Consider the following 57671-nt stretch of genomic DNA (forward strand, 5'->3'; position numbering starts at 1 on the left):
CGCTTTACGTACCCAGTGTTTTCCGATGTTTTCATTACACTAATGTTTTAGTGTATCGCTATTTCAGGACGGGACAAGGTTATTAAAAAAAAATCCCGTAAACATAAGTTTCGGGATTTTTTTGTGGTACCTCCAGGAATCGAACCAGGGACACAAGGATTTTCAGTCCTTTGCTCTACCAACTGAGCTAAGGTACCTCGCCAAAGCGGTTGCAAATATATATTCAATTTTGTTATTCCCCAAGAGAAAAATGTAAAAAATTACATTATTTGCTTTTAATTTTTAAATGTTAAAGTTAATTTATTTATTATGAATATTATAACAAAACAAAGTGTGGTAATTGTGAGCCATTTTGTAAATTTATTTTTTTTTCAGATATATGAATTTGATTATTGATGTTGGGAATTCTTTTGTGAAACTAGCTGTTTTTGATAATAGTGAGATGGTTGATAAGGTTGTTGTTAAACTCGATGATTTTATAGATGAATTTAAAATTTTAAAGAAAAAATATATTTCAATTGAAAGCGCTATTATTTCATCTGTTGGAGGGCTTAAAAAGAAAGATATAAGTAGGATAGAAAAACATCTAGATTTAACGGTACTGGATTCTGATACTAATTTGCCTTTTAAAAACCTGTATAAAACCCCAAAAACTTTGGGGGTTGATAGAATAGCTTTGGTTTGCGGATCTATAAAGCAGTTTTCTGATAAAAATGTTCTTATTATTGATGCTGGTACCTGTGTTACGTATGATTTTAAAAATTCGGATAACGAATATTTAGGTGGAGCCATTTCACCAGGTATTCGAGTACGTTATAAATCGTTAAATAATTTAACGGCTAATTTACCGTTATTAGAATCAGAAATGCCAGAGCATATTATAGGTGGTACTACTAATGAGTCGATACATTCTGGTGTTATTTATGGTATTTTAAATGAAATAGATGGTATTATAGATTCCTATAAACTTAAATATTCAGATTTAACAGTAATTTTAACAGGAGGGGATGCTAAATTCTTGTCTAAACAATTAAAAAGTAGCATATTTGCCAATCCTAATTTTCTATTAGAAGGATTAAACTTTATTTTACAATTTAACTCAGACGAATGATAAAAAAACTTGTATTAGTTTTTATTGCAACGATTGCGATTCACGGTTACGGACAACAAGGAACAACGTCACCTTATTCTTTTTATGGTATTGGAAGTTTAAAATTTAAAGGTACCGTAGAGAATAGAAGCATGGGAGGCTTGAGCATTTATAATGATAGTATTCATGTTAATTTAAGAAACCCTGCTTCATACGCCGGTGATAATTTGGCAATTTGGGGTAAAGAGAGTAGACCTGTTAAATTTGCAATAGGCGGTAGTTATACTAGTACCGATTTAGAAAGTAATAAAAGTAGAGATAAGGCATCATCCACTACATTTGATTATTTGGCGGTTAGTATTCCGCTAGGGAAATTTGGATTTGGATTTGGACTTTTACCTTATACCTCAGTAGGTTATAAATTGGAATCTTTTTTAGAAACAAGTAGTGACGATATTGAGAACAAGTTTGAAGGTGAAGGAGGACTTAATAAAGCATTTTTAGGTTTTGGATATCAATTGGCTAAGGGTTTAAGTGTTGGAATTGATTTTCAGTATAATTTTGGAAATACTCAAAATAGTATTATTAATTTTCAATATTCAGGCGGGCAACCAATACAATACAAATCTAAAGAAGCTAATAGATCAGATTTGAGTGGATTAAATTTGAATTTCGGATTATCATATAAAGGAATGGTTAGTGAAAAATTAGAATTGGTTTCTGGTTTGTCATACACTCCTGAAAGTAATTTGACATCTAAAAATGAACGTTCAATTTCCGTTATTACATTAACCTCTGATGGTCGAGAAGGAGTAAGAAATACAATTGACTCAGACTTAGCAGCTTTAGGTTTAGAACAAACAGAATTGGTTTTACCTTCTAAATTTTCTTTTGGTGCTGGAATAGGAGAACCAATGAAATGGTTTGTTGGAGCTGAAACTACTTTTTTAAATACAAGTCAATTTTCGAATGTATTATTTAGTAATAATACTGATACTACTTACGAGGATGCTTATTCTTTTTCATTAGGAGGTTTTTTTATTCCACAATATAATTCTTTTAGAAGTTACTTGAAAAGAGTTGTTTATAGAGCTGGTTTTAGAACTGAAGACTCTGGGTTGAAAATAAATGGTGAATCAATTAAAGAGTTTGGCATATCTTTTGGAGTAGGTATACCAGTTGGAGATGCAAGACTATTATCAAATGCTAATTTAGGTTTTGAAATCGGTCAACGAGGAACAAAAAACAGCAATTTAATACAGGAGAATTTTATTAGTTTGCAATTAAGTTTATCTTTGAATGATAGATGGTTCCAAAAACGAAAGTATGATTAACAAAACAAAAAATTTATCATGAAAACAAAAATTACTTTATTATTAGCTTTATTCTTTATTGGATTAAATTTTAGTTTTGCGCAACAAGATGAAGAGTGCATGACTAAACTATCTATATTCCATGAATATACAAAAGCTAAAAATTATGATGCGGCTTATGAACCATGGATGGCTGTAAGAAATAAGTGTCCAAAATTTAACAATGCTATTTATGTAGATGGTGAAAAGATTTTAAAAGATAAAATTAAGAATGCAACAGGAACTGATAAAAAAGCTTTTATAGATGATTTATTGAAATTATGGGAGCAAAGAGCTGAGCATTTTGCTAGTAAAACGCCTAAAGGTGAATATGCTGCGCAGGCTTCTCAGTTAATGTATGATAATAGAAAAGAGTTGGCTAAAACGGATGAGGACTTGTATGCAAGTTTTGATGCTGCTTATCAATTAGATAAAAGTACTTTTTCAAACCCTAAAAGTTTATATACTTACTTTTCTTTAATGGTAGATTTGTATGATGCTGGAAAAAAACCTGCTGCAGATTTATTTAATAAATATGATGATGTTGTTGAAAAAGTAGAAGATGAAGTAAAAAGTTTTTCTGAAAAGCTAAATAAACTTATTGAAAAGGAAGATGCAGGTACAGATTTAACTAAAAAAGAAGGGAAGTATAAAAAGTACTATGAAAGCTATTTAAAAGCTTATGATCAAATTTCTGGTAGTATTGATGGAAAACTAGGAGATAGAGCAAATTGTCAAAACTTGATTCCTTTATACAGAAAAGATTTTGATTCAAATAGAAATAATGCTATTTGGTTACAAAGAGCAGCGGGTAAAATGTCTCAAAAGGAATGTACTGATGACCCATTATTCTTTGAGTTAGTAAATGCTTATCATAACATAAGTCCATCAGCTAATTCAGCTTATTATCTTGGACTATTAAAAGATAAAGATGGTGATACAAATGGAGCTATAAGTTTCTTTGAACAAGCTATTGGATTAGAGACAGATAGTTTCAAAAAATCAAAATTATATTATAGAATTGCCACTAAGTTAAAAGCAAGAGGAAGCTATGGTAAAGCAAGAAACTATTACAGACAAGCATTAAAGCTTAATCCATCAAATGGCCGCCCTTATATTGCTATTGCTGCAATGTATGCTAAAAGTGCCAATAATTGTGGACAAAGTAATTTTGATAAAAGAGCTGTATATTGGTTAGCCGCAGCTGAAGCTAGAAAAGCTGCACGTGTTGACCCAACATTAAAAAAGGCAGCTGCGCAATCGGTTGCAAATTATAATGCAAAGGCACCACAAAAATCTGAAATTTTTAGTTCAGGTAGAGCAGGACAAACAATTAAAATTGGTTGTTGGATTGGAGCTTCTGTTACAGTGCCAAATATCTAATGAACAAAAGCGTTACATATAACATTTTAAACATAGTCACAATATTCATTGTGACTATGTTTTTTTCATGTAATGATAGTTTTAAACAAGTTCAAAAAATAGGAATTTCAGAAAACGAACCGATTGGAATTGAATATAATAGTAATATTAAATATACTGATTCTGGTAGGGTTAGTGCAAACTTAATTAGTGCTAAAATGTTTGATTACTCAAATAGAGATTTTCCTTTTTATCAATTTACAGATGGTGTTACCTTATATATATATGATAAGGGTAATAAAAATAAAAAGAGTACTATTGTTGCAGATAATGCTTTTGTATATGAGAATACCGATTTAATAGATATGCAGGATAACGTTGTTATTACCACTTATGATAACCAAGTTTTAAAAACTGATCAATTATTTTACGATCAGAAAAAAGAATGGCTATCTACTAATAAGCCAGTTAGTTTTAAAACAGAACAAGATATTATTAACGGAAATGGTTTTGATTCTAATTCAAAATTTACAAATGCCGAAGTACTTGAAGTTACAGGTATTATTACATTAGAAGATTAATTTCTACTAAATCAAAACTTCCTTTCTCAATTTTAAGTATCTTTATACCTTTAAAACACAGACTTAAATAGATGAAATATTCCAAGATTTTTCAATACGCTTATTTAATTTTTGCAGTATTATTTGTTTATGATGGCTTTTCAAAATGGGGTGATGGTACTAACGGTACATATATTTCCCTTGGCTTGGCTGCTTTAGCTATTTTTATGTATTTTTTTAGAAAAAAATTTGGTAGAAAATTTGAAAATAAAGATAATACCAAATAAATGAGCATTTATGTTATTATCATAATTGTTTCATTAATACTCTCAGCTTTCTTTTCAGGTATGGAGATTGCTTATGTGTCTTCAAATAAAATTCATATTGAAATTGAAAAAAAACAAGAAGGTATTCTTGCAAAAGCCTTAAGCAAACTAACAGTAAAACCTTCAAAGTTTATAACGACAATGCTTATTGGTAATAATATAGCATTAGTTATCTATGGTTTTTTTATGGGTGACTTATTGGTTAATTGGTTTCAAACGTTATTACCAACATCTTACTCTTTTTTAGATTATTTATTAACAGATTTAAGTTTGTTATCTCAAACAGTAATTTCAACTCTAGTTATATTAATTACTGCAGAGTTTTTGCCAAAAGTGTTTTTTCAAATATATGCCAATACTTTAATTAAAGCATTGGCAATTCCAGCTTATATATTTTATGTTCTGTTTACTTTTATTTCAGATTTTGTTATCTGGATTTCAGATTTTGTTTTGAAAGTATTTTTTAAAACTGAAGGCGACCAAATTCAACTTGCATTTACTAAAGTTGAACTTGGCAATTATATAAGTGAACAAATGGAATCTGTTGAAGCACGAGATGATGTAGATAGTGAAATACAAATTTTTCAAAATGCCTTAGAGTTTTCAGAAGTAAAAGCTCGTGAGGTAATGATTCCAAGAACAGAAATTATAGCCGTAGAAATTTCAAATTCAGTAAAATCATTAAATGCGTTATTTACAGAAACTGGTAGGACTAAAATTTTAGTATATAAAGATACTGTTGATGATATTTTGGGTTATGTGCACTCTTTTGAGTTGTTTAAAAAAAGAAAAACAATAAAGTCTATGCTAACTCCTGTTGAGTTTGTTCCAGAAACGGTACTCATAAAAGATGTTTTAAATGTGCTTACTAAAAAGCGTAGAAGTATTGCGGTGGTTTTAGATGAGTATGGAGGAACATCAGGTATTATGACTGTGGAAGATATTGTAGAAGAACTCTTTGGTGAAATTGAAGACGAGCACGATTCGGTTGATTTAATTGAAGAAAATCTTGAAAATAATACTTATAAATTTTCTGGGCGTTTGGAGGTTGATTATATTAATGAAACATATAAGATAAATCTTCCAGAGAGTGAGAATTACGAAACTCTTGGTGGGTTAATTGTTAATTATACTGAAGAGATTCCTACCCAAAATGATATTGTTCAAATTGAAACTTTTCAATTTACAATTTTAGAAGTATCGAACACTAAAATTGATTTAGTAGAAATTAAAGTGATAGAAGAAGATTAAAAACATATTTCTACTTTTATTATTGAATAGAAAATGGTATTTTCGCGCACGATATTTTTATCAGTTTATTGCAATTAATATCAAATAAACAAGCAATTCTAACGACGGATTTTAAAAATTAAATTTACAAATGGCAGTTTTAAATAAGATAAGACAACGTTCACTATTCTTAATACTAATTATAGCATTAGCGCTATTTTCTTTTGTATTAGCAGATTTGTTTAAAAACAGTGATGCATTGACATCTAAGTCTCAAAACATTGTTGCAACTATAAATGGTAAAGATCTTACTCGTGAGGATTTTTTGCAAAAAGTTGAGCAATTACAAAGACAAATGGGGCCAAGTGCAACCAACACTCAAGTGATGAATAGAGTTTGGGAACAAGAAGTTAGACAAGCTGTAATGGAAACTCAGTATGATGAGCTTGAGATTTCTGTTGAAAAGGATCAAATGAGAGACTTGCTTAAAACGTCGTTAGCTACAAACCAAAACTTTTTGAATGAAGCAGGGCTTTTTGATGAAAATAAAATGAACGAATATATTGCTAACTTAAAAGAAACATCACCTGCAGGTTTTCAAAGTTGGGTAAACTATGAAGAACAAGTGGCTTCGAATGCTTTAAGTCAAAACTATTTTAATATGGTTAAGGCTGGTTTAACTGGTACACTTGCTGAAGGTAAACTGGACCATGAATTAGAAGGTAATAAAGTTGATATTAAATATGTTCAAATTAATTTTTCTACAATTCCAGATAGTATTGTTGAAGTTTCAAAATCAGATATAACAAAGTATATCAGTACTAATAAAAATCAATATAAAGTTGATGCATCTAGAGATATTCGTTTTGTAGAATTTAAAGAAATTGCATCTGTTGAAGATGAAAATGCTATTAAAGCAGAATTGAATACTTACGTTAATGGTAGATTTGTTGATGATAGAGGTAGAAAAGATACTATTGTTGCTTTTTCTAAAGTAAAGGATAATGAGGAATATATAAACTCAATTGCCACTTCAGATATAAAATTTGATAAGCGTTTTATTTTTAAATCAAGTTTACCAACAGAAGCTGCCGATGCTATTTATAATTTAAATGAAGGAGAAGTATATGGACCATACAAGCATGATGGGGCATTTAAGGTAACTAAATTAATAGCAGTTAAACAAATACCAGATTCAGCTAAAGTAAGACATATTTTAATTCCTTTTGTAGGTGCACAGAGTGCAGGCCCAGATGTTACAACAACAGAGGCAGAGGCTAAAGTAACTTCAGATAGTTTATTAGCTATTCTTAAGCGTAACCGTTCAAAATTCCCTGAGTTTGTTAAGGAATTTTCATCAGATAAAGGGAGTGTTGCTAAAGAAGGTCGATATGATTGGCATCCATATAATACTATGGTTCCCGAATTTAATGCTTTTGAATTTGAAGGAAAAACAGGAGATTTAGGTGTTGTTAAAACTGTATTCGGATTTCATATTATAGAAGTTGAAGGACAGAAAAATAAAACTAAAGCGATACAAGTAGGAACGATTTCTAGAAAAATTGAGCCATCTGAAAAAACTACTGATAAAGTGTTTAGAGATGCATCAAACTTTGAGATTAATGCTGGTAAAGGAGATTTTAGTAAACTTGCTACTGATAATAAATATACATTGAGACCTGTTAATGGAATTAAGGTGTTAGATGAAAATATCCCAGGTGTTGGAAACCAAAGACCTATTGTGCGTTGGGCTTTTGAAGAAGATGCAGAGGTTGGAGATATTAAACGTTTTAATGTGACTAATGGTTATGTAATTGCGCAATTAGTTGCTAAACATGAGGCAGGATTAATGTCTGCTGATGATGCTACAGCTAAAGTTTTGCCTATTATTAGAAAAGAAAAGAAAGCAAAACTAATTAGAGATAGAGTTACTACAAGTACTTTAGAAAATTTAGCGGCGGCTGAAAAAACTAACGTAAGAACGTCTAATAGTATTAACATGAAAAACCCAACTATTTCTGGCGGAGGAAGAGAGCCGCTAGTTGTTGGTGCTGCTTTTGGATTGAATGAAGGTGAGACTTCTGGCTTAATTGATGGAACTAATGGTGTGTATATGGTACAAGTTACTAAAGTTACACCAGCTGTAGCTCTAGAGAATTATCAAGCTGCTGCTAACAGGGTGGAGCAACAAAAAGCAAATACTGTAACTTCTAAGTTATACGAAGCCTTGAAAGAAGCTGCTGATATTGAAGATAATAGGGCAAGTACTCAAGTTCAATAAGGAAACAAAATACTTAAAAAAATGCCTCGTTAAACGAGGTTTTTTTTTAAGTATTAATCCCGTGAGCCTTAAATTTTGCTAGGTGTTTTGCAATATCATATCTGAATATTGAATTATAGTTGTGTAACCTCGGTCTTTAAAATATTTGTAGAGGTTATGCTTGGTGGCAACAAGCACAAAATCTCCTCCCCAAGCCCCAAGGCTTTTAATGGCGCCATCAAAATCTTTAAATAATTGATCTTTTATAGGTACTTGTTTTGTTATTTTGGATATTATGGTTTCATGTTGAAGCATTAAGTTTTGAAACTGTTCTAGCGCTTTACAGCTTATCATTTCTGAAGTAATTTTATTTATATCCTCAATAGTAGGTTGGCTGTTTTCTTTATTATCATGATAGTGCCTTATGCCATCTCTGCTATTTTGTTTTTTATTTAAATGCACAAAGTAAAGGTGATCTTTAAATTGAGGGTTGAAATCTATGGGTTTAATTATAGGGTTTTTATTGTCTATTTGATACGTTATAGGTGTGTTATATTGAGCACAAGCAATATCGTAACCACTACCACCAAAAGTTTTTTCTAATAGTTTATAGGCATCAATATTTGCCCATTGTGCTATATTGTTTATTAGGGTTGATGATGTTCCTAATCCCCAATTTTTTGGAAACTCTAAATGTGTTTCAACTTTAAAACCATGTTTGTCATTTAAGAAACTCGGGTTTAGATTTTTTGCAACATTTAGTATTTGAATAAGTCTATCACTTATGTTATTGCGAGGAGGTAACGACGTAGTAATCTGTTCAATTAAAAACTTATCTTCAAACCAAACGCTTTTATTTTCATCAAAACTTTTCCAATGTAAATAGGGTTCTTCAATAATTTCAACTATTAAGGATTGCCCATATTTTGTTGGAATTGCCAATGATGAAGCTCCATCAAGTACAACATATTCCCCTGAAAGAAGAAGTTTTCCGTGACTATAAAAGGTTTTACTTTTCACTTGAAACTCTTAGTTTGTTAATCGCTTCAACAACAGCACTATGTGTTACGGCATTACTTTTAAAATATTCTGTTAAAGTTTGTTTTTCTTCAGCATTAGCTTCAAATTGATTTAATATATTCATTAAGTGCATTTTCATGTGCCCCTTTTGAATACCTGTGGTTGTTAGTGAGCGTAAAGCGGCAAAGTTCTGAGCTAATCCTGCAACAGCAACTATTTGCATAAGCTCTTGTGCAGATGGTTTGTGTAGTAGCTCTAGAGCTAATTTTACTAAAGGGTGTAATCCCGTAAGGCCACCTACGGTTCCTAAAGCCAATGGTATTTCCATCCAAAATGAGAAAATACCATCTTCAATCTTAGCATGTGTTAAACTGCTATATGTTCCATGTCTTGAAGCATAAGCATGTACACCAGCTTCAACTGCTCTAAAATCATTTCCTGTAGCCAAAACAACGGCATCAATACCGTTCATAATACCTTTGTTGTGCGTTACAGCTCTATAGGGTTCAACCTCGGCAATATTTACTGCTTGAATAAATTTACGAGCAAAAGCTTCACCAGAAATGTTATTGCCTTCGCTTAATTCTTCAACAGGGCAACTTACCTCTGCTCTTACCAAACAATCAGGAACATAATTTGAGAGAATACTCATAATGATATCAATCTGTCTGTTGTTTTTAGAAAATAAATCAAAAGATAATGCCTCTTCTTTAAATGTTTTAGCAAACTGTTCTAAGCATGAATTTATAAAATTTGCGCCCATAGCATCTAAAGTTTCAAAAGATGCATGCAATTGATAATAATTATCAATATCCGAAGTTTTATTTCGTAATTCAATATCAAGAATACCTCCACCGCGTTTTTTCATATTCTTAGTGATGGCATCAGTACCTTCAATAAGTTTTGGCTTTACTTGAGTGAAAAACTGTTTTAATTTGTCGAAATTACCCTTATAAATAAAATGAACTTGTCCAATTTTTGTTGAAGAAATAACTTTGGTTTTAAAGCCACCACGTTCTAACCAAAATTTTGCAGCTTTACTCGCAGCAGCAACTACTGAACTTTCTTCAATAGCCATTGGTATAGTATAAATTTTGTTGTTTATGAGGAAATTAGGTGCTACTCCAAGTGGTAAATAATAATTTGTTATTGTGTTTTCTATAAACTCATCATGTAGCTGCTGAAGCTGATTATTGGTGTTCCAATATTGCTTTAAAATAGTCTTGGCATCCTCGGCATTAGAAAAATAAGTATTAACAATCCAATCAATTTTTTTAGATTTAGATAATTTAGAAAAACCAGTAATAGTTTTACTCATAGTATTCAATTTTGCAAAACAAAGATACTACTCTTGGTATGAATATTGAATTGCTTGCTAGAAACAGAATCATTTAAGTGTTAATATATACGGTTTTTTGCATAATTTTTAGTAAACTTGACATCATTTTATGAAAAAAATAGTTTTTTTAGATAAACACTTATAAATGATTAATTTATTAGTGATATTTAATCTTTTAAAACAATAGATATAGCATATGAAACATATTAAATTCTCCTTTTACGTTTGCTTTTTTGTTACAATATTTTTATCAGCGCAGTCAAACAAAATTACACTTGAAGATATCTGGAAGGATGGTACGTTTAGAACAGAGCGTATGGATGTCCTTCACTCAATGAATAACGGTCAGCAATATTCTGTTTTAAATTTTAATAGAGAATCAAAAAGTACATCAATTGATATTTATGATTATAAAACTTTGGAAAAGGTAAAAACTTTAGTGAATTCATCAAATTTAGAAGCTATTCCATATTTTACTGACTATACTTTTAGTAAAGATGAACAACAAATTATTTTGGCTACTAATGAGAAGGCTATTTATAGACGCTCGGCATTAGGAAACTACTATGTATACAATGTAAAAAGTGGTTCGTTAGATTTAATTACTGAAGAAAAAATACAAGAGCCTACATTTTCACCAGATGGAAAAAAAGTGGCTTTTGTAAAAGATAATAATCTTTATGTGAAAGATTTAGGTGCTTCTGAAATTACTCAAGTAACTTCAGATGGTGAAAAAAATAAAATCATTAATGGTATAACAGATTGGGTCTATGAGGAGGAATTTGCTTTTGTTCGTGCTTTTGATTGGAATGCTGATAGCAACAAAATTGCGTTTATTCGTTTTGATGAAACAAATGTGCCTGAGTTTTCAATGGATGTTTATGGGTCTGAGCTTTACCAAACGCAACAAGTTTTTAAATACCCTAAGGCAGGAGAAGTAAACTCAGTTGTATCACTTCATATTTACGATATGAATACAAAAGCAATTAATGAAGTTAAAGTAGATAAAGGGTATAAAGATTTTTACATACCAAGAATTGAGTGGACAAATAACGCTGATGTATTAAGTGCTCAATACATGAATAGGTATCAAAACGAATTAGATTTATGGATGATAAATGCTAAAACAAACACTTCAAATTTAGTTTTAGCTGAAAAAGATAAAGCCTATGTTGATGTAACTGATAACTTAACTTTTTTAAAGGATAACAGTTTTATTTGGACTAGTGAAAAGGATGGCTATAATCATATTTATCATTATGATAAAAAAGGAAACTTAATTAATCAGGTTACTAAAGGAAATTGGGAAGTCACTAACTATTATGGCTATGATGAAAAAAATAATACTATTTTTTATCAATCTGTTGAAAATGGATCTATAAATAGAGATATTTATTCTATAAAGCTTAACGGACGAAACAAAAGTAAGCTTACTAAAAGTGAAGGTACAAACAGGGCTTCTTTTAGTGTCGATTTTTCATATTTTATAAATACGTTTTCAAGCGCTACAACACCACCTGAATATACTTTGAATAGTTCTGCTTCAGGTAATTTGATAAAAAGTATAAAGGATAATGATAAAGCAGCTCAAAAACTTTCTAATTATATTACTTCTAAAAAAGAATTCAGTACCATTAATGTAAATGGTAACGATTTAAATATGTGGATGATTAAACCAGCAAATTTTGATGCATCTAAAACCTATCCACTACTTATGTATCAGTATTCTGGTCCGGGATCACAACAAGTTGCAAACCGATGGAATAGTGCTAACGACTATTGGTATCAGCATTTGGCGCAAGAAGGTTATATTATTGCATGTGTAGATGGGAGAGGAACAGGTTTTAAAGGCGCAGATTTTAAAAAAATAACTCAAAATGAACTGGGGAAATATGAAGTTGAGGATCAAATTGCAGCAGCAAAACAATTAGGAGAATTACCATATATTGATGCTAGCAGAATGGGTATTTGGGGATGGAGTTTTGGTGGCTTTATGAGTAGTAATTGTTTGTTTAAGGGGAATGATGTTTTTAAAATGGCGATAGCAGTTGCTCCAGTAAGCAGCTGGCGATTTTACGATACCATTTATACAGAGCGTTATATGACAACGCCACAAGAAAATGCAAGTGGTTATGATGAAAATTCACCAATAAATCATGCAGATAAATTAAAAGGAGATTTTCTTTTAGTCCATGGTTCTGGTGATGATAATGTGCATTTACAAAATACGATGCGTTTAGCAGAAGCTTTAATTCAAGCCGACAAACAATTTGATTGGGCGGTTTATCCTGATAAAAATCATGGGATTTATGGTGGAAATACAAGACTTCATTTATATAAAAAAATGACGCATTTTATTCATGAAAATTTAGGGGATAAAATTCAAAAAGAAGATTCAAAAGAAATAACTAATGAACTAAAAATTAAAGAATAATAAATATGTCGAAAACTATTCCAACAAACCAAGAACCTCAAATGTTTGGTCACCCCAAAGGCCTGTTTTATTTATTCTTTGCAGAGTTATGGGAGCGATTTAGTTTCTATGGGATGCGTGCCTTGTTGACGCTCTATATGGTTCAAGAGATTTTTAAAGCTATTGTTGAACGTGATGTGGCTACTGCTGTAGTTTATGCTTCATATGGGTCTTTAGTTTATGCTTCAACGGTTATTGGAGGACAAATTTCAGATAAAATTTTAGGAATGCGAAGTTCTATTTTTTTAGGAGGCATTTTAATGGCATTAGGGCATTTTGTTTTAGCCATTGAAAATAATATAGCTTTCTTTTTAGCATTAGCATTAATTGTAGTTGGTAATGGCTTTTTTAAACCAAATATTTCAACTTTTGTTGGTGCTTTATATGAAGATGGAGATGTAAGAAAAGATTCGGGTTTTACCATTTTTTATATGGGGATTAATATTGGTGGTTTTGTTGCTCCATTATTGTGTGGGTGGTTAGCTGCAAAATATGGATGGCACTATGGTTTTGGTTTAGCAGGAATAGGCATGTTAACAGGCTTAATATTCTTTTGGAGTGGTATCAAAAAGAATGTGTTTGGAGATAGAGGTTTACCTCCAAGTATGGAAATATATGAAAAGAAAGTTATTGGTATTCCACAGAAAACCTTAATTCCAATTATAGCATTTTTATGTGCGCCATTAATTGCATATTTACTTTCTTCATGGCAGCAAAACTATGTGAGTTTTATTTTTAAATTTATTGGTTTTGGAGTTTTGGGGTATATTATTTTTATCATGGTTAAATTAGATGTAGAAGCTCGTAAAAAACTTTTTATGGCAGTTTTAATTACATTTTTTATGACCTTGTTTTGGGGTTTTCATGAGCTTTCAGGAAGTGTGATTACCTTATTTGCTTCGAGAAATGTTGATTTAGGTGGTATAATGAATGCTAGTCAAACTAATGCATTAAACTCAATGTTTATAATTATTTTGGCAATTCCTATCTCATTATTATGGGCATATTTGGCTAAGAAGAACTTAAATCCAAGAACGCCATATAAATTTGGTTTAGGTTTAGTTTTGGCTGGTATTAGTTTCTATATTCTTTCAACTAGTTCAGGTAGTGCTGATGTAAATGGAATGGTGCCTTTTGCTTACTTATTCATTATGTATTTTATTATTTCGATAGGAGAGTTATTTATGTCGCCTGTTGGTTTGTCAAAAATCACAGATTTGTCGCCTAAAAATATTGTAGCTTTTATGATGGGAGTTTGGTTTTTATCTTCTTCATATGCTTTTCAAATAGTTGGTTTTATTTCTGAACAACTAGCTGTAGAAAGTACTGATGTTAACGTAGGTGGTTTGGATACTTTAGAAATTTATACTAATGGATTTCTGTTAATTGCTAAATATGCATTAGGAGCCGGATTAGTCGTTATTGCATTTTCTCCATTAATGAAAAAGTTAATGGGTAAAGTACACTAACTTTTATAAAACAATTAAATTTTCTTCTTATGAATACCGATATCGAAAATCTTTTTAAAGATAAAGTAATAGGACACCCCGCTGGTTTATTTGTGTTGTTTTTTACAGAAATGTGGGAGCGTTTTTCGTTTTACGGAATGCGTATTCTATTAGTATTATTTTTAACAGCACCAATTATAAGTGATAATCCTGGCTGGGAATGGCCACGTGAACACGCTTTAGCATTAATTGGTACTTATGCTTCATTACTATATTTAACACCAATAATAGGAGGTTGGGTTGCTGATAAAATTACTGGTTATCGATTAGCTGTTGTTTTAGGTTGTTTAATCATGACGCTTGGTCATGCAGCAATGGCTTTAGAAACCACTATGACTTTTTATTTAGGATTAGCTTTATTAGTAATTGGTACTGGTTTCTTTAAGCCTAATATTACTTCTATAATATCAGAAATGTATAAAGGAAAGGAATCTAAAAAGGATGGAGCTTATACGATTTTCTATATGGGTGTTAATGCTGGTGCATTCTTTGGAATGATGCTTTGTGGTTATTTAGCAGAAAATTTTGGATGGTCTTGGGGTTTTGGTCTGGCAGGAATATTTATGTTTTTGGGTATGTTACAATTTTGGCTAGCTGGAAGTTTATTTGGAAGTATTGGAGCTAAACCAAGTAAAGTTCACGAAGTGGAATTACCTCAAAACATTAATGAAGAAAGTCCTGTAGAAAGAGAAGGAAATAAGATAGATGAGAAACGGAATCCTTTTACCCTATTTGATAAGATATTAATTATTTTATCCTCCCTTGGGGGATTGCTTTACCTGTTTAATGACCCCTTAGAAAAAATTGATGGTACAAGTTTAGCGCCTTTCGAATTATTTGGTATGAGTGGTTCGAACATTATAGTTTTAGGTGCACTGGTGTTATTTTTAATTCTATTGGTTACAAGAATTGCTAGATATATTCCAATTGTTCGAGATAGAATTATTGCAGTATCTATTTTTGGATTATTTACAGTTTTCTTTTTTGCTTTTTTTGAGCAATCATTAGGTTCAATGACTTTGTTTGCAAGAGATTATACAAGTAGAAGTTTAGTGGGTAATTCCGCTATGATATTTAAAATAGTTGATGCATTACTAACAACTATACCGCTCATAATTATCACATGGGTGTTATTTTTATTATCAAAAAAGACATTTTCAAGAATAGGTTTGTCTAATATAATTTTAGGTGTTGCCTTTGCAGGTATTTGGTTTTTAGTAATTTTTAGATTGGTTAATAAATTCGCTGAACTTGGAAATGAAATTGAAGCAACTTGGTTTGGGATATTAAATTCATTTTTTATAATAACGCTTGCTCCATTATTTTCAAGATGGTGGGAAAGTAAATATAACCCAAGTGCCGCAATGAAATATGGTATTGGATTAATTTTGTTAGGTATAGGTTTTGCAATATTATCTTATGGAGCATCAGATATTCCTTCTGGAGCAAAAACAGCTTCCGTAAGTATGATTTTTTTAATTTTGGCATATTTATTTCATACTATGGGAGAATTGTGCTTATCCCCAGTAGGTTTATCGTATTTAAGTAAACTTGTTCCTGCACGTATGATAGGCTTTATGTTTGGGGTTTGGTATCTGGCAATTGCAGTAGGACAAAAAGCAGCTGGGACAATGGGAGGAATGATTGATAAAATTTCAGAAGAATACTCTCTAGGGACTTTCTTTTTAATATTTACTTTAATACCTATAGGTGTTGGGCTAGTTTCAATTTTATTAAACCCAGTGCTTAAAAAACTTATGCACGGTGTGCGTTAATCGAAAAAAAAGTTAAAAAATATTCAAAAAGCTCCTGATTAGGAGCTTTTTTTGTAAGTTCGGAACAACTTTTGCAACTCAGATGATTATGAAGAAGACTATACTTTTACTATTTGCTCTGGCTTTTATAAGTTTTAATGCCATAGCACAAAAGATAAATTGGGTAACTCTAGAAGAGGCTGTTGCACTTCAGAAGAAGACACCAAAAAAAATTATGATGGATGTTTATACCAATTGGTGTGGACCTTGTAAAATGTTAGACAAGAATACATTTCAGAATGAAGATGTAGCAGCTTATGTAAATAAAAATTATTACGCCGTAAAGTTTAATGCTGAGGGTAATGATGAGATTAATTTTAATGGTCAGAAATTTTCGAATCCAAATTATAATCCTGCTTTAGCAAAAAGAAGAAATTCTGCTCATGAGCTATCTCGATATTTTCAAATTCAAGCTTTTCCAACCATTGTGTTTTTAGATGAAGATGCAAATTTAATTTTCCCTTTAAAAGGATATAAAACTCCAGAGCAAATGGAACTCTATTTAAAAATGTTTAAAAAAGATGACCATAAAACACTTGATACTCAAGATAAATTTAACGAATACTACAAAGCTTTTAATTATGAGTTTAAAAGCTAATTTTGAAAAATATTTCAATGAAAAATATATTATTTACGCTCTTTTTAGGAATTTTAATTTCAGCCAGTAGTTTTTCGCAAGAAAGATTAACTTGGTATACAGATATTAATGAAGCGTTAGAAATTGCTGTTAATGAGAATAAAAAAGTCATGCTTTTTTTTACAGGTTCAGATTGGTGCGGTTGGTGTATAAAATTGCAAAATGAAGTTTTTAAAACTTCTGATTTTGAAGAATGGTCTGATGATGTTGTTTTAGTAGAATTGGACTTTCCAAGAAGAACGCCACAAGATGCAACATTAAAGGCTCAAAACCGTCAATTACAATCTATGTTTAAAGTAAGAGGGTATCCAGCGATACATTTTGTAAGTCCAGAGAAATTACCAGATGGAAAAATGAATTTGAACAATCTTGGTAAAACAGGCTATGTTCGAGGGGGTGCAAGTAAATGGCTAGAAGTCGCAAATAGTATTGTCAAAAAAGTGATTTAAACCTTTAATAATTTATAATAAAAGCTCCCTTTTTACTAGTTTGGTGAAAAGGGAGTTTTCTTTTTTTGCAAATACTTTCCCATCCTTTTACATAAGATTTATAGTTGCTACCATCTGCAATAATCTGTTTTGGGTTTAAAGAGTCTATTAAACGATTTAAATTAATTTTTGGAGACTGTGTAAGTAATACTAAATCTGGTTTAATTGATTTTATGTTATAAATACCTAAACTATCAACTATTAAAAGGTGTTTTTTATTGAGTCTATATATATTAGAAATATCATGTTCTTCTATTGTTTTAATATGATTTCCAACAACGTAATTGGTTATAATCTGGTTTGTTGATTTTGCAATACTATCAAGGTTACTAGCAACTAGAGTTTTATTATTTGTTGTATTTCCTAAAAGGCTATACTTGCTTTTATGAAATACAATAAATTCATTTGAAGGTTTATTAAAGTTTTTATATATAAAAGCAGCTTGAACAATAAGCACAGCAACTAAAAACATCCTCAGGTTTGAATAATTTTTTTTTAACAGAAGTCGAACAAAAGTTATTATTAATAAATAAGAAACCAATACATATAAAAAGCTAAAAGAAATGTCTTTAAATAAAAAATCTTCTTGTTTTGAAACCCATTCCACAAAATTATTCATTAACTCAATAATATACCCGTAAATATCGGCTATAAATTGAGGGAGTAAATTTAAAATAGCTAATACGATAACTAGAATACCAAAGCCTAAAATAACTCCTAAAAATGGTATTATAACTAAGTTTGATATGAAAAACAATCCAGGAAACTGATGAAAATAAAACAAACTTAAAGGCATTATTCCAAATTGAGCTGAAACTGTAATAGTAAGCGTATGCCAATAAAAATCTAGAAGTTTGTTTTTTGGTTTCCAAAAATTATATAAAAGCGGGTCGATTGTAACAATAGCAAAAACCGCCAAATAGCTTAGCTGAAAACCAACATCGAACAAAAACATGGGTTTAAAAAGCAATATAATAAACATGCTTATCGCCAAAGTATTGTAAATGTTTGTTGGTCTTTTAAGGTTTAAGGCTATGGCTACTATACTAAACATAGTTACAGCACGAGTAACAGATGCTGATAAACCAGCAATTAATGCAAAACTCCATAAAATAGTAACCAGTAAAATGGTTTTTATAAGTTTGCCATGTTTAAATTGTTCTAGGGGTTTGAAAATAAAGCTTAATATTAATAGAATAATACCAACATGAAGTCCTGAAACTGCCAAAATATGTATAACTCCTGCATTGGTGTAGCTAGTATAAACATCTTCACTAATATCTTGACGCTGACCTAATAAAAGTGCATTAATAATGGCAAGTTCATCAGGTTTAAAGTCATGGGGCTTTAGTTTTTTGTTAATATGCTCGCGAATATTATCGGCAACACCAAATAACGTTTTAGATTTAGATTCAATTGGTAATAATGCATTATTGGTTATGGAGAGTTGATGATAAATGTATTTCTTCTCTAAATAACTTTTGTAGTCAAATTGATGTGGGTTAAGCGGATGTGTTAAGTTTTTAAAATCTGTTTTACAAATATATATATCATCAACACTTAATAGTGATTGTAATGTGTCTTTTTGAATGTTTAAAAGTGTTTTTCCTGATGTATTTTTATTATCAACTTCTAAAACGTCAACAACATATTTGTCATAATAATTACTAGGTTTTAAAACTTCTCTAATTCTAAATGTAATCTTTGTTAAGCTGTCACTTTCTGTTGAAATTGCTTTAGTATAATGATTTGAAAAGTTTTTTTGATTATGAAGACTTGTTGTTAAAATTCCAACAGAAACCATAACTAAAAAAGCTAGCAAACCAAACCAAATTGTTTTAATAAATTGTTTTTTTGCAACTAAATAAAATGCTAATAGAATTAACAAAAGAGAAGCGGTTAATATAATCGAAATGCTAGGAGGAATTGTTATTAAATTCCCAATGATAATGCCTAGAATAAGACAAATAGTTAGTTTGATTATTGTAAAATTGAGTAATTTCATGCTCCTGTAAGATATAAAAATATCTTATTCTAATTATAGCTCATTTTGAAAGACGACCGGAATTACAAAACCCTGCGCGCCTGATGGAAGGCTTTTAACCAATAGGTTTCGTTAAGACCAGATATAATTACTCCTTTACTTGAAGTGGCGTGAATAAATTTAATGTCGTTGTCTCGAATGTCAATAATCAAACCAACATGGTTTATAGAATTTCTTCTATTTCCGGTTTTGAAAAAAAGTAAATCGCCTTTTAAAGCTTTTTTAAGTTGAATTTTATTGCCTTTTTTTGCCATGTCTCTAGAAATTCTTGGCAAGAAAATGTTGTTAGATTTAAAAGATTCATAAATCAATCCTGAGCAATCCATACCCGATTTTGTTGTTCCGCCCCATTTGTAGCGAACACCTTCAAACTGTTTAGCGTAATCAATGATGAAGTCTACTTTAGATTTTACGGAACCTGTTTCAGAAGTAGCTGCATTACTGCCTTCTTTTTTGTCCTTTTTGGTAATAATTTTTGTTGATGAAGCTTTTCTTTCTTTAGCACGTTTTGTAGACTTACAACTGCCAAAACTTATAACAAGAATAAGAATTAATAGTGTCCTTTTTATCTTAAAATTTAACAGACTCATAAATCAATTTTGCAGTTTTTTCACTGGCACCTTTACCTCCTAAAGCTTTTTCTAATTCATAATAATCTAGAAACAACTGTTTTCGCATTTTAGGATTTAGGATATTGTCCAACTCTTGTTTAAGCCTTTTTTTGTTGAAATTCTTTTGAATTAATTCAGTTACAACTTCTTTATCCATAACCAGGTTTACTAACGAAATATATTCTAAAGTTATTATTCGTTTGGCAATCTGATACGAAATGTTACTTCCTTTATAGCAAACTACTTGTGGTACTTTAAAAAGCGCTGTTTCTAAGGTGGCAGTTCCGGAAGTTACTAATGCTGCTATTGAAATACTTAATAAATCATAGGTTTGGTTTGCAATAAATTTAACATCATTAGATTTTATAAAAGGTTCATAAAAACTATAATCTTGACTTGGAGCACCAGCAATCACGAATTGATTATTAGGATATTTATCAACTAAACTCAACATTACAGAAAGCATTTTTTTTATTTCTTGCTTTCTACTTCCTGGCAATAATGCTATTATGGGTTTTTCTCCTAAATTGTGAGTTTTTCTAAATTTTAATTCATCAACTTGCTCTCTATTCGCTATGGCATCAATTAACGGATGTCCCACAAATGTAACATGATACCCGTGCTTTTTGTAAAAGGGTTTTACAAAAGGAAGAATGACGTACATATTGTCAATATCCCGCTTAATTGCTGTAACTCTACTAGCTCTAGATGCCCAAACTTGTGGAGAAATATAATAGCTTGTTCTGAACCCTTGTTGTTTTACCCACTTTGCAATACGCAAATTAAAACCAGAATTATCTATAAAAACGACTACATCAGGATTGAAATTTGAAATATCATTTTTGCAAAAAGAAATGTCTTTAAAAATTTTATTGAGATTCATTATGACTTCAACAAAACCCATAAAGGCACGTTCTTTATAGTGCTTTACTAAAGTGCCTCCAGCCAACTGCATGAGGTCTCCACCCCAAAACCTAATATCGGCATCAGCGTCAACAACTTTTAATGCTTTCATAAGGTTCGAGCCATGTAAGTCGCCTGATGCTTCTCCAGCTACAATATAGTACTTCATTATTTTATTGTTAGGTCGAGTACAGTCGAAGCCTCTATATAAACTTTTTAGTAAAACTTCTCGACTGCACTCGAGGGGACAAAAAATCAAAAAAGTTTAAAAACAAAAGTAAAAACAGCTATGAAAACTGTTATTAGTAAAACGCCTCTTGCTTTATAGTCTTGCCTTTTTCTTATAAAAATAAAAAAAGCTATTAAGTTTAAAATAGCCCCTAAACTTATTAGTTTTCCTAAAAAACCTTCTTCAGCGGCGGCTTTAATAACTAAAGCAAAATCATCTCCCTTTCCTAATAAATTAGCCGCTAAAAATAAACCAATAGTATTGGCTATTAAACCAACAAACATACCTATAAAAATGTCTTTTTTCATTTATTCTGAGTGTTTTTCAGTAGTTATAAATTCCAATTATTTAAATCTTTTAAAAAATGATGTGCCGTTAAATCAAATTGTACAGGAACTAATGATATATAGCCTTTTTCAAGAGCCCATTCATCAGTATCTTTACCACCATCTAAATTAACAAACTTACCTGTAAGCCAGTAATAATCTTTTCCTTGAGGTGTTTTTCGTTTGTCAAATTCTTCCACCCAATTGGCTTTAGCTTGTCTGCAAACTTTTATGCCTTTTATTTCTTTTTTAGGAATATTCGGGATATTAACATTTAAAACTACACCATTTGGTAAACCATGTTCTAAGACATTTTGGGTAATTGTTTTCACGTACGATTTACAGGCTTCAAAATTAGCGTCCCAATTGTAATCTAATAATGAAAACCCAATGGCTGGAATACCTTCAATTCCCGCTTCAATGGCTGCACTCATTGTGCCCGAGTAGATTACATTTATGGAAGCGTTAGAGCCATGGTTAATACCCGAAACACATAGGTCGGGGGGGCTGTCTAATAGTTCTCTTATGCCTAGTTTTACACAATCGGCGGGTGTGCCAGAGCAACTAAATTCTTTTTGTGGCCCATTATCTAAACGAACTTCCTCAGAATATAAGGTCGAGTTTAAAGTAATTGCATGCCCCATACCACTTTGCGGGCTGTTTGGTGCAACAACTACAACATCACCAATGGTGTTCATTACCGCTATTAAAGCTCGTATGCCTGGGGCATTAATACCATCGTCGTTCGTTACAAGTATAAGTGGTCTTTTGTGCATTATAATTTCATAAAACTCATCGCTAAAATACATAATTTCGTTAGTAAACGGTTAAATTCTTTGGTTTAACAAAAAATTAGTAGCGATTCAAGGAGTTGGCATGGTTTTTTCTTTATTTTAGTGAAAAATATGCTGTGCTTTCTAGAAGCAAAAAATATTAACACATGAAGAATATTATGAAAAGGAATTATAAAGTACTCTCATTACTACTGCTATTAGCGTTTGCGTCTTGTAGTTTTACATCAAAAAAATTCAGCAATCCAGATAAAGATAAATTACTAATTCAAATTATAACATTTGTGTTAGATCAGGGGCATTTTGATCCTATAGCTCTGGATGATGCTTTTTCTGAGGAATTGTTTTCAGATTATATAGAAATTGTAGATCCTGTTAAACGTTATTTTTACGAATCTGATTATAAGGACTTTGAAGCTTTTAAATTGAATCTTGATGACCAACTAAAAATAACGGATATTACATTTTTTAATGTTGTAAATGAGCGTATGCTTAAACGTATAGAGGAGGCTAAAGAAATATATAAAGATGTTTTATCAAAACCTTTTGATTATTCTATTGATGAAGAGTTTGATACAAATTATGAAAATAGCACGTTTGTAAAAAACAAAAAAGAGATGAAAGACCGTTGGAGAAGGCAATTAAAATTCTCAACACTCTCTAATTATGACGATATTAAAGAAGAAGAAAAAAGAGCTAAAGAAGCAAATTCTGATTATGTTTTAAAACCGGAGGAGCAAATAGAAGAAGAAGCACGCAAAGCAACTTTAAATTCTATTAATATTTATTTTGAAGATTATATTGATGATCAACGACGAGAAGATTGGTTTGCAGTTTATGTAAACACTATTGTTGAAGAGTTTGATCCACACACTTATTACTTGGCACCTAAAGGAAAGGAAGATTTTGATCAGCGTATGTCTGGTAAGCTTGAAGGTATTGGGGCAAGACTGCAAAAAAGAATGGATTATATTAAGATTGTAGAATTGATTTCTGGAGGCCCTGCTTGGAGAAGTAATGAGTTAGAAGTTGAAGATATTATTTTAAAAGTAAAACAAGAAGATGAAGAGTTTCCTGTAGATATTGTTGGAATGCGAATAAATGACGCAATAAAATATATAAAAGGCCCAAAAGGAACCAAAGTAATGCTTACTATTAAAAAAGTTGATGGATCTGTTAAAGAAGTTGAAATCATAAGAGATGTTGTTGAATTGGTTGAAACTTATGCTAAATCCTCAATTGTTGAAAAGGATGATAAAAAATTTGGTATTATTAATCTGCCTGCTTTTTATGTAGATTTTCAAGATTACAAAAATATTAATGCTGCCAAAGATGTAAAAAGCGAGATTGAATATTTAAAAGCAGAAGGCATGGAAGGCTTGGTGCTTGATTTGCGTAATAATGGTGGGGGGTCTTTGCCTGCTGTGGTAGATATGGCTGGTTTGTTTATTAAAGACGGGCCTATTGTGCAAGTGCGTTCAACAGATCAGCCTAAAGAGGTTTTAAAAGACAGAGATAAAACAATCTCTTGGGATGGACCTTTAGTGATTTTGGTAAACGAAATTTCTGCATCGGCTTCAGAAATTATGGCGGCGGCTATGCAAGACTATAAACGTGCTATCATTATTGGTGGTAAGCAAACTTATGGAAAAGGGACAGTTCAAAATGTTATTGATTTAAATAATATGCTTAGAAATAATACAAGCGGCGATTTAGGAGCATTGGCACTTACAAGACAAAAATATTACAGAATTAATGGAGGTTCGGTGCAATTAGAAGGTGTTAAAAGTGATGTTAATGTACCAGGGCGATTTAGTTTTATTGATGTAGGTGAAAAAGATAAAGATAATCCGTTACCTTATGATGAAATTGATGCCGCAGATTACACACCTTGGAATTATTATTTTGATTATGATGCTACTGTTAATAATAGTAAGAAACGAATGAGTACCAATGAGCAATTAAAGCTTATTGAAGAAAATGCAAAATGGGTTAAAAGTAAAATTGACGAAACGGTTTATTCTTTAAACTATAAGATATATAAAAACCAATTAGAAGCTAATGAGTTAGAATCTAAAAAGTTTGATGCTATTTCAAATTATAAAACAAACTTGACTTTCCAGTCTCATGGGTTTGAAAAAGCACTTATTGAACAAGATACTACCGACTTAAAAGAAAAACGCCAACGCTGGCATATAAATTTAAGTAAAGATGTGTATGTTGAAGAGGCTCTTAATGTATTAGAGGATTTAAAAACGTCATATCCAATTAAAAAAGTAGCATCTACGGTAAAGAATTAAAGACTATTTATGAGTCCTAAATCAAACTCACTAAAACAATTAGCGCTCCAAAAATTTAAAAAGAATTTTTGGGGCGTTTTTAGTTTTTATTTTATTGTTTTGGTAGGTGTGGTGTCTATTTTGGCTTATGCTTTTGCACCCGACAATTCTCAATATGCCAACCAAATGCATTTGTCAATACACTCTGAAAAACCTGGTTTTAAGGTTACAATGCTAAATATTCCATCTAAAATTAAAGTAAAACAAAGTGGGTTTGATAAATTATTCTTCGGAAAGAAAAATACAGATTCCGAAATCCCTATTTCTGAGTACAACATTAAAGATGATGTTTTAATATATAAAGAATATGCAACTGATGGATTGGAAGGTGCTGAAAAAGCTATTAAAATCAATACGTTTCCAAACAATTCACCACAAGACTTTATTAAAGAAAAAAGCTTTCTTTTTGGTACCGATAAATATGGGCGCGATTTATTAAGTCGTGTTTTAGTTGGCGCTCGAATATCTTTTTTTATTGGCTTTGTAGCCGTGCTTATTTCGTTGTTAATTGGGATTTTTATGGGAAGTATTGCGGGCTATTTTGGCGGAAAAGTTGATGCGGCAATTATGTGGATTATTAATGTAACATGGTCTATCCCAACGCTGTTATTAGTTATTGCTATTACACTAGCTTTAGGCAAAGGCTTTTGGCAAGTATTTATTGCGGTAGGTTTAACCATGTGGGTTGAGGTTGCTAGGGTAGTACGCGGACAAATAATAAGCGCAAAAGAAATGCAATACGTTACTGCGGCAAGGGCGCTAGGTTATAATGATTTTAGGATTATTACTAAACATATTTTACCCAATATAATGGCGCCAGTTATTGTAATTTCGGCAGCTAATTTTGCAGGGGCTATTTTAATAGAAAGCGGTTTGAGTTTTTTAGGTATTGGTGCGCAGCCACCAATGGCAAGCTGGGGAGCCATGATTAAAGATCATTACAATTATATAATTTTAGGTAAACCTTATTTAGCCATCATTCCTGGACTTTGTATTATGAGTTTAGTAATGGCTTTTATGCTGATTGGAAATGCGCTTAGGGATGCTTTGGATGTGAAAAGCTGAATTTAAAAGTGTTTAATTGATTGTTGTATTTTCTATTTCTAGAATGGTATTCCAAATAGTAGTATTTACAGGGATGCCTTTGTTTAGATTTTTTCTTCTTGCCTTCAAACTGCGTTCACCAGGATAATATGTTTTTTCTCCAGGTTTGTTTGGTGTTGTTTTATGTGTAAAATCTATAATTTCATTCAAAAGTTTTTCTTGTAAACTTGAATCGTTAAATGTTTTTTTGTCTAAGCAAATAAATATTTGTGAAACTCCTGTTTCAAATTCTTCCAAGCCTAATTTAAAAGTAGATTTTCCAGCTGATAAAATGGTTGCTAACATATCTAAAACCATTGAAAGTGCAGATCCTTTCCAATAGCCAATAGGTAAACTACGCTCACTTTCTAATATATGTTCTGGATTTTTAGTTAATTTGTTTTCATTGTCCCAGCCGCCTTCAAAAGGTAATTCTTCTCCTTTTAGTTTGTAATCATTTATTTTTCCAAAGGAGAATTGAGAAATAGCCATATCAAGAACAACGTGTCCTTCTTTTCTGGGTATTGATATTATAAAGGGATTGTTTCCAAGTTTTAATTCCTTGCCTCCCCAAGCTGGCATATTGGGTTTTGTGTTGGTGAAAAGAATAGAAATACAATTGTGATTTGCGGCTTGCCAGCCATAATATCCACCTCTCATCCAATGATTTGTGTTTCTTAAAGCAACTAGTCCAATTCCATTAGCTTTGGCTAATTCTATAGCACGATTGGTGCATTTTACGGCATTAATAATACCTGGTCCATTATTACCATCCCACCGTTCTAAACTTCCAAAAACTTCTTTCTTTTCAGCTTCAGAATCTTTGTTGATTAAATTCTTCTTTACATAGTCTGTAAAAAGTGGTACTCGATTTATACCATGAGAAGTTACACCAGAAAGTGAGTTTTCAGTAAATACCTCTGATAATAATTTTGCCTTTTCTTGAGGAAAATTGTGTTTTATAAAGATTTTGAAGAGCGTATTCTCCATTTCTTTTTTAGTAATTTGTACAGTTTTCATCTTAGTTGTATTAACATGTTTATGTTAAATTATGACAGAAGATTGATTCAGTAAATTAGAATTATTCTGGACTAAAATTCTCATTCAAACCATGAATATACCCTAAAACATCGTCTTTTCCAATGTCTTTTGAAGATGATGTTATAAAGTAATTTGGCATCTCTTCCCAAGTTTCTAAAAGAATATTTTTATAATTTTCAACATGGTTTTCAATAGCTTTAGGTCTTAGTTTGTCAGCTTTGGTAAATATGATTGAAAAAGGAATGCCGTTTTCACCAAGCCATTGCATAAACTCTAAATCTACAGGTTGCGGGTTGTGCCTTATATCAACTAGAACAAATGCAGTAACTAGTTGTTCTCGTAAACCAAAATACTGAGTTATAAATTTTTGAAATACCTTTTTTGCGCTTTTAGAAACACGTGCATAGCCATAACCTGGCAAATCTACTAAATGCCAATTTTTATTAATTAAAAAATGATTAATAAGCTGTGTTTTCCCTGGTCTTCCTGAAGTTTTCGCAAGGCTTTTCCTGCTAGTGAGCATGTTAATTAATGAAGATTTACCAACATTACTTCTTCCAATAAATGCGTATTCAGGTAGTCTGCTTTTTGGGCATTTTTCAACATCAGAGTTACTAACTACAAATTCTGCAGACTTAATTTTCATATTTTGAGTAAATGGATTTTTTTATAGAATTTGTCAGAATCCTTTTTTCTGTAACCAAGTATCAAGTATCTTGTTGAACTCATCAGGGTGTTCCATCATTGCAGCATGACCACATTTGTCAATCCAATATAATTCTGAATCTGGTAGTAATTCATTAAATTCTTCGGCAACTTCAGGCGGTGTGACACCATCATTTTTTCCCCAAATAATACACGTTGGGGTTGTTAAATCAGGCAAGTCTTTAGCCATATTGTGTCTTATTGCGCTTTTGGCAATCGCTAAAGTTTTTATAAGTTTATTTCGATTATTTACAGTTTCATAAACTTCATCAACAATATCTTTTGTAGCTACAGCTGGGTCGTAAAATACATCTTGGGCTTTCTTTTTAATTACCTCGTAATCACTACGCTTGGTGTAGCCACCGCCCATAGCATTTTCGTATAACCCAGAGCTTCCTGTTATTATAAGTGCTTTTACGCGTTCAGGAAAGAGTTTGGTATGGTATAAACCAATATGTCCACCTAAAGAGTTGCCTAATAAAATGACTTCTTTAAAACCTTTAAATTCAATAAAATCATGTAGGTATTTCGCGAAATATTTAACGTTGGTTTTAAGCAAAGATTTACTGTAAAGTGGTAATTCAGGGATAAGGACTTTGTAGTTTCTTGTACTGAAATATTCGGTTACAGCATCAAAATTACTAAGGCCTCCCATAAGGCCATGTAATACAATAATAGGTGTGCCTTCACCTGCTTCAATATAGCTGTAATTTTTTTCTTTTTTTAAACTATGCGTCATCAATAGGTTAGTCATTCATTCGATAAAAACAAATATAGGTATTTCATTCATATTTCCATCATAATAATTGTTTTCAAGGAAAAACAGGGGTTTTTATAAATGAGATTATTGAAACTTTAATAAAGACATATTAACAATATGAGTATTTCATAATTTAAAATTTTCAATTAGAAATTGAGCTTGTTATAGCGTGGGTTTTACAATCCTAAAATCGGTTAAAAAACATATTTGATTGAATATTTATTAACAAAGTGGTATTTAGTGGTATAAAGTGGGATAATTTTCAATATATTTGAAACTTAAACGTTTAAAACTCAGCAAACCGGATTGGATTTAATTACAGGGACATATGATTGTAAAGTTGATGCAAAGGGTAGGTTAATGATGCCTGCGGCTATAAAAAAGCAGCTTTCTGCGATTTTACAAGACGGATTTGTCTTGCGTCGTTCTGTTTTTCAAAAATGTTTGGAGCTTTATCCTATTGAAGAATGGCAGGTGTTAATGGGGAAGATGAACAAGTTAAATAAGTTTAAAAAGAAGAATAATGATTTTATAAGAAGGTTTACTGCAGGGGCAAAAATGGTTGATGTAGATGTGAGTGGTAGATTGTTGATTCCTAAAGATTTAACTGTTTTTGCGGAAATTTCGAAGAATATTGTTGTGGCTTCAGCAATTAATATTATTGAGATTTGGGATAAGGATTTATACGAACAGGTTATTAGTGACGCAACGATTGATTTTGCTGAATTAGCTGAAGATGTAATGGGACAAGATGACAATGACAATGGAATATCATAATCCTGTACTTCTTAAAGAAACCGTTGATGGTTTAAAGATAGATCCAAACGGTGTTTATGTGGATGTTACTTTTGGCGGTGGCGGACATAGTAAAGAAATTTTAAAACGCCTTGGTAATAAGGGAAAACTTTTTGCTTTTGATCAAGATTTGGATGCTCTTAGAAATACAATTGATGATGATAGATTTACACTGATACATGAAAACTTCAGGTTTGTAAAGCGTTTTTTGAGATTTCATGGTGTAAAGCAAGTTGATGGAGTTCTGGCTGATTTTGGTGTGTCTTCGCATCAATTTGATGTTGCTGAACGAGGATTTTCAACTCGTTTTGAAGCAGATTTGGATATGCGTATGAATCAAGAAAACGAGTTGTCAGCTTTTCATGTTGTTAATGAGTATGAGGAGGATAGATTAAAACAAGTGTTTTTGCAATATGGTGAGTTGCGTGCCGCTCCAGCTATGGCAAGATTAATAGTTGAATACAGGGAAACGGAACCAATAATTACTAGCGAGCAGCTAAAAACGGTGTTGAGGAAATTTTTGCCTCCAAGACATGAAAATAAGGTGCTAGCTCAAATTTATCAAGCAATTAGGATTGAGGTTAATCAAGAAATCGAGGTTTTAAAGGAGTTTTTACTTCAAACTCCAGAAGTATTAAAGGTTGGTGGTCGATTAAGTTTTATTTCCTATCACTCTCTTGAGGACAGGTTGGTAAAGCGTTTTATTAGAAATGGCATGTTTGAAGGAGAGCCAGAGCGAGATATGTTTGGAAATTTTGAGGTGCCACTAAAAAAAGTAAACGGATTAATTGTGCCAACAGCAGAAGAAATAAAAATAAATAATAGAGCAAGAAGTGCAAAACTTCGAATTGCGGAGAAATTATAAGTGAAGAAAAATATCTACAACATATTAAAGGGAACTTTTTTAGTCAGTGATGATTCATTTAGAAACTGGCGATTCATTCTATTCATTTCAGGGCTTGCTATAATAATGATTGCAAGCTCGCACAGTGCAGATAAAAAAGTATATGAAATTGCGCGATTAAAAAATGAAGTTAAAGAAATGCGTTCGGCATTTGTTGATGGACGATCTAAGCTTATGAGGCTTAAAATGGAATCGCATGTTATAGAAGTAATGAAAGATAAAGGGTTGGCACCTTCGGTTATTCCGCCAAAAAAAATTAAAGTTAAAAAAACTCAAAATTAAAGTTAAACCTTGGCAGTAAACGAAAGCAACATATTAAACCGTTTGTATTTTATAGCTGGATGTATGTTCATCTTCGGACTTGCTGTGGTTTTTAAATTGTTGAGTATTCAATTTCTTCAAGGCGATGTTTATCGGGCAAAAGCTACGGAGCGTGTTGTGAAAAATGTGGTTATCCCTGCTAATAGAGGAAATGTGTATTCGGTTAATGGTAATTTATTAGCAACCTCAATTCCTAAATACGATATCCGAATTGATGCCTTAACGCCAAAAACAAAAACTTTTGAAAAACACATAAAACCGCTTTGTGATTCACTTTTTAAATATTCAGGAAAACCTTCAAGTAAATTTGAAAAAGATATTAGGCGTGCACGGGCAAACAGAAATAGATACTTTTTGTTAGCAAGAAATATTGGTTATTCAGATTATATAAGATTAAGAAATTTTCCATTATTAGAATTAGGAGCTTTTAAAGGCGGTTTAATCGTTGAGCAAACTACAAAACGAGAACACCCAATGGGTGGTATTGCTCAGAGAACTATTGGTTACGAGCGTATTGATGATAAAGGAAATGTAACTAGACCTGGGATTGATGGTGCTTTTGGAATAAAGTATTTAAGAGGAGTTGATGGGCAGCGTAAAAAACAACAAATAGGAAAAGGGCAATGGAAGCCTTTAAGTGATGCTAATGAAATTGAACCAAAAGATGGCTATGATGTTTATACTACAATTGATGTAAACATACAAGATATTGCGCACCATGCATTGCTAGCGCAATTAGAAAAATATAAAGCAGACCATGGTTGTGTTGTGGTTATGGAAACAAAAACAGGAGAGATTCGAGCAATTTCAAATTTAGGAAGAAATAAAAACGGGCATTACTATGAGCGTTTAAATTATGCGGTAGGTGAAAGTCATGAATCGGGTTCTACATTTAAGCTTATGGCGCTTGCTGCAGCTTTTGAAGATAAAGTGGTTGATACAAGTGATGTTGTAGATACAGAAAAAGGAATTTTAAGCTTTTACGGAAAAAAGGTTCGCGATTCTAAGCACGGAGGTTATGGTAAGGTGACAGTTTCAAAAGCATTCGAAGTGTCTTCTAATACAGGTATTGTAAAAGCAATTGATCAAGCTTACAGAAAACAACCTGAAAAATTTGTCGACAGGTTGTATGATATGAATTTAAATAGTGATTTGAATTTACCAATTATAGGAGAGCCAAAACCAATCATTCCAGATCCGAGAGTTAAAAATGGGCGTTGGAGTGGTATTGCATTGCAATGGATGGCTTATGGCTACGGCGTATCATTTACACCTTTGCAAACCTTAACATTTTACAATGCGGTTGCTAATGATGGTGTAATGGTAAAACCAAGATTTTTAAGAGAAGTTAAGGAGTTTGATAAGGTTATTGAGCCTTTTGAAAAAGAAGTTATTAATAAAGAAATCTGTTCAAAAGAAACGATTGTAAAATTACAAGCATTGCTTAAAAATGTAGTTGAAAAGAAGCATGGGACGGGGTATAGACTGTATTCTAAGAATTTCTCAATGGCTGGAAAAACGGGTACTTGCCAAAAAGATTATAGGGATAAAGAAAAACTGAATTACATCTCATCATTTGCAGGGTATTTTCCTGCGGAGAATCCCAAGTATTCATGTATTGTAGTGATTCATGAGCCAGATAAAAGTGTTGGTTATTATGGAGCAGATGTATCAGGTCCAGTTTTTAAAAGAGTAGCTCAAAAAATATATACAGATACGCCTTTAGTAGATGAGATAGAATCCTTAGAAGTGAAAATGGGGGCTGTTGAAGATGAATATGAGAAATTTTACAAAACAGCTCAAATTTATAAAACGATTATGCCAAATTTAGTTGGTATGCCTGCTATGGATGCATTGGCATTATTAGAAAATATGCAGATTGATGTTAAAGTAAAATTGAATGGTAATGGTGTTGTAAAAGCACAGTCTGTTAATAAAAATACAAAGCTAAAAAATAATCAAATCATAGTTTTAAAAGCATCATGATAGCATTAAAAGACATATTGTATAAGGCTACCTTAAATGCTGTGGTTGGAAGTACTGGCATACATGTTCATGCTGTTAATTTTGATTCTAGAAAGGTTGAAAAAAATCACTTATTTGTTGCAATTCGTGGTTTGGTGGCTGATGGACATGATTATATTGAGACGGCTATAAAAAAAGGAGCGATAAGTGTAGTTTGTGAAAGTATGCCTAAAAAATTAGTTGATGGTGTTACTTATGTTGAAGTAGATAATACAAGTAAGGCTTTAGCTATCATAGCTTCAAATTTTTATAAAAATCCATCAGAAAACCTAAGACTTGTTGGTGTTACTGGAACAAATGGAAAAACTACGGTAACAAGTTTATTGTATCAGTTGTTTAAAAAAGCAGGGTATAAAGTTGGATTACTGTCTACTGTAAAAATTATGGTAGATGAAGTTGAATATAAAGCAACACATACCACTCCTGATTCGCTAACTATTAATAAGTATTTAAGTGAAATGAATGCTGAAGGTGTGGAGTTTTGCTTTATGGAAGTAAGCTCTCATGGTATTCATCAATTTAGAACAGAAGGTTTGCGCTTTGAAGGCGGCATTTTTACTAACTTATCACATGATCATCTAGATTATCATAAAACATTTGCAGAGTATAGAGATGTTAAAAAGAAATTCTTCGATAAATTATCTAGTCAAGCTTTTGCCTTGGTAAATATTGATGATAAAAATGGCTTGGTGATGCTGCAAAATAGCCAAGCAAAAAAATATACCTACGCCTTAAAGCAATATGCAGATTATAAAACTCAAATTTTAGAAAATCAGTTTGGAGGCTTATTGTTAAAGGTTAATGATAGCGAAGTGTGGACAAGACTTATTGGGAATTTTAACGCTTATAACGTGTTGGCAATTTACGCTACTGCGGAATTATTAGGGCTTGAAAAAGTAGAAATACTACGTTTAATAAGCGGTCTAGAAAGCGTAAGTGGTCGTTTTCAATATGTGATTTCAGATGAAAAAATAACGGCTATTGTTGATTATGCACATACACCTGATGCGTTAAAAAATGTGTTAGAGACTATTAATAGTATCCGGACTAAGAATGAAGAACTTATTACTGTTGTTGGTTGTGGAGGTGATAGAGATAAAATAAAGCGCCCGAAAATGGGACACATATCTTCTGCATTAAGTACCAAAGTGATTTTTACAAGTGATAATCCAAGAAGTGAAAAACCTGAAGATATTTTAAATGAAATTGAAGCAGGTGTTGAGCCTCAAAATTTCAAAAAAACACTAACTATTGAAGACAGGAAACAGGCTATAAAAACAGCTTGTCAAATGGCTCAGGCTAACGATATTATTTTAATAGCGGGTAAAGGTCATGAAACGTATCAAGAAATTAAAGGCGAACGCTATGATTTTGATGACCTTAAAATAGTAAAAGAATTTTTAAAACAATTACAAAAATAATATGCTGTATTACCTATTCGAATATTTAGAAAAACAGTTTCAGCTTTCAGGAGCTACGCTTTTTGGGTTTTTAACTTTCAGGGCGGCTTTGGCTATGATTTTGTCACTGTTAATTTCTACTATTTATGGTAAAAGAATCATTCGCTTTCTGCAAAAAAAGCAAATGGGAGAGACTATAAGAGATTTGGGTTTAGAAGGGCAAAAGGAAAAAGCTGGAACACCAACCATGGGAGGGCTTATCATTATTCTAGCAACACTTATTCCAGTGTTATTATTGGCTAAATTAGAAAACATTTACATCTTGCTTTTAATAGTAACAACGCTCTGGATGGGGGTTATTGGTTTTATTGATGATTATTTAAAGAAGTTTAAAAATGATAAAGAAGGGTTAAAAGGAAGGTTTAAGGTTTTAGGGCAAATAGGTTTAGGAATTATTGTAGGGGCAACCTTATTTTTTCATCAGGATGTAACGATGAAAGAGAAATTACCTATTGAAGAGCAACGTGTTTTATTGACTCAAAATCCAGATATAGAAGCTTCAAAATTATTTGAAGATGAAATGAAGTCAACTAAAACTACAATTCCTTTTGTTAAAGGAAATGAGTTTGATTATGCCGATTTAATTACTTGGATAAGTCCAGATTTAAAAAAATATGCATGGGTAATTTTTATTCTGATAGTTATAATCATCATTACAGGAGTTTCAAATGGAGCTAATTTAACAGATGGTATTGATGGTTTGGCAGCAGGAACTTCGGCAATTATTGTACTTACGTTAGGGATTTTTGCTTGGGTATCTGGTAACATTATTTTTTCAGAATACCTAAATATCATGTATATCCCAAGAGTTGAGGAAATCACAATTTATATAGCAGCTTTTGTAGGGGCTCTTATAGGTTTTTTATGGTATAACACCTTCCCAGCTCAAGTGTTTATGGGTGATACGGGAAGCTTGACCATAGGAGGGATTATAGCAGTAATAGCTATTGCAGTTCGTAAAGAATGGTTAATTCCTGTATTATGCGGAATTTTTGTTGCAGAAAATTTATCTGTCATTATGCAAGTAAGCTGGTTTAAATATACCAAAAAGAAGTATGGGGAAGGTCGTCGGATTTTTAAAATGTCGCCTTTGCATCACCATTATCAAAAATCTGGATATCACGAAAGTAAAATAGTTACACGGTTTTGGATTGTTGGGATTTTATTGGCTATCCTTTCAATTGTGACACTGAAAATTAGATAATACTTGTCATGCTGAGCGCAGTCGAAGCATCTCATGAAAAGAATGAAAAAACAAAGATTAGTCATATTAGGAGGAGGAGAAAGTGGTGTTGGAACAGCGCTTTTAGGAAAGGCAAAAGGATATGAAGTTTTTGTTTCCGATAAAGGAAAAATAAAAGAAAAGTACAAACAAGTTCTTATACATAATGAGATTGAATGGGAAGATGAAACGCATACAGAATCAAAAATTCTAAATGCCAATATCGTCATGAAAAGCCCTGGGATTCCAGATACAGTTGGTTTGGTAATGCAAATTCGTAAAAGAGGCATTTCTGTGCTTTCTGAAATTGAATTTGCTTCAAAATTCACCAATGCTACGATTGTTGGTGTTACAGGAAGTAATGGTAAAACAACCACAGCAACGTTAACGCATCACATTTTAAAACAAGAATTAAATGTAGGGTTGGCAGGAAATATTGGAGACAGTTTTGCAAAGCAGGTTTTGGAAGAAGGCTTCAAAAACTATGTATTAGAAATTAGTAGTTTTCAATTGGATGATGTTATTGATTTTAAGCCAAATATTGCTGTATTGCTAAATATCACTCCAGATCATTTAGACAGATATGAATACAAATTTGAAAATTATATCAGCTCTAAATTCAGAATTGCCATGAATCAAACAAAGGACGATTTTTTGATTTATGATGCCGATGATGAAGTAATTGTTAATCATTTGAAGAATAATCCAGTTCAATCCACATTATTGCCATTCTCATTGAAGAAACCTATTGAAAATGGTGCGTATTTAGATAAAAAAAATATTAAAATAACAATAAATAATAACCAGATAATTATGCCAACAGCAAACATTACTTTAGAAGGAAAGCACAATATTAAAAATGCCATGGCTGCTTCTACTGTGGCGCATTTACTAAAAATTAGAAAGCAGACTATTAGGGAGAGTTTAGAAAATTTTCAGGGTGTTGAGCATCGATTAGAACAAGTACTTAAAATCAATAAAGTACAGTATATAAACGATTCAAAAGCAACTAATGTAAATGCTACGTATTACGCTTTGGAAAGTATGGGAGCTCCCACAGTATGGATTGTTGGTGGTGTTGATAAGGGCAATAATTATGAGGAATTATTTCCGTTTATAAACGAAAAAGTAAAAGCAATTATTTGCTTGGGTGTAGATAATGAAAAGTTAATGAACACCTTTGGGAATATGGTTGACGTTATAATAGAAACTCAGTTTATGAATGAAGCGGTAAAAATAGCGTATAAGGTTGCAGAATCTGGAGATAATGTATTGCTTTCGCCAGCATGTGCAAGTTTTGATTTATTTGAAAATTATGAGGATCGTGGACGTCAATTTAAAGAAGCTGTAAGAAAATTGTAATAAGAGTGCAAACATTATTTAAAAACATAAAGGGAGATCGTTTAATTTGGGCAATAGTAGCGCTATTGGCAATCCTCTCGTTTTTACCTGTTTATAGTGCGGCTAGTAATTTGGCTTATAAAGGTACAGGAAGTAATACATTTACTTTTTTTGTTAAACATTTTGTTCATTTAGTTTTGGGTTTCGCAATAATTTATGGGGTTCATAAAATTCCATATAGATATTTTAAAGGACTGTCATTAATAATGATTCCCATTGTACTTGTTTTACTGGGTCTTACTATGATGCAAGGAACAACTATAGCAGGTGCTAATGCGAGTAGGTGGATTCAAATTCCTTTTGTAGGTATGTCATTTCAAACATCAACTTTAGCGGCTGTTGTTTTAATGGTGTATGTAGCGCGATACATGTCTAAAATTAAAGATGAAATTGTAACTTTTAAAGCATCGATATTACCACTTTGGATTCCTGTTTTTTTAGTGTTGATATTGATACTTCCTGCTAATTTTTCAACGGCAGCAATCATGTTTTTAATGGTGGTAATGTTGGTTTTTTTGGGAGGATATCCATTGCGTTATTTAGCCGTTATTATAGGTTTTGGGATTTTGGTTTTAACACTATTTATATTGATAGCAAAAGCATTTCCGGATGCCATGCCTAATAGAATTGATACTTGGATGGGAAGAATTGAAAGCTTTTCTAATCCTGAAGATACCGAAGCTGATTATCAAATAGAAAAAGCTAAAATTGCTATAGCAACTGGTGGAATTCAAGGTGTAGGACCTGGTAAAAGCATGCAGAAGAATTTTTTACCTCAATCATCTTCAGATTTCATATTTGCTATTATAATAGAAGAATATGGTTTAATTGGCGGATTTGTAATCATGATTTTATATTTATGGTTGCTCTTTAGGATAGTGATTGTAGCGCAAAAATCAGACACTATATTCGGGAAGTTGTTGGTTTTAGGTGTTGGTCTTCCAATAGTATTTCAAGCATTAATAAATATGGCAGTAGCTGTTGAGTTGTTCCCCGTTACAGGGCAAACATTACCACTAATAAGTAGTGGAGGAACTTCTATATGGATGACTTGTTTGGCAATAGGAATTATATTAAGTGTAAGTGCGAAAAGAGAGGAGATAAAAGAAAAAGAAATAAATGAGGATAATCCATTAGAAATTCTAAGCGAAGCAATTTAGATGAGTCAAAAATATAAAATTATATTATCTGGAGGAGGAACAGGAGGTCACATATATCCTGCAATAGCTATTGCAAACGAATTGAAATATCGTTTTCCTGATGCTGAGTTTTTATTTGTTGGGGCAAAGGGCAGAATGGAAATGGAAAAGGTGCCGCAAGCTGGTTATAAAATAAATGGGTTATGGATTTCTGGTATCCAACGAAAGCTAACCTTAAAGAATTTAAGTTTTCCTTTTAAGCTAGTTAGTAGCCTTTGGAAAGCTCATAAAATCATAAAAGCGTTTAAGCCAGATGTTGCTATAGGAACTGGTGGTTTTGCAAGCGGGCCATTATTGCAAATGGCTAATTCAAATAACATCCCATCGTTAATTCAAGAGCAGAATTCTTATCCTGGAATTACAAATAAGTTACTATCCAAGAAAGCTCAAAAAATATGTGTGGCATATGATGGTTTAGAACGATTCTTTCCGAAGGAAAAAATAATTAAAACAGGTAACCCGGTGCGCCAAGGATTGTTGGATATTGAGACAAAAATTGTTGAGGCAAAAAATTTTTACGATTTAAAGCATGGTAAGTTAACATTGTTAATAATAGGAGGAAGTTTAGGGTCTAGAAGAATTAATGAGTTAATTGAAAAAGAACTTGATTTTTTCGATACTCAAAACCTTCAAATTATATGGCAATGTGGAAAGTTGTACTATCAACAATATAAAATTTACGGGAACACAAATAGTATTCAGGTTTATGAGTTTTTAAATAATATGGATTTCGCTTATGCGGCAGCCGATATAGTTATTTCTAGAGCAGGAGCAAGTTCTGTTTCAGAATTGTGCATTGTTGGTAAGCCGGTTATTTTTATTCCTTCTCCAAATGTTGCTGAAGACCATCAAACTAAAAATGCTATGTCGATAGTAAATGCCAACGCTGCACTAATGATTAAAGAAGAAGATTTAGATGCCGATTTTGAAAACAAATTTTCATTGTTGTTAAATTCAACTGAAAAACAAAAATCGTTATCTGAAAACATAAAAAAATTAGCATTCGTAAATGCTACAAAAGATATAGTAGATGAAGTAGAAAAACTTCTGAAAGAAAGTAAATGAATTTAAAGGATATACATAGCGTCTATTTAATTGGTATTGGTGGTATTGGTATGAGTGCATTAGCTCATTATTTTCATGCAAACAAAAAACATGTTGCAGGTTATGATAAAACACAGACTGAGATTACTGATGGTTTAGTGGATTTAGGTATTGAAGTTAATTTTACTGATTCTATAGACAATGTTAATCCTGAATTTAAGAATATTGAAAGGACATTAGTTGTTTATACGCCTGCTATTCCTAAAAATCATAGTCAGTTAAGTTATTTTAAAGAAAACGGATTTAACGTATTAAAACGTTCTCAAATTTTAGGTTTAATTACAGAAAATACATTCTGTTTGGCTGTTGCAGGAACGCATGGTAAAACAACAACAACAAGTATTTTAGGACACTTAATGTATGAGTGTAAAGTGCCTTTAACAGCCTTTTTAGGTGGGATTAGTGAAAATTACAGTTCAAATTTAATTTTAAACGGAACAGATGTTTCGGTAGTCGAGGCAGATGAGTTTGATCGTTCATTTTTAACATTATCTCCAGATTTTGCATGCATTACCTCAATGGATGCAGATCATTTAGATATTTATGGAGATGCTTCAGAGTTAAAGAAAACATTCGAAGATTTTTCAAAAAAAATAAAACCTAATGGGAAATTGTTTGTTAAAAACGGCTTGCCGTTAAAAGGAATTACCTATGGTATTGAGGACGATTCAGATTATTCAATTCATAATATAAAAATAGAAAACGGTACATATGTATTTGATGTAAAAACACCAAATGCAGTACTTGAAAATTTAAAATTTAACCTGCCAGGTAGACATAATTTGTCGAATGCGTTAATAGCCTTGGCGATGGCTGTGGAATATGGTTGCCCACACCAGCAGCTCGCCAATGCTTTAGCCTCTTATAAAGGGGTTAAGCGCAGATTTACTTATCATATTAAAACCGATGATTTCGTATTTATTGATGATTATGCACATCACCCTGAAGAAATAAAAGCGGTACATCAAGCGGTAAGAGAAATGTATCCTAATAAAAAGGTGTTAGCTATTTTTCAACCACACTTATACAGTAGAACCAAAGATTTTGTAGACGATTTTGCAATTAGCTTATCTCAATTTGATGAGTTAATGTTATTAGATATTTATCCTGCCAGAGAAATGCCAATTGAGGGCGTGACTTCAAAGTGGTTATTAGACAAAATAAATATTAAAAACAAACAGTTGGTGAATAAAACTGATTTACTAACTAAAATTCATGAAAGTAATGCTCAAGTTATTTTAACCATTGGAGCAGGAGATATAGGAAAGGAAGTAAAACATATTAAAAAAGAATTCAGTATTGCGAGTTAATTGGGGTTACATAAAAATGGTTGTGTTGCTAGGCTTAGTAGTCTTTCTGTTCGCATTTGCATCATCACGAAATGCTAATAGAAATATATCAAAACCTAAAATAACATTTGTTGGTGAAAACAATCTTTTTGTATCAAACGAGACTGTTAGTAAATTGTTAATACAAAATTATGCAGGTGTTAAAAACATGGCTAAAGAAACTTTAGTTTTGAGTGAGTTAGAAAATGCCCTTAAATCTAATCCAATGATAAAAACTGCGGAAGTGTATGTTGCTGTAAATGGTACACTTAACGCTGAAATAGAACAAAAGACACCTATTGCAAGGATAAGTACAAATGCCTCTTACTATATTGATGAAGAAGGTTCATTTATGCCATTGTCGAAAAATTATTCTGCAAGAGTGCCTTTAGTTACTGGTTATATTGAAAAAAATAATTTAAAGAACGTTTATAAAATCGCTCTTAAAATTAGAAAAGATGAGTTTTTGAAAAAACATGTTTACGAGATTCATCAAGGAATTAATAAACAGCTTTATTTAAAGCTTAGAAAGTGTGATTTTTTAGTGCAATTAGGTAATGAGTATTTTTTGGATAAAAAGATTAATAACCTAAAAGCATTTTACAAAAAAAATCAAAAGGATAAAACGCTTAACAACTATAGTAAAGTGAATTTACAGTTTGAAAACCAAGTAATATGTACCAAAATTTAAGCTATGGAGCATAATTTAGCAGTAGGGTTAGACATAGGAACCACAAAGATTGTGGCGATGATTGGTCGTAAAAATGAGTACGGCAAGGTCGAAATTTTAGGTATTGGTAAATCTAAAAGTTTAGGCGTACACCGTGGGGTTGTAAATAATATTACACAAACCATTCAGTCCATTCAACAAGCAGTTCAAGAAGCTGAAGCAGCAGCAGAAATGAAAATAGATGAAGTTACTGTTGGTATAGCAGGACAGCATATAAGAAGTTTGCAACATAGTGATTATATAACACGTTCAAATTCTGAAACGGTTATTGATGATGATGATATTGACAGACTAATTAATCAAGTTCATAAATTAGTGATGCTTCCTGGTGAGGAAATTATTCATGTGTTACCTCAAGAGTATAAAATTGATGGTCAGGCTGAAATAAAAGAGCCTATAGGCATGTATGGCGGTCGTTTAGAAGCTAATTTTCATGTTGTTGTTGGTCAAGTATCCTCTATTCGGAATATTGGACGCTGTGTGCAAAGTTCAGGTTTAAACTTAGAAGGCATCACATTAGAACCTTTAGCATCAGCAAATGCGGTTTTAAGTCAAGAAGAAAAAGAAGCAGGTGTAGCTCTAATTGATATAGGAGGAGGGACAACTGATTTAGCTATTTTCAGAGATGGTATCATCCGTCATACAGCAGTTATTCCTTTTGGAGGAAATGTAATTACTGAGGATATTAAAGAAGGATGTTCGATAATTGAAAAGCAAGCAGAATTATTAAAAATAAAATTCGGTTCTGCATGGCCAGGAGAAAATAAGGATAATGAGATTGTTTCTATTCCTGGTTTAAGAGGAAGAGAACCTAAAGAAATCACTTTAAAAAACCTGTCTAAAATCATTCATGCACGCGTTGTTGAAATTGTTGAGCAAGTGTATGTTGAGATTAAAAATTACGGACACGAAGAACAAAAGAAAAAATTAATTGCAGGTATTGTTTTAACAGGTGGGGGAAGCCAATTAAAACATTTAAAGCAATTGGTAGAATATATTACTGGAATGGATACCAGAATAGGGTATCCAAACGAACATTTGGCTGGCGATAGTGATGATGATATCACTAGCCCTTTATTTGCAACAGCAGTTGGTTTGGTACTAGACGGTTTAAAGCGTCAAGAACGAAAAAAAATAGAACAACAAGAAGAGCAAATTGTTGATGATATTGAAACAGCTGTAGAAGAAGAAACAAAAGAAAAACCTATCAAAGAAAGACGCTCATTCCTTGATAAGTTGACAGAGCGCGTTAAAGATTTTTTAGATAACGCAGAGTAATTAAAACCATTGAATTAAAATATAAAGTATAAAATCCCCAGAAAAACAGAATTTTATGAGCAGCAAAAAAGAATTCGAAACAAGTATTTCATTTGATTTACCTAAAAATCAATCAAATGTGATTAAAGTCATAGGTGTTGGTGGCGGTGGTAGTAATGCCATTAATCACATGTTCCAACAAGGTATTAAAGGTGTCGATTTTTACATCTGTAATACAGATGCACAAGCACTTCAAAATAGTGGTGTGCCAAACAAAATCCAGTTAGGGTTAAACCTAACAGAAGGGCTAGGTGCTGGAGCAAACCCTGATATTGGAGAGCAATCTGCAGTTGAAAGTTTTGATGATATTTCTCAAATGCTAGATACCAATACTAAAATGGTGTTTATTACCGCTGGGATGGGTGGTGGAACAGGAACAGGTGCTGCTCCTATAATCGCTAAAATGGCTAAAGATTTAGATATTTTAACGGTTGGTATTGTAACCATGCCTTTTCAGTTTGAAGGTAGAATGCGTATTGAGCAATCTCAAAAAGGAATTGAAAAATTAAGAAATGTAGTTGATTCATTAATCGTAATAAATAATAATAAACTTCGTGAAGTTTATGGAAATCTTGGTTTTAAAGCAGGTTTTTCAAAAGCTGATGAAGTATTATCTACCGCTGCTCGTGGTATAGCCGAAGTTATTACACATCACTACACGCAAAATATTGATTTACGTGATGCTAAAACCGTATTAAGTAATAGTGGTACTGCTATTATGGGTTCAGCTTTGGCTTCGGGTCAAAATCGTGCACAAGATGCTATACGTAAGGCTCTAGATTCTCCATTATTAAATGATAATAAAATTACTGGTGCTAAAAACGTACTGTTGCTAATCGTTTCTGGTTCTCAAGAAATAACTATTGATGAAATAGGAGAAATTAATGATCATATTCAAAATGAAGCAGGTCATGGAGCAAATATCATTATGGGTGTTGGGGAAGATGAAAGTTTAGAAGAGTCAATAGCGGTTACAATAATTGCTACAGGCTTTGATATTGAACAACAAGATGAAATCTCTAATACCGAAACTAAAAAAGTGGTTCATTCTTTAAGTGAGGAACAAGATTTAGATTCAAAAGAAAAGGAGCCAGTAATTATTGCGCCTATTATTGAATTAGAAGAGAAAAAAGAAACTCCAGTTGTTCGTCATACTTTAGATTTAGGTTCTGAAGAGGATGAATCTATTATTTTTTCTAAAAAAGAAGAACCTAAAGTAATTGAAGAAGAAGTCGATTTAATACCAACTTCAGAGATTATAAAAAATATTAATGTTGTCTATGACGAAATAAATGCCAATATTCCTAATCTTGAAGAAGATGAAGATTTTATAATCAAGCCGGTAACTAGAATGGCGGCTGATGTTGAAAATATTAATGATGTTGAATTAATTTCAGACTATATCGAAGAAGAACAACAAATCACCCTAACTTTCGATTTGCCATTATCTACACCAAGTGAAGAGGTAGATGAAATGAATGAAGATATTATTTCTTACGATTTATCTGATGATGTTAAAGATATTGCTGTAAATGATTATGTTGAGCTAATAACGGTTAATGAAACTAATGAAGATGGCGATATTCGTTATGCCTTGGATGATTATGTTGAAGTAGAATCATCCATGAACAAAGCTCAGCCTGTATCAAATGAAATTTTGGAAGAGGTTGATGAAGATGTGGTTTTTGAAAAGAAAGTTGTTGTAGAGCCTTCTTTTGATGAAAATGAGACTGAAGAGATTGATCCAATGAATAGTCCTATTTCAGAATTATTAAAAGAACGAGCTGAGGAGCGTAGGCGAAAAATGAAAGACTTCAATTATAAGTTTAATAATGCTAAAATTGATGACATAGAAAAAGAACCTGCTTATAAAAGGCAAGGTGTAGATTTAAATGAAATAAAGCATTCATCTGAGACTGATATGTCAAGAACAAGTATTGGTTTTGATGACAATGATGATATCCAATTAAGAAGTAATAATTCATTTCTGCATGATAATGTAGATTGAGTTACGCGAATTTAACCTAGTGTGTTATTTAATGACCTGAAAAGTTCCCTCAACTTTTCGGGTTTTTTATTCATTATAATTTTGTTATTTTCTCAAAGGAGGGCATCTTTTTTTCTATCTTCGCAGTAGTAAATATTGAAAAACTATGGGTTTACAACAAGAGGTAATGTCAGCTTTAAAAGAAGCGATGAAGTCTAAAGATCAAACGGCATTAACAGCATTGCGTGCTGTAAAGTCGGCTATTTTATTAGCACAGACAGAAAGTGGAGCAAAAGAAGATTTAACAGAAGAACAAGAACTTAAAATACTTCAAAAATTAGTTAAACAACGTAGGGATAGTGCTGCTATTTATTTAGATCAAGATAGAAAGGATTTAGCATTGCTAGAAATTGACGAAGCTGAGGTTATAAGTCAGTTTTTGCCTGAAGCATTAACCGATGAAGAAATTGAAAAAGTGGTAATTGCAATCATAGATCAAGTAGGTGCAGTTGGCATGAAGGATATGGGTAAAGTTATGGGGATAGTAAGTAAAGAACTTGCAGGACAAGCTGATGGTAAAACCATTTCTAATATTGTTAAAGCAAAATTAGCATAATTTTTTTTTGTTTAAAACATAAAAAGGCCCCGTGGCGCAACTGAATAGCGCATCAGATTTCGGCTCTGAGGGTTGGGGGTTTGAATCCCTCCGGGGTCACGAATAAAAAGAAAAATGCTCTGTCAAACCAAGCTTGCTTGATTTTGTGAAGAGCATTTTCTTATTTCAAGGAGGAGTCTTTCGGGATATGTAATTCTTACATGCAGTTATTCATCAATAACCTAAAATAGTCCTCGAAATTTCTTTTTAAGTTTTCCTGTTTTCAAAACAGAGATTTTCTAGTATTGTAGCTAAATTATAGATAAAATTTTTCTTTTAAGTATAAGGTTTTTGTTGTAAAAGTGTTTTTTAACTATCAGAATTTAAACTAAAAACTATTTTTAAGGCATTTAAATTCTTTTCTGATTTAATCTATTTAGTTGTTTTTGAGGCTTATAGATGTGTGATTTGGTGGCGGGTTGCTTAATTCTTATTAAAGTATGCTTGATAATTTCTAAATATTCTTTCTTTAAGAAGTTAATTTTATAATTGAAATAACAACATAGTTATAAATCACAATTTATAGCTAAAATTAAATTAACTAAAATTTTTAAATTATGAGAAAAAAATTACTATTATCATTTTTGTTTTTAACAAGTATTTATGGAGCTAACTCTCAAAGCTTCTCAAATCTTGTTTTTGATAGTACTGTTGCTCCAACAGCTACAACTGTCAGTATTACTTTTGATTTCAGTGGTGTTTCTGCTGGTGACGTATTTGAATGGCAGCTTTTTTTAGCCCAAGGGGATGGTTCTCCTGATTGGGGTTCAGGTAGAAATATTGCTTATGAGGGTAATATAGTACCAAATGCTGTTGGTTCAGGTACACAAACAGTTACTGCCAATGTATATGGAGACCCAGTGGATGGAGAAGTTTTTACTTGGACAGGTAAGATTACTCTAGCATCTGATGGTTCTGATACAGGGTATAACAATACAGGTAATTTGGTTACAATTTCTAGTGTTGCTGGTTTAGACGATATTAATTCAAATGGAAGAGTTATGTATCCTAACCCTGTTAGTGATGAAATTTATGTTATCACATCAAAATTGAACGCCAAATCTGCAGATATATTTGATTTAACAGGTAGAAAAGTACTTAGTTTTAAAGGCCAATCAGAAATGAAGGTCTTAAATGTTTCAAGTCTGACTAATGGAATTTATATTTTGGTAACTGATACTAAAAAACAATTTAGATTTGTAAAAAAATAACTTAATTTTAGAGTAGTTTGTTTAATAATGCATAATAGTTTTAACTATTATGCATTATTTTTATAAAATAATCTTTGGATTTAAAGTTATGTTGGTGATTCAAGTTTTATTTTTGGTCATACTGTCTTTATAAAAATTAGATTTGATATGGCTATCAATTTTTTTTAAAAAAAAGTAATATTTATGAGGTATTTGAATCTATATATAAGTTTCTGTTTCTTGTGTTTTTGCTTGTATTCTCGAAGTCAAAATAAAGAGTTTGATTTTGTTAATGTAAATGAAGGAGAATCAAAAGTAGCAGTTACTACTATAATCCAAGATGATAAGGGGTTTATATGGTTTGGTACAGCTGGAGTTGGTGTAAATCGTTTTGATGGTATAAATTATAAAAACTATAAACATTCTTTAACTGACAGTATATCTTTAAGTAATAATAATGTGTATTGCTCAGTTTTAGACAAGAAAAACAGATTATGGTTTGGTACAGAAGAAGGCTTAAATTTATACAACAGAGATTTAGATCAGTTTATAAGAGTTTCTTTATATGATTCAGAAAATACTGAAGAGCAAGTTTTTTCTATTAGAAGCTTATGTACGGATGAAGATAATAATTTATTTATAGGAACTCTTGGTAATGGAGTTTATATGATGAGTTTAGATACTTTCAAAGTAAATAAAATTGATTTAGCTAAAGGCATTAAAAACGCATCCTTAAAGGTATTTGATTTAAAATGTAATGCTGAAGGTAAAGTTTTTGCGGGAACTAACTCGGGTTTGTTAGAATATGATGTTAACAATAAAGAATTTAGGTATACTAGTATTAATAGTAAAAAACGAGTTATTCAGAATGCAATTTATTCTCTCCTAATTGATTATAACGACATTTGGATTGGAACGGAATCTAACGGTTTAATAATTTTGAAAGATAGAGGTGCGGGCATAGACGGCTACAGATTAACTACTTCTAAAATTACAAATCAGCGTATTTTTTCAATAGTTAAACTACCTGATGGAAGTATATTATGTGGTAGCGAAAATGATGGTTTGGTTCATGTAGATGCTCAAGGAAAATTGCTTAAAAGGTATTTATATAATAAGAAAGACGAAAATAGTTTGTTATCGAATTCAATATGGTCCTTATTCAAAGATAAAGATAACAGAATATGGCTAGGCTATTATAATAGTGGAGTAAGTATATATGATGATTTATATGATAAATTTAATCATATGAGAAGTGAAAGAAATAATAAAAAATCCTTGTCAAGCCCCTCGGTTACTGGGCTACTTACAGATAAAAATAAAGATTTATGGATATGTATGGATGGAGGGGGAGTAGATATTTACAATACCAAAAAACAAAGTTACACTCATATTAATACAGATAATAAAGGGGCGTATTTTGGTTTAACAAGTGATTATTTAGAATGTATTTTTTTAGATAGCAAAAATAATATTTGGTTGGGTAGTTGGAATGATGGTGTATTTATGCTGCCAAATGGTTCAAATGAATTTGTAAATTATAATATTGAAAATACCAAAGGAAACCTAGCTTCTAATAGTATTTTGAGTATTACTGAAGATGCTGATGGTATTATTTGGATAGGTGCTTTTTACAAAGGATTACATTCATATAACCCAAAAACTAAGGCAATAACTAGGCATGAGAGTGAGCCTTTCTTGGAGAATAGTTTAACAGAAGTTGATGTTAGAAAAGTATTGGTAGACTCTAGACACAATGTATGGGTAGGTACAACACAAGGGTTGTTTAAAATTATTAAAGATGCAGAAAACGAACTGCATGTGATGTCTTATAGAAATAAAATGTCTGGAGCTTTTAAAAACGATATTGCATCTAACCATGTATTAACACTATATGAATCTTCGGACAATCAAACAATATGGATTGGAACAAGAGGCGCGGGACTTTGTAAATTTAATACCATTGAAGAAACCTTTACTTGGTTTAACAAGCAAAATGGATTTAATGGGGAAAACATTATTGGGTTAGTTGAAAGCGAAGATGGAGATTTGTGGATAAGTAGTAATTCTGGTTTATATAAATATGATACAGAAAAGCTACAGTTTACTAATTACACCCAAAATGATGGTTTGCTATCAAACGATTTTAATTTTAATGCAGCATTTCGAGATGGGGGTGGCTATTTATACTTTGGTAATTATCAAGGTGTAGATTATTTTAATCCAAATAATATTAGTACCAATACAACTTTACCACAAGTTCATTTAACAGATTTTAAATTATTTAATAAAAAGGTGGTTCCTAATAAGGATAAAAGCCCATTGAATAAAGTTATATCAGAAACCAAGGAAATTTTATTAACACATAAGCAATCTGTTTTTACAATTGAGTTTACAGCAATTAACTATACAAGACCAGAAAAAAACCAATTTGCATATTATCTCGAAGGATTAGAAAATTCTTGGAACTTTGTTGGGAATACTAGAAACGCCACTTATACAAATTTAGATTATGGCACCTATGTATTTAAGGTAAAGGCAGCCAATAATGATGGTTTATGGAATGATACTCCAAACGAGTTAACCATAACTATACTACCACCGTGGTGGAGAACAAATGTGGCTTTATTTGGTTACATTGTTTTGTTTTTAATAGCCTTATATCTTTTAAATAGAATAGCTCAAGATAGAATTAAAGAGAAGCAACAATTAAGTTACGAGAGAGAAACAAGAAGGCAAAAAGAAGACTTAAATGAAAAAAAGTTTCAATTTTTCACGAATATATCTCATGAATTTAGAACGCCTCTTACTTTAATAATGAATCCTTTAGAAGATATTCTAAGTAATAAAACACTAAGTATTCCTGAAATAGTAAGAACAAAATTGAATACAGTTCATAAAAACACAAATAGACTTCATAGACTAATAACAGAACTTTTAGATTTCAGAAAATTAGAACTGGATAAAGTAAGAGTAAAAGCTACAAATATAAACTTAGTTAGTTTTATACAAGATATTATAAGTCATTTTAAGGAAGAGTCCCTATTAAAAAACATAATACTGTCTGTAGATGCTGTCAATCCTAATGTTCCTGTATGGGTAGATAAAAGCATGATAGAAAAAATAGTTTTCAATTTACTTTCAAATGCTATTAAAGTTACTCCAGATGGAGGTGTTATAAATGTAAGTATTAATATACCAAAAGATAAAATGGTATTACCCTTAATAAATGATTTGAATCCTGTTGAGGTTATTGAAATTACTATTTCAGATTCTGGCCCTGGTATTGATGAAGCTCAAATTGAGAAAATATTTGACAGATTTTACCAAGTAGAAAATTTAAATAGAACATACTATGGAGGAACAGGAATTGGTCTAGAGGTTGTTAAAAGTTTTGTTCACTTACATAAAGGAAATATTGAAGTATCAAGTAAGCTAGGAAAAGGTACAAGTTTTAAGATACAATTGCCAGCTGGGAAATCTCATTTTGAAGACAAGGAGCTATTTGAAAATATTTCAGAGCTTAAAATAAAAGAAGAGGCTTTTGTTAGGGAGCATATTTATAAAGATAGTAAAAAGTCAAGTATTACAGATTTAGAAGATGAACCAAAGGCACAGCCAAGTACATTGTTAATAGTTGAAGACAATATAGAACTTCAAAATTATTTAAAAAATGAGCTTAAAAACGAATATGTAATTCATACAGCTGATAATGGAGTTCAAGGTGTTGAAATAGCAACTAAAATTTTGCCAGATGTTATAATTACAGATGTAATTATGCCAGAAATGGATGGATTTGAATTTTGTAAAAGGATAAAAAGCGATATTAAAACTAGTCATATTCCGTTACTTATGCTTACTGCTAAAGCTAGAATAGATAATAGAATGGAAGGTATTGAGCTTGGTGCCGATGCTTATATGGTTAAACCTTTTAATCTTAGGCTTTTAAAATTAAGGTTGTCACAATTAATAACAAGCAGAAGATTAATATTTAATAAATATTTTAGTGTTATAAGCGAACTTCCTGAAGATGTTAAAACAACATCAATAGATAAGGAATTTATTGAGAAAGTACTTAACTATATAAACGAGAATATAAGTGACCCAGATTTAAGTGTTGAAGTTTTGGCCTCTCAATTACATTTAAGTAAAAGTCAGTTTTACAGAAAAATTAAAGCGTTAACTAATCAAACTGCAAATGAGTTTTTACGAAATATTAGACTTCAAAAAGCAAAACAAATACTAGAATTAGGAAGTGCTAATGTTGGTGAGGTATGCTATAAGGTAGGATTTTCTTCTCATTCGTATTTTACAAAATGCTTCAAAAATTATTATGGTATTTTGCCAACAAAGATAGAGGTTAATAAATAATACTTTTCCATTGTTTTCTGCTACCTCAATTTTATTTTTTCACTTTCTTTTCTTCATCTTTTAGGCCTTAACAATTTTGTTTAAAAGCATAATTATTAAGGCGCTAAAAGTGTTTCTTGTTCAGGAATGAATGTGGCTATTATTTAGTCAAAATAAAATATAAATAGTTAGTAGTTAATGGATGTATAGCTTTAAGGTTAAAATGATTATTTATACTCCTTAATAATTGGAAACAATTAAGCGTTTGCTGTAACTAACAGCCTTAAAAGGCTTATGTTAAGTTTATGCTTTAAATGTTTTAATCAATGCTGTATAAGTTTTAAACAAAAAGAGGTTCGTTTTCTTAGATTTGACATATTAATGAGGTAAAATAAATATGAAGTTTAAATTAAAATTTTTAGGTTTTTATTCTGTAATGATTCTTGCTCTTTTGTCGTGTAAAACAGAAGAAAAAAGTTATAAAAATAATTTTGAAAACCCTGAATTGGCAATTAATGAACGTGTTGAAAATTTAATTAGTCAAATGACCCTAAAAGAGAAAGTTTCTCAAATGCGTTATGATGCCCCAGCTATAGATAGACTGGGTATTCCAGAGTACAATTGGTGGAATGAATGCTTACATGGGGTGGCGCGTGCTGGCGAAGCTACTGTATTTCCTCAAGGAATAGGTATGGGGGCTACTTGGAACGCGCCTTTAATTTTTGAAATGGGAGAAGTGGTTTCTGATGAAGCACGAGCAAAACATCATAAAGCTGCGACAGAAGGAAAAAGAGGTATTTATCAAGGCTTAAATTTTTGGACACCAAATATCAATATTTTTCGAGACCCAAGATGGGGAAGAGGACAAGAAACTTATGGTGAAGACCCTTATTTAACCAGTAGAATTGGAGTTAATTATATTAAAGGTTTGCAGGGTGATGATGAAAAGTATTTTAAAGTTATTGCAACAGCAAAACATTTTGCAGTGCATAGTGGTCCAGAAAAATCTAGACATGAAGATAATTATCAAACCTCTAATAAGGATTTATATGAAACCTATTTACCAGCGTTTGAAGCCGCGGTAAAAGAAGCTAAAGTGCACTCTGTAATGTGTGCTTATAATAGATATAGAGATGAAGCTTGTTGTGGTAGTAACTTGCTTTTAAATAAAATACTAAGAGATGATTGGGGTTTTGGTGGCTATGTAGTTTCAGATTGTTGGGCAATTAATGATTTTTGGGAGCCTAACAAACATAATTTAGTTGAAACACCAGAAGAAGCAGCTGCTTTAGCTGTAGACAGAGGTACAGACTTAAATTGCGGAAGTGTTTATGATCCTAATTTAACTGAAGCTGTTTTAAAAGAACTTATTGATGAAGATAAGATTGATTTGGCTTTATCCCGATTATTTAAAGCCCGTTTTAAATTAGGAATGTTTGATCCAAATGATAGAGTTAAGTGGTCAAAAATCCCATACAACGTTGTAACAAGTAAAAAACATTATGCATTGTCTGAGCGAATAGCTAAAGAATCCATGGTATTGTTGAAAAATGATAATAATACATTACCATTAGATAAAAACATAAAATCAATAGCTGTTATTGGTCCAAATGCAAATTCAAAACAAGCTTTACTAGGAAATTATCATGGTACACCTAAAAATAATTTCACACCACTTTTAGCAATTCAAAACAAGTTGCCAAATGCAACAGTAAATTATGCATTAGGAAGTGATATAGCTGTAGGTTGGCCAATGTTAACTTCTATTCCATCTAAGGTTCTTAAAAATGGAAATCAGCAAGGTTTAAAAGGAGATTACTATGAGAATATAAACTGGAAAGGAGAACCTGAGTTTTCCAGGAATGATAAAGAGGTAGATTTTACATGGGTAACAAATCGGCCTTTGGAGAATCTTGATAAAGATGTTTTTTCTGTCAAATGGACAGGAGAATTAATTCCAGAAGAAAGTGGTACATATAGAATTGGATTAAGAGCTAGTAGCGGCGGTAAGTTTATTTTTAACGACTCACTACGTTTTGAATTTAGTGATGATCATGAGCCAAAAACTAAATATTTTGATGTGAAATTGATTAAAGGCAAGTCAAACACTGTAGAGATTCAATACTATAATTATCATGCAGATCCTCAAGCACAGTTAGTATGGGCAAAAACAGATAACGATTTAATGACGCCAGCAATTGAAGCAGCAAAAAAATCAGAAGTTATAGTATTATGTCTTGGACTTTCACCTTCAATCGAAGGTGAAGAAATGCCTGTTCTACTAGAAGGTTTTGATAAAGGAGATCGTTCAGAAATTACTTTGCCTAAAACTCAAATTGAGCTAATGAAAAAAGTACAGGCATTAGGTAAACCTACTGTTTTAGTTTTATTAAATGGTAGTGCTTTAGCAGTTAATTGGGCTGCCGATAATGTGCCAGCGATTTTAGAAGCATGGTATCCCGGAGAATTTGGTGGTAATGCTATAGCAGATATTCTTTTTGGAGACTACAATCCTGCAGGAAGATTGCCTGTTACATTTTATAAGTCGGTTACTGATTTGCCAGATTTTAAGAACTATAACATGGAAAATAGAACATATAAGTACTTTAAAGGTAAGCCTTTGTTTCCTTTCGGTCATGGCTTAAGCTATACTAATTTCACTTATAAAAACCTTAATGTAAAAGAAATAATAGCTTTAAATGATAATATAGAAGTTGATGTTGAAGTTACTAACTCAGGAAAAATGGATGGTGACGAGGTTGTGCAGCTTTATTTAAGTCATAATGATGACGATGAGGCAATTAGATCGTTGGTTGGGTTTAAAAGAATACATATTAAATCAGGTGAAACCCAAAAAGTAACAATGACTATTACTCCAAAACAATACTCTAAAATAAACTTTGAAGGTAAAGCTAAAGCGGAAACAGGAAATGTAACGCTAACTATAGGAGGTAAGCAACCTAATTTTAAAGGAGTGGCAAATGCTAATTCTACTCAAATTATAAATAAAACTATAACATTAAAATAATAATTAAAAACAAATTTACACAAACTAATTTAATAACTAAAACTAAACTAATATGATGAAATTAAAACTTTTAGGTATGGCGCTGTTACTGCTATGCGTACAAAATGCCTTTTCGCAAACTAATAAAGTTTCTGGGGTAATTTCAGATGAGACTGGAGTTCCCTTACCTGGGGTAAATGTTCTTTTAAAAGGAACATCTAATGGAGCAACTACAGACTTTGATGGTAATTATAGTATTAAGAATGTAAGCTTAAATAGTATACTTGTGTTTACTTATTTAGGTCATGCAGAACAGGAAATAAAATTTACAGGTCAAAGCACTATAGATGTCCGTATGGTTGAAGTTGCTTCTGCATTAGATGAAGTTGTTGTAATTGGTTATGGTACATCTAAAAGAAAAGATTTAACTGGATCTATTTCATCTGTATCTGTTGATGAGCTTATAGATCAACCTTTTACATCTATAGATCAAGCCTTAATTGGTAAAGCAGCAGGTGTTACTGTTTCTCAAAATTCGGGTGCTCCAGGAGGGGGTATTTCTATTAAAATAAGGGGTATCACTTCTCTAAATGGTAGTGAGCCCTTATATGTAATAGATGGTACACCAATTTTTGCAAATAGAAATAATAGTTCTTTGGATTTAGGGACGGCTACAGGTGGTGGATCTGGACAAAATATGAATTCTGCTTTAGCTGGTTTAAACATGTCTGATATAGAATCCATAGATATATTAAAAGACGCATCTGCTACTGCTATTTATGGTGCAAATGGGTCTAATGGTGTGGTTTTAATAACTACCAAAAAAGGAAAGAGCGGAAAATCAGTCATAACTTTTGATAATTATACGGGTATTCAATCAATTGCAAAATATGCTGACATGATGGATTTACAGCAATATGCCCAGTATACAAATGATTTACTAAGATCAGATAATAGAGAGGTGCCTTTTCAGTTTCAAAATCCAAGTTTATTAGGTAAAGGTACTAACTGGCAAAAAGAAATTTTTAGAAACGCTATAGTTACAAATAATCAAATTGGAATTTCTGGAGAAAAAAATGGAACACGTTATTATACCTCTTTTGGTTATTTTAAACAAGATGGTATTATTATTAATACTGGTTTTGAAAGACTATCACTTCGATTAAATGTTGATGCAAAAGTAAATGATTGGCTTAAAATTGGTAATAATATATCTTTAAGTAACGCAAGACAACGCATTGTGAAAAACGATGATAGAGGAGGTATTGTGTCATCGGCTTTACGTTTAAGCCCACTAATACCGGTTAGAAATACTGATGGAAGTTTTGGGACACCAGGAGGAGGTGTAAATGGTGCAGCTAATAATTATGAAGCAGTAAATCCAGTTGCTTATTCAGAATTTGTGAACAATATAGATCAAAAATTTAAAATAAATGGGAACCTATTTGCAGAAATAAAGCTAGCAAAACCTTTAACTTTTAGAACCGAACTTGGGTATGATTTAAATGCAGGAAACGGTAGAATTTTTATTCCTACCTACGATAATATTGGTACTGCAGCAAATGAAGTTAATTCGTCAGTAAAGCAACAAGATCAAAGTTTTTACTGGAATTTTAAAAACTATTTAACGTACAACCAGTCTTTTAATAAACATAGTATTAATGCTATATTAGGTCATGAAAGTCAAAGCAGTAATTTTGAATTTTTAAGAGGATCTCGAAGAGGTTTTGATAGTAATGAATTTGACAATCTAACATTAGGTTTAAAAACCACGTCAGAGGTAGATAATCAAAGTTTTGATTGGGCAATGCAATCATTCATTGCTAGAGCTAATTATAATTACGATGACAGGTATTATTTAACAGCTTCTATAAGAGCTGATGCCTCTTCAAATTTTGGACCAAATAATAAATGGGGGTACTTTCCTTCAGTATCTGGTGCATGGACAATTTCAAATGAAAACTTTATGCAATCATCAGCTACCATAAACTATTTAAAATTACGTGCTGGTTATGGTGCAGTTGGAAATCAAAATATACCAAGTTTTTTATATCAAACACAATTGAATTCTGTCCCATCGTCTAGTGGACAATCATTTAATTACACAGTAAACGGAAACCCAGATATAAAATGGGAAACACTACAATCTACAAACATAGGTTTAGAAGTAGGTTTATTGGATGATGCTATACGATTAGATGTAGATGTATATCACAAAAAATCTGCCGATTTGTTAATACAACAACCAGAAGATGGTTCTACTTCAGGAAGGGTTTTACCGTTCATTAACGATGCTGAAATGGTTAATAAAGGTATTGACATTACGTTAAACACTAGGAATTTTCAAAAAGATAATTTTTCATGGAATTCTACTTTTATATTCTCTACATTCACCAATGAGCTAACTAAGTTTGCTGATGGCACAAAACCATTAACAGCCGACATTCCTCAATCAGAAGGAAATATACAATATAGTTTTGTGGAAGTAGGACAACCTTTGGGGCAAATTTATGGGTTTGTTACAGATGGCATTTTTAGAACTCAACAAGAAGTAGATCAAAGTGCTATTCAAGTAGCAGGAAAAACAAGCGTAGGTGATATTAAATTTAAAGATTTAGATGGCGATGGTGAAATTACCCTTGAAGATAGAACTACTTTAGGTTCTGCACTTCCAGATTTCACTTTTAGTATAAATAATAATTTTACTTATAAGGATTTTGATTTAAGTATCGTTATAAATGGATCTCAAGGGAACAAAATATACAACCAAAATAGATACTATACCGAAGCGTTGCGTTTCTTAGGAGAAAATCAATCTACAAATGCGGCAAATCATTTTGTTGTAAATTACTTAGCAGATGGCGTAACTTTAGATGATGAAGCTAATATTGCTCAAAACACAGATGTTCCTAGGATTGATATAGGAAATGGAAACGGAAACACACGTTTGTCAGATCGTTTTGTAGAAGATGGATCTTACATCAGAATTCAAAACATTACATTGGGGTATAATTTAAGTTCTGATGTTTTAAGTAAAACAAATTTCTTTACTAAAGCAAGAATATATGTGTCAGGACAAAATTTGTTTACATTTACCAACTATTCTGGTTTAGACCCAGAAATTGGAAGTAGAAATTCAGATATAAGGTTTGCAGGTTTGGATGTCGGAAGATACCCTGTTGCAAAAACAATAACATTAGGTGTTAACCTAGCATTTTAATAACATAAAAAATGATTATTATGAAAAAACAATTAGAAAAAGCATTAATGCTGATAACAATGATTCTTTTAGTAGGATCATGTTCGGCAGATTTTACAGATTTAAGATCTGAGAACTCATTGTGTACAGAGTGTTTGCCTCCAGGAGCATCGCCTTATGAAGGTATTCAGAATGGGATGTATACCAAAGGCTGGTTTGATTATAACTTTAAGGGTATGATAACTCAAGGAGATACTTATGCAGGAAATGTATGGGCAAACGATGGTGAATTTAGGCCTTTTGCTGAAGCCTCTGTATTGAATGATAACGCTGTTTTAAATGACAATTGGACCGGACTGCTTTCTGTAGTGAACCAAGCAAATTCATTAATTCAAGATTTAAACGCAGATAAGGATAATGTTTCCGAAGAAGCTTATAGTCAAGGTATTGGTGTTTCTAAGTTTATGAGAGCGACCGCTTATTTTTATTTAGTAAGAATTTGGGGGCCAGTTCCAATATACGACGAAAATTATTCAGGAGTAAACGCGTTTAGAAATTTAGAATCAGATGTTTATAAGTTTATTGAGTTAGATCTTGAAGATGCTGCCGAGAGATTAACTTCAGAACCAAAAACAGGAAGAATTGGTAAGTACTCTGCAATGGGTATGTTGGCAAAAGTGAAATTGAATTTAAAAAAGTATGATGAAGCAGCAAATTTATGCCGAGAAGTTATAAATAGTGGTAAATACGATTTATTGGAAGAATATGGTAATTTATTCAATAACCCTAATTTTAACAACAGTATAGAAAGCTTGTTTTCATTGCAATGGACCGTTAATTGTGATCAATGGGGTACACAAAATACCGAGCAAGCTTTTATCGTTCCTTCAGGTTCTGGTATAACTGGAGGTGGAGATGGTTGGGGCTCTTATATGCCAACTACTGATTTACCTGGCTTATACGAATCTGGAGATAAAAGAAGAAAACCTTCTCTTATGATACCTGGAGATGTTTATCCAGAATTGTTAAGTAAAAAGGGAGGATACACTTTTGATGAATTACCATCTCAAACCGCACTTAATTTTAGGAAATATATAGTAGGTTCTGCAGCCGATGGGTTTAATGTATGTTTTATGCGAACAGAACAAAACACCAATATGCTACGTTACGCAGATGTACTTTTAAT

General features: G+C 31.8%; 43 protein-coding genes and 2 tRNA genes (1 of these 45 running past the window's edge). 34 read left to right on the plus strand and 11 right to left on the minus strand.

Translation table 11 applies throughout. The features are described from left to right. Nucleotides 1-124: 124 nt before the first annotated feature. Nucleotides 125-197, minus strand: a tRNA-Phe gene (locus Q0870_RS08735). A 182-nt stretch (nt 198-379) separates the two neighbouring features. On the opposite strand from Q0870_RS08735, the gene Q0870_RS08740 reads away from it, so the two are divergent. The 7 genes from Q0870_RS08740 to Q0870_RS08770 all read left to right on the plus strand — a co-directional run bounded on the left by Q0870_RS08740 (nt 380) and on the right by Q0870_RS08770 (nt 8201). Further along, a complete protein-coding gene (locus Q0870_RS08740; protein ID WP_298554639.1) occupies nt 380-1111 on the plus strand; it encodes a type III pantothenate kinase in 732 nt (243 codons plus the stop codon). Further along, entirely contained in the window at nt 1108-2424 is a 1317-nt protein-coding gene (locus tag Q0870_RS08745; protein WP_298554642.1) for a hypothetical protein, read from the plus strand. Before Q0870_RS08740 ends, Q0870_RS08745 begins: the two co-directional genes overlap by 4 nt. An 18-nt stretch (nt 2425-2442) precedes the next feature. After that, entirely contained in the window at nt 2443-3825 is a 1383-nt protein-coding gene (locus Q0870_RS08750; protein ID WP_298554645.1) for a hypothetical protein, read from the plus strand. Then, nucleotides 3825-4385 (plus strand): LPS export ABC transporter periplasmic protein LptC, encoded by a 561-nt coding sequence (gene lptC, locus Q0870_RS08755; protein WP_298554648.1) that lies wholly within the window; start codon nt 3825-3827, stop codon nt 4383-4385. Before Q0870_RS08750 ends, lptC begins: the two co-directional genes overlap by 1 nt. Nucleotides 4386-4456: 71 nt before the next feature. Then, a complete protein-coding gene (locus Q0870_RS08760) occupies nt 4457-4651 on the plus strand; it encodes a hypothetical protein (protein ID WP_298554650.1) in 195 nt (64 codons plus the stop codon). Continuing rightward, entirely contained in the window at nt 4652-5941 is a 1290-nt protein-coding gene (locus Q0870_RS08765) for a hemolysin family protein (protein WP_298554652.1), read from the plus strand. It abuts the gene before it with no gap. A gap of 130 nt (nt 5942-6071) precedes the next feature. Then, nucleotides 6072-8201 (plus strand): peptidylprolyl isomerase, encoded by a 2130-nt coding sequence (locus Q0870_RS08770; RefSeq protein ID WP_298554654.1) that lies wholly within the window; start codon nt 6072-6074, stop codon nt 8199-8201. A gap of 78 nt (nt 8202-8279) precedes the next feature. Here the strand turns inward: Q0870_RS08770 and Q0870_RS08775 are convergent, their stop codons facing one another. Next, on the minus strand, nt 8280-9200 hold the full coding sequence (locus Q0870_RS08775; protein WP_298554656.1) for a GYDIA family GHMP kinase: 921 nt from the start codon (nt 9198-9200) through the stop codon (nt 8280-8282). Then, complete coding sequence (locus tag Q0870_RS08780) at nt 9190-10518, minus strand: hydroxymethylglutaryl-CoA reductase, degradative (RefSeq protein WP_298554659.1); 1329 nt, start codon at nt 10516-10518, stop codon at nt 9190-9192. The genes Q0870_RS08775 and Q0870_RS08780 overlap by 11 nt, the downstream gene beginning before the upstream one ends. A 217-nt stretch (nt 10519-10735) precedes the next feature. Here Q0870_RS08780 and Q0870_RS08785 point away from each other — a divergent pair, with 217 nt between their 5' ends. The 5 genes from Q0870_RS08785 (at nt 10736) to Q0870_RS08805 (ending at nt 17420) form a co-directional block, all read left to right on the plus strand. Next, nucleotides 10736-12973, plus strand: a complete 2238-nt coding sequence (locus Q0870_RS08785; protein ID WP_298554662.1) for a S9 family peptidase — start codon at nt 10736-10738, stop codon at nt 12971-12973. A gap of 5 nt (nt 12974-12978) precedes the next feature. Next, nucleotides 12979-14481, plus strand: a complete 1503-nt coding sequence (locus tag Q0870_RS08790; protein ID WP_298554665.1) for an oligopeptide:H+ symporter — start codon at nt 12979-12981, stop codon at nt 14479-14481. A 29-nt stretch (nt 14482-14510) separates the two neighbouring features. Next, nucleotides 14511-16295 (plus strand): peptide MFS transporter, encoded by a 1785-nt coding sequence (locus Q0870_RS08795; protein WP_298554668.1) that lies wholly within the window; start codon nt 14511-14513, stop codon nt 16293-16295. Between the two features lie 88 nt (nt 16296-16383). Continuing rightward, nucleotides 16384-16932, plus strand: coding sequence for a thioredoxin fold domain-containing protein (locus tag Q0870_RS08800; RefSeq protein WP_298554671.1), 549 nt, complete (start codon nt 16384-16386; stop codon nt 16930-16932). Between the two features lie 17 nt (nt 16933-16949). Further along, nucleotides 16950-17420: a thioredoxin family protein gene (locus tag Q0870_RS08805; protein ID WP_298554674.1), complete on the plus strand. Its 471-nt coding sequence runs from the start codon at nt 16950-16952 to the stop codon at nt 17418-17420. A gap of 4 nt (nt 17421-17424) precedes the next feature. On the opposite strand, the gene Q0870_RS08810 is transcribed toward Q0870_RS08805, so the two are convergent. The 5 genes from Q0870_RS08810 to surE form a co-directional block, all read right to left on the minus strand. Then, a complete protein-coding gene (locus tag Q0870_RS08810; RefSeq protein WP_298554677.1) occupies nt 17425-19464 on the minus strand; it encodes a ComEC/Rec2 family competence protein in 2040 nt (679 codons plus the stop codon). 62 nt (nt 19465-19526) lie between these two features. Beyond that, the gene (locus Q0870_RS08815) at nt 19527-20093 is read right to left on the minus strand and encodes a C40 family peptidase (RefSeq protein WP_298554680.1); all 567 of its coding nucleotides are present in this window, start codon (nt 20091-20093) and stop codon (nt 19527-19529) included. Next, nucleotides 20074-21186, minus strand: a complete 1113-nt coding sequence (gene lpxB, locus Q0870_RS08820) for a lipid-A-disaccharide synthase (protein WP_298554683.1) — start codon at nt 21184-21186, stop codon at nt 20074-20076. Before lpxB ends, Q0870_RS08815 begins: the two co-directional genes overlap by 20 nt. Nucleotides 21187-21272: 86 nt before the next feature. Then, on the minus strand, nt 21273-21554 hold the full coding sequence (locus tag Q0870_RS08825) for a hypothetical protein (protein WP_298554686.1): 282 nt from the start codon (nt 21552-21554) through the stop codon (nt 21273-21275). 23 nt (nt 21555-21577) lie between these two features. After that, nucleotides 21578-22348, minus strand: a complete 771-nt coding sequence (gene surE / locus Q0870_RS08830; protein ID WP_298555214.1) for a 5'/3'-nucleotidase SurE — start codon at nt 22346-22348, stop codon at nt 21578-21580. A gap of 164 nt (nt 22349-22512) precedes the next feature. Between surE and Q0870_RS08835 the strand changes: the two genes are divergently transcribed. Both Q0870_RS08835 and Q0870_RS08840 read left to right on the plus strand, forming a co-directional pair. Then, entirely contained in the window at nt 22513-24663 is a 2151-nt protein-coding gene (locus tag Q0870_RS08835) for a carboxy terminal-processing peptidase (RefSeq protein ID WP_363317943.1), read from the plus strand. A 9-nt stretch (nt 24664-24672) separates the two neighbouring features. Continuing rightward, nucleotides 24673-25767: an ABC transporter permease gene (locus Q0870_RS08840; protein WP_298554689.1), complete on the plus strand. Its 1095-nt coding sequence runs from the start codon at nt 24673-24675 to the stop codon at nt 25765-25767. Nucleotides 25768-25779: 12 nt separating this feature from the next. Here Q0870_RS08840 and yiaK read toward each other — a convergent pair whose 3' ends face one another. From yiaK to Q0870_RS08855, 3 genes are all read right to left on the minus strand, one after another. Continuing rightward, nucleotides 25780-26805 (minus strand): 3-dehydro-L-gulonate 2-dehydrogenase, encoded by a 1026-nt coding sequence (gene yiaK, locus Q0870_RS08845; RefSeq protein WP_298554691.1) that lies wholly within the window; start codon nt 26803-26805, stop codon nt 25780-25782. A 61-nt stretch (nt 26806-26866) separates the two neighbouring features. After that, entirely contained in the window at nt 26867-27472 is a 606-nt protein-coding gene (yihA, locus tag Q0870_RS08850) for a ribosome biogenesis GTP-binding protein YihA/YsxC (RefSeq protein WP_298554694.1), read from the minus strand. 33 nt (nt 27473-27505) lie between these two features. Then, entirely contained in the window at nt 27506-28270 is a 765-nt protein-coding gene (locus Q0870_RS08855) for an alpha/beta hydrolase (RefSeq protein WP_298555218.1), read from the minus strand. Between the two features lie 327 nt (nt 28271-28597). On the opposite strand from Q0870_RS08855, the gene mraZ reads away from it, so the two are divergent. The 20 genes from mraZ to Q0870_RS08955 form a co-directional block, all read left to right on the plus strand. After that, the gene (gene mraZ / locus Q0870_RS08860) at nt 28598-29068 is read left to right on the plus strand and encodes a division/cell wall cluster transcriptional repressor MraZ (RefSeq protein WP_298554697.1); all 471 of its coding nucleotides are present in this window, start codon (nt 28598-28600) and stop codon (nt 29066-29068) included. Continuing rightward, complete coding sequence (gene rsmH, locus Q0870_RS08865; RefSeq protein WP_298554700.1) at nt 29043-29951, plus strand: 16S rRNA (cytosine(1402)-N(4))-methyltransferase RsmH; 909 nt, start codon at nt 29043-29045, stop codon at nt 29949-29951. The genes mraZ and rsmH overlap by 26 nt, the downstream gene beginning before the upstream one ends. Further along, nucleotides 29952-30272, plus strand: coding sequence for an FtsL-like putative cell division protein (locus Q0870_RS08870; protein ID WP_298554702.1), 321 nt, complete (start codon nt 29952-29954; stop codon nt 30270-30272). Between the two features lie 63 nt (nt 30273-30335). Further along, nucleotides 30336-32297, plus strand: a complete 1962-nt coding sequence (locus Q0870_RS08875; RefSeq protein WP_298555221.1) for a penicillin-binding protein — start codon at nt 30336-30338, stop codon at nt 32295-32297. Then, nucleotides 32294-33757 carry a UDP-N-acetylmuramoyl-L-alanyl-D-glutamate--2,6-diaminopimelate ligase gene (locus Q0870_RS08880; RefSeq protein WP_298554705.1) on the plus strand — a complete coding sequence of 488 codons (1464 nt, stop codon included), beginning with the start codon at nt 32294-32296 and terminating at the stop codon, nt 33755-33757. The genes Q0870_RS08875 and Q0870_RS08880 overlap by 4 nt, the downstream gene beginning before the upstream one ends. Before the next feature lies 1 nt (nt 33758). Continuing rightward, a complete protein-coding gene (gene mraY / locus Q0870_RS08885) occupies nt 33759-35000 on the plus strand; it encodes a phospho-N-acetylmuramoyl-pentapeptide-transferase (RefSeq protein WP_298554708.1) in 1242 nt (413 codons plus the stop codon). A gap of 42 nt (nt 35001-35042) precedes the next feature. Next, nucleotides 35043-36380 (plus strand): UDP-N-acetylmuramoyl-L-alanine--D-glutamate ligase, encoded by a 1338-nt coding sequence (gene murD, locus Q0870_RS08890; protein WP_298554712.1) that lies wholly within the window; start codon nt 35043-35045, stop codon nt 36378-36380. A 5-nt stretch (nt 36381-36385) separates the two neighbouring features. Then, nucleotides 36386-37579: an FtsW/RodA/SpoVE family cell cycle protein gene (locus Q0870_RS08895; RefSeq protein WP_298554715.1), complete on the plus strand. Its 1194-nt coding sequence runs from the start codon at nt 36386-36388 to the stop codon at nt 37577-37579. After that, entirely contained in the window at nt 37580-38683 is a 1104-nt protein-coding gene (gene murG / locus Q0870_RS08900; protein WP_298554717.1) for an undecaprenyldiphospho-muramoylpentapeptide beta-N-acetylglucosaminyltransferase, read from the plus strand. Continuing rightward, complete coding sequence (gene murC, locus Q0870_RS08905; protein WP_298554719.1) at nt 38680-40032, plus strand: UDP-N-acetylmuramate--L-alanine ligase; 1353 nt, start codon at nt 38680-38682, stop codon at nt 40030-40032. Before murG ends, murC begins: the two co-directional genes overlap by 4 nt. Before the next feature lie 16 nt (nt 40033-40048). After that, nucleotides 40049-40741: a hypothetical protein gene (locus tag Q0870_RS08910; protein ID WP_363317944.1), complete on the plus strand. Its 693-nt coding sequence runs from the start codon at nt 40049-40051 to the stop codon at nt 40739-40741. Nucleotides 40742-40744: 3 nt separating this feature from the next. Continuing rightward, the gene (gene ftsA, locus Q0870_RS08915) at nt 40745-42058 is read left to right on the plus strand and encodes a cell division protein FtsA (RefSeq protein ID WP_298554722.1); all 1314 of its coding nucleotides are present in this window, start codon (nt 40745-40747) and stop codon (nt 42056-42058) included. Nucleotides 42059-42113: 55 nt separating this feature from the next. Beyond that, nucleotides 42114-44105 (plus strand): cell division protein FtsZ, encoded by a 1992-nt coding sequence (gene ftsZ, locus Q0870_RS08920; RefSeq protein WP_298554725.1) that lies wholly within the window; start codon nt 42114-42116, stop codon nt 44103-44105. 145 nt (nt 44106-44250) lie between these two features. After that, on the plus strand, nt 44251-44700 hold the full coding sequence (locus Q0870_RS08925; RefSeq protein WP_298554728.1) for a GatB/YqeY domain-containing protein: 450 nt from the start codon (nt 44251-44253) through the stop codon (nt 44698-44700). Nucleotides 44701-44725: 25 nt separating this feature from the next. Next, nucleotides 44726-44799: transfer RNA gene (locus Q0870_RS08930), tRNA-Arg, on the plus strand. A gap of 497 nt (nt 44800-45296) precedes the next feature. Beyond that, entirely contained in the window at nt 45297-45950 is a 654-nt protein-coding gene (locus tag Q0870_RS08935; RefSeq protein WP_298554731.1) for a T9SS type A sorting domain-containing protein, read from the plus strand. A gap of 183 nt (nt 45951-46133) precedes the next feature. Beyond that, complete coding sequence (locus Q0870_RS08940; RefSeq protein WP_298554734.1) at nt 46134-50300, plus strand: two-component regulator propeller domain-containing protein; 4167 nt, start codon at nt 46134-46136, stop codon at nt 50298-50300. Nucleotides 50301-50676: 376 nt separating this feature from the next. Next, nucleotides 50677-53307, plus strand: a complete 2631-nt coding sequence (locus Q0870_RS08945; protein ID WP_298554736.1) for a glycoside hydrolase family 3 protein — start codon at nt 50677-50679, stop codon at nt 53305-53307. Between the two features lie 52 nt (nt 53308-53359). Further along, on the plus strand, nt 53360-56506 hold the full coding sequence (locus Q0870_RS08950) for a TonB-dependent receptor (RefSeq protein WP_298554740.1): 3147 nt from the start codon (nt 53360-53362) through the stop codon (nt 56504-56506). A gap of 20 nt (nt 56507-56526) precedes the next feature. Continuing rightward, nucleotides 56527-57671: the 5' portion of a RagB/SusD family nutrient uptake outer membrane protein gene (locus Q0870_RS08955; RefSeq protein ID WP_298554743.1), read on the plus strand. 373 nt of this gene lie beyond the right edge of the window; 1145 of the gene's 1518 nt are visible here — the first part of the coding sequence; its start codon is at nt 56527-56529; its stop codon lies beyond the right edge, outside the window.

Source organism: uncultured Algibacter sp. (assembly GCF_947487575.1).
Lineage (GTDB): Bacteria > Bacteroidota > Bacteroidia > Flavobacteriales > Flavobacteriaceae > Algibacter_B.

Bases quoted from the DNA above. Each gene is read 5' to 3' on its own strand.
- Q0870_RS08740 (WP_298554639.1), top strand. From the start codon at position 380: ATGAATTTGATTATTGATGTTGGGAATTCTTTTGTGAAACTAGCTGTT.
- Q0870_RS08745 (WP_298554642.1), top strand. From the start codon at position 1,108: ATGATAAAAAAACTTGTATTAGTTTTTATTGCAACGATTGCGATTCAC.
- Q0870_RS08750 (WP_298554645.1), top strand. From the start codon at position 2,443: ATGAAAACAAAAATTACTTTATTATTAGCTTTATTCTTTATTGGATTA.
- lptC (WP_298554648.1), top strand. From the start codon at position 3,825: ATGAACAAAAGCGTTACATATAACATTTTAAACATAGTCACAATATTC.
- Q0870_RS08760 (WP_298554650.1), top strand. From the start codon at position 4,457: ATGAAATATTCCAAGATTTTTCAATACGCTTATTTAATTTTTGCAGTA.
- Q0870_RS08765 (WP_298554652.1), top strand. From the start codon at position 4,652: ATGAGCATTTATGTTATTATCATAATTGTTTCATTAATACTCTCAGCT.
- Q0870_RS08770 (WP_298554654.1), top strand. From the start codon at position 6,072: ATGGCAGTTTTAAATAAGATAAGACAACGTTCACTATTCTTAATACTA.
- Q0870_RS08780 (WP_298554659.1), bottom strand. From the start codon at position 10,518: ATGAGTAAAACTATTACTGGTTTTTCTAAATTATCTAAATCTAAAAAA.
- Q0870_RS08785 (WP_298554662.1), top strand. From the start codon at position 10,736: ATGAAACATATTAAATTCTCCTTTTACGTTTGCTTTTTTGTTACAATA.
- Q0870_RS08790 (WP_298554665.1), top strand. From the start codon at position 12,979: ATGTCGAAAACTATTCCAACAAACCAAGAACCTCAAATGTTTGGTCAC.
- Q0870_RS08795 (WP_298554668.1), top strand. From the start codon at position 14,511: ATGAATACCGATATCGAAAATCTTTTTAAAGATAAAGTAATAGGACAC.
- Q0870_RS08800 (WP_298554671.1), top strand. From the start codon at position 16,384: ATGAAGAAGACTATACTTTTACTATTTGCTCTGGCTTTTATAAGTTTT.
- Q0870_RS08805 (WP_298554674.1), top strand. From the start codon at position 16,950: ATGAAAAATATATTATTTACGCTCTTTTTAGGAATTTTAATTTCAGCC.
- Q0870_RS08810 (WP_298554677.1), bottom strand. From the start codon at position 19,464: ATGAAATTACTCAATTTTACAATAATCAAACTAACTATTTGTCTTATT.
- Q0870_RS08815 (WP_298554680.1), bottom strand. From the start codon at position 20,093: ATGAGTCTGTTAAATTTTAAGATAAAAAGGACACTATTAATTCTTATT.
- lpxB (WP_298554683.1), bottom strand. From the start codon at position 21,186: ATGAAGTACTATATTGTAGCTGGAGAAGCATCAGGCGACTTACATGGC.
- Q0870_RS08825 (WP_298554686.1), bottom strand. From the start codon at position 21,554: ATGAAAAAAGACATTTTTATAGGTATGTTTGTTGGTTTAATAGCCAAT.
- surE (WP_298555214.1), bottom strand. From the start codon at position 22,348: ATGCACAAAAGACCACTTATACTTGTAACGAACGACGATGGTATTAAT.
- Q0870_RS08835 (WP_363317943.1), top strand. From the start codon at position 22,513: ATGAAGAATATTATGAAAAGGAATTATAAAGTACTCTCATTACTACTG.
- Q0870_RS08840 (WP_298554689.1), top strand. From the start codon at position 24,673: ATGAGTCCTAAATCAAACTCACTAAAACAATTAGCGCTCCAAAAATTT.
- yiaK (WP_298554691.1), bottom strand. From the start codon at position 26,805: ATGAAAACTGTACAAATTACTAAAAAAGAAATGGAGAATACGCTCTTC.
- yihA (WP_298554694.1), bottom strand. From the start codon at position 27,472: ATGAAAATTAAGTCTGCAGAATTTGTAGTTAGTAACTCTGATGTTGAA.
- Q0870_RS08855 (WP_298555218.1), bottom strand. From the start codon at position 28,270: ATGACGCATAGTTTAAAAAAAGAAAAAAATTACAGCTATATTGAAGCA.
- rsmH (WP_298554700.1), top strand. From the start codon at position 29,043: ATGACAATGACAATGGAATATCATAATCCTGTACTTCTTAAAGAAACC.
- Q0870_RS08875 (WP_298555221.1), top strand. From the start codon at position 30,336: ATGTTCATCTTCGGACTTGCTGTGGTTTTTAAATTGTTGAGTATTCAA.
- Q0870_RS08880 (WP_298554705.1), top strand. From the start codon at position 32,294: ATGATAGCATTAAAAGACATATTGTATAAGGCTACCTTAAATGCTGTG.
- mraY (WP_298554708.1), top strand. From the start codon at position 33,759: ATGCTGTATTACCTATTCGAATATTTAGAAAAACAGTTTCAGCTTTCA.
- murD (WP_298554712.1), top strand. From the start codon at position 35,043: ATGAAAAAACAAAGATTAGTCATATTAGGAGGAGGAGAAAGTGGTGTT.
- murG (WP_298554717.1), top strand. From the start codon at position 37,580: ATGAGTCAAAAATATAAAATTATATTATCTGGAGGAGGAACAGGAGGT.
- murC (WP_298554719.1), top strand. From the start codon at position 38,680: ATGAATTTAAAGGATATACATAGCGTCTATTTAATTGGTATTGGTGGT.
- Q0870_RS08910 (WP_363317944.1), top strand. From the start codon at position 40,049: ATGGTTGTGTTGCTAGGCTTAGTAGTCTTTCTGTTCGCATTTGCATCA.
- ftsA (WP_298554722.1), top strand. From the start codon at position 40,745: ATGGAGCATAATTTAGCAGTAGGGTTAGACATAGGAACCACAAAGATT.
- ftsZ (WP_298554725.1), top strand. From the start codon at position 42,114: ATGAGCAGCAAAAAAGAATTCGAAACAAGTATTTCATTTGATTTACCT.
- Q0870_RS08925 (WP_298554728.1), top strand. From the start codon at position 44,251: ATGGGTTTACAACAAGAGGTAATGTCAGCTTTAAAAGAAGCGATGAAG.
- Q0870_RS08935 (WP_298554731.1), top strand. From the start codon at position 45,297: ATGAGAAAAAAATTACTATTATCATTTTTGTTTTTAACAAGTATTTAT.
- Q0870_RS08940 (WP_298554734.1), top strand. From the start codon at position 46,134: ATGAGGTATTTGAATCTATATATAAGTTTCTGTTTCTTGTGTTTTTGC.
- Q0870_RS08945 (WP_298554736.1), top strand. From the start codon at position 50,677: ATGAAGTTTAAATTAAAATTTTTAGGTTTTTATTCTGTAATGATTCTT.
- Q0870_RS08950 (WP_298554740.1), top strand. From the start codon at position 53,360: ATGATGAAATTAAAACTTTTAGGTATGGCGCTGTTACTGCTATGCGTA.